This window comes from Nioella sp. MMSF_3534 (assembly GCF_030732985.1).
Classification (GTDB): Bacteria; Pseudomonadota; Alphaproteobacteria; order Rhodobacterales; family Rhodobacteraceae; genus Nioella.
In genome coordinates this window covers 111,475-155,579 of the sequence record NZ_JASHJX010000004.1, presented here as the reverse complement: position 1 = coordinate 155,579, position 44,105 = coordinate 111,475, and the positions used below count along the sequence as shown (strand labels likewise).

Here is a 44,105-nt window from a genome sequence, read left to right as displayed (position 1 = left end):
GCCGGGTCGCGACACGGTATGATCGCTGCCCAAGGGTCTTCCTATCGGCAATCGCCCTCGCAGCGACCGTCATCTATTGGCTATGAGTCCTGAGCCTAGTGCAAATCGGCATCTCAGGTGTTGCTCTTGTCATGGTGCTATAATGATGACACGGAAGGGGCGTGCCAGTTCAGGCCACGCCTCTTCTTCTTTGGCAAGCAAAATTCTGGACAATAACCCCCTGCCAAAACGCCTCGGTCAAAAATGGTCGTTTTTGGCACGACCATCTGCCCGACCTGACATCAAGCTGTTGGCAGAGACATAACCCCCCGGCAGAACCGAGGTAGATTTGTCAGGGTTTTGTCACCCCCGAGCATTCGCTCACCGCTCCACCCATTCCTCCGCCCGCGCCAGTTCCTCCGGCGTGTTGATGTTGAAGAACGGGTCCACGGGGCCGGACGGGAACCGCGCCAGCACGGCCCCCTGCTGTTCGGCCCACAGCCCGACCTTGCGTTCGCCTCGCTCCAACGCTGCCCGCAAGGCCTTCCGCAAAGAAACCGACCACAGGCCGAAGGTGGGGTGGCGCGTCTCTCGCCCCTCGACAACGCTGCTGGCGAGCACAATGGGCGCGCCGCTTTCGGCGGCCAACAGCAGGCGCGGGACGAGGTCTTCGGGCAGGAAGGGGGTGTCGGCGGCCACGGTGACGACATGATCGGCGCCCTGAGACGCCGCCCAGTCCATCCCCGCCAGCACTCCAGCGAGGGGGCCGGGGTAACCCGTGACCGGATCGGGCAACACGGGCAGGCCAAGGTCGGCGAAGCGCGACGGGTCCCCATTCGCGTTCAGCGCCAGTGCCGCAACCTGAGGCTCGATCCGCTCGATCACGCGGGACAGGAGCGACCGTCCCCCAAGCAGCAACCGCCCCTTGTCGCCGCCGCCCATGCGGGTCGCCTGCCCGCCTGCCAGGATCACGCCGACGGGTTGTTTCATGTCTTCCCCGCGGAAATCACGTGACGGAATAGGTCAGGATCACAGACCATCATTTGCTTCTTCGCCTCAGCCCCGGTAATGGCGGTATCAGGCTCTATCCTAAGGCGCTCTCATGGCAAGCTCCACCACTGCTTATTGGCGCGGCATCCGCGCGGCCCTGCCCTTCCTTCTGGTCGTGGCCCCGTTCGGCATGCTCTTCGGCGTGGTCGGGACAGAGGCCGGGCTGAACCTCGCGCAGATCATGGGCTTTTCCGTGGTGATCATCGCAGGCGCGGCGCAGTTCACCGCCGTGCAGCTGATGCAGGAACAGGCGCCGACACTGATCGTTCTGGCCTCGGCCCTGGCCGTGAACCTGCGGATGGCGATGTATGCCGCCAGCCTTGCCCCGCATCTGGGGCCCGCGCCGGGCTGGCAGCGTATTCTGATCGCCTATTTCAACGTCGATGGCACCTATGCGCTGTCGCATATGGAATACGAGGCGAAGCCCGCAATGTCCCTGTCCGAGAAGGTGGGCTTCTACATGGGCACCGCCACCGTGATCTGCTTTCCGTGGTACGTGGCCACCTGGATCGGCGCGGTGCTTGGGGCCTCGATCCCGGCAGGACTGTCCATCGACTTTGCCGTACCGGTGGCCTTCATGTCCTTTTTCGCCCCGGCCCTGCGCACCCTGCCCCACGTGGCCGCTGCCATCACCGCGATCATCCTGGCGATCCTGCTGCAAGGGGTGCCCTACAGCCTGTGGATCCTGTTGGCGGGCGCGGGCGGTATGATCGTGGGGGCCGAGCTGGAACGGAGGATGACGAAATGACGGGGTGGAGCGACGCCACCATCTGGACCATCATCGTGGCGCTCGGGGTGGGCACCTTCACGATCCGGTTCTCCTTTCTGGGCCTTCTGGGTGATCGGGACTTGCCCGACTGGCTGCTGCGCCACCTGCGCTATACCGCCGTGGCGATCCTGCCCGCGCTTGTCACGCCCATGGTGCTGTGGCCAAACGCAACCGGCGGCCAGACGGACCCTGCCCGCCTGACCGCCGCCATTCTTGCGCTTGCCGTGGGCTATTGGACCAAGAACGCCATTGCCACGATTGCCACCGGGCTTGCGGCGCTCTTCGCCCTGCAGGCGCTTGGGATTTAACCTTCGCGCGCCTTCAGCGAGTCGCGGATCTCGATCAGGATATCCAACTCGCTCGGGCCGGGATCGGCCTCGGGCTCTGGCGCGGCTTCTGCTTCCTTGGCGATCGCCGCCTCTTTCACCTTGTTCAGCGTGCGCACCAGCATGAAGACCACGAAGGCAATGATCAGGAAATTGATGATCGCCATCACGAATGACCCATAGGCAAAGGTCGCGGCCCCGGCCTCTCGCGCGGCTTCCAGCGTGGCATAGTCGCCGCCGCCCATGGTGTAGAACAGGTTGGAAAAGTCGATCCCGCCGGTGAACAGCCCGATAAATGGCTGGATAAGGTCATCGACCAGCGACTTCACGATCGCGGTGAACGCCGCGCCGACGATGATCCCGACGGCCATGTCCATGACATTGCCGCGGGCAATGAAATCCTTGAACTCTTTCAGCATTGTCCTGCTTCCCTTTGTACAATTGCGGGCGCTCTGCCCGATGGTGAAGAATAATTGACACAATCTTCAGTTGTTTGTCTTGAGAAATCCGACAGACTTCAAGCGACAAACAGGATACCCGATGGCAGATCTGTCCCGTTTCCCGATCACCGCCCGCTGGCCCGCCACCAACCCCGATGCGATCCAGCTTTACGCCTTTCCCACGCCCAATGGCGTCAAGATCTCCATCGCGTTGGAGGAGCTGGCCCTTCCCTACGAGGCGCACAAGGTCACGCTGAAACCAGAGGACGTGAAGAGCCCTGAATTCCTGACGCTCAACCCCAATGGCAAGATCCCCGCGATCATCGACCCCGATGGCCCCGACGGACAGCCCGCCTGCGTGTTCGAAAGCGGGGCGATCCTGATCTATCTGGCGGAAAAGACGGGCAAGCTGATCGGGAACAGCGCTTCGGAGCGGCTCGATATCCTGCAATGGCTGATGTTCCAGATGGGTGGCATCGGGCCGATGTTCGGGCAGCTTGGGTATTTCTACCGCGGGGACGGTAAGGCAATCGACGACAAGCGCCCCAAGGATCGTTACATCGCCGAAACCCGGCGGCTGCTGTCCGTGGTTGAACAGCGTCTGGACGGCCGCGAGTGGCTGTGTGGGGACTATTCCATCGCCGATATCGCCACCGGCCCGTGGCTACGCATCCTCGATATGTATGGCGCGAGAGAGGCCGTAGGATGGTGGGATTTCCCCAACTGCATCGCCTATCTGGACCGGTTCCTGGCCCGACCCGCCGTGCAGGTCGGGCTTGTGACACCGCCGCGCGACTGATCACGCTTTCCAGCGGTAGTCGGTCAGATGCGCGGGCGGCTCCACCCCCGGCAGGTTCTGCGGGTCGGCCTGAAGGGGACCGGCCCGCGTTTCCAGCGGGATCACCCCGGCCCAGATCGGCAACGCGTAATCCTCCTCGTCGTCAATGGGCATGCCAGTGCGGATCTTGGCGCTGCCCTCGGCGATCTCCATCCCCAGAACCGTCGTTGCCTTCAGCTCCTGCGCCGTGTTCGGCCTGAGCTGCGCCGCCCGCCCCGGCCAGAGCCCGTCGATGAAGGCCGAAAGCCGCGCCTCCTTGTCCTCATCCGGCACCACGAAGGCCGTACCGAACAGCATCACCGACCGCGTGTTGGCCGAATGATGCATCCCCGACCGCGCCATCACGAACCCATCGAGGATCGAGACCGTCAGGCAGACCTCCGCCCCCTTGCTGGCCCGGATCGCCCGGCTGGCGCTGGAGCCGTGCCAATAGACGTGATTGCCCTCGCGCCACTGAAAGGTGGGCGTCACATAGGGCAACCCGTCGATCACATAGCCAACGCTGCACATGGGCTGCGCGTCGAGGATGGCGTTGATGGTGTTCCGGTCGAAATGCCCGCGTTCGTGGGACCTGCGCAGGCGGGTGCGCGGGGTGATCTCCAGTGTCATGCTGCGTCTTTCCTGAAAACTGACTTGTCAGGGGGGATGTGCCATGCAATTGGTCTGCACTGAATATCCAATTTTGATGATTAGATGCAGACCAATCTGGATGCCGCCCTGCTGGCCATCAGCCTCGACCGAACCACGAGAGAGCCGCTGCATATCCAGCTGACCGAGGCCCTGCGCCGCCTGATCCTGTCAGGCCAGGCCCCGCCCGGTGCGCGCCTGCCTGCCAGCCGCCAATTGGCAAAGGATCTGTCCGTGTCCCGCCAGACCACCCTCACCGCGTTGGATCAACTGGTGGCCGAGGGCTATCTGGAAACCCGCCAGGGGGCCGGATGCTTCGTGGCAAAGGACCTGCCGCATCTGGCACCGCCCGGTCCGACCCCGCTGCCCCGACCCGACCCCTCGCAGCCCTACCGGCCTTTCCACCCCGGCATCCCCAACATGACGCTGCTGCCCCACGCAACCTGGGCGCGCCATCTCGACCGGGCGTGGCGGCACCCGCATCCCGATCTGCTCGCCACCCCTAACCCGCTTGGCTGGCCCGCCCTGCGCGCAGCTATCGCCGCCCACCTCAAGGCATGGCGCGGGATCGATTGTGATCCGGGGCAGGTGGTGATCACCTCGGGCGCGACCGAAACCTTTGAACTCCTCGCCCGCAGCCTGATGACGCGCGGTGACCGGGTCCTGGTCGAGCAACCCGGCTTCGCCCCGATGCGGGCCGCCCTGTCAGGGGCAGGCCTGTCCCTGGTGCCCATGGCGGTCGATGAGGGCGGCGCCGTGCTGCCAGAGACCGCAGCGGCCCGTGCCGCCATCATCACCCCCTCGCGTCACTACCCATTGGGCCACACGATGCCCCTGCCCCGCCGCCTTGCCTTTCTCACCTGGGCCACCCGCAACACCGCCTGGATCATCGAAGACGACTACGACAGCGAGTTTCGCTACACCGGCACCCCCCTGCCCGCGCTCATGTCGCTCGGGGCGGGGCAGACGATCTATGTGGGCAGTTTCTCCAAGCTGATCTCTCCGGCCCTGCGACTGGCCTACATGGTGCTGCCGCCGCCGCTGGTCGCCCCCGTTCGAAGGGCGCTTGCGCAAACCGGCCCGCGCGCCTCGCTGGTGCCGCAACCGGCACTGGCGGAGTTCATGGACAGCGGCGCCTTCGCCACCCATCTGCGCCGGATGCGCCGGGTCTATGCGGACCGGCAGCAGGTGCTGCTTTCGGCCCTGTCCCGGCACCTGCCCGACCACCTGCGCGCGGATCCGGACCCATCCGGAATGCACCTTGTCTGCCGCCTTGGCCCGGCAACCTCCACGATGCGTGACACGGATATCGCAGCACGTGCCACCCAAGCGGGCCTCACCCTCCGCGCGCTCTCCGCCTATTGGCCAAAGGGCGATGGCCCACAGGGGCTGGTATTGGGATATGCAGGCTTTTCAACAGACCAGCTGGAAGACGCCGTTCAGCGCCTCGCCCGCGTGCTTCAGGACGGCAGGGCGCCCGTCAGAACGTAGCGCAATATCTCGACCACCTGCCGCGGCTCCGACGTCACTGCCAGCGCCGCCGCATGCACCTCTTTCAGCGCATGCTGATGCTCCGGCATCGACAGAACGATCACCGATTTGCCAAGCGCCGCCGCATAGCCCGCGTCAAATGCCGCGTTCCACTGCTTGTATTTCTCACCGAAGCGCACAACGACCACATCCGCCTGCTCGATCCCGCGCCGGGTGCGGATGGCGTTCAGCTTGGCGCCCTTGTGGTCATGCCAGAACTTGTCGTCCTCCGCCCCCATGATCGCCACACCGCAATCGTCGCTGGCCTCATGGTCTGTGACCGGCGCGGAAAACACCACGTCGAGTCCCTCGGCCCCCGCAATAATCTGCTCGCGCCAATCGGTGTGGATCTCTCCTGACAGGTAGACTTTCAGCATTGCGATCTCCCTTTCATCTTGGCCCAAATACCTCGGGGGGTCCGGGGGGCAGCGCCCCCCGCGGGTCGACGCGCGACGCGCGGCGAAACCGGTCAGCCCCGCAGCACCCCGCCCGTGGCTTTCGCGACCTTCTCGACGATCTTCGCGCCCACGGCCTCGATCTCTTCCTCGGTCAGTGTCTTGTCACGCGGCTGCATCCGGACGCTCAGCGCGACGGATTTCTTGCCTGCCCCCATCTGCGCCTCGGCCCTCTCGCCGGTGAACTCGTCGAAGATGCGCACATCCTCGATCAGCTTCTTGTCAGCCCCCGCAGCGGCGTTGGCGAGGTTCACCGCCTCAACCCCTGCATCCACCACGAACGCGAAATCGCGTTCCACGGCCTGTAGGTCGCTCATATCCAGCGCGCCCCGGCTTGCGCCAGCGCTGCGCGGCATGGGGATTTCCTCGGGGAAGAGGGTGAAGGCCATCGCCGGTCCCTTCACATCCATTTCCGCCAGCACCTTGGGGTGCAGCTCGCCGAACACGCCGAGCGTCTTCTTCGGCCCAAGGCAGATGCGCCCGTGACGGCCCGGATGCCACCAGCCATCGCCATCGCGCAGGATCTGTACCTTGGCGGGCGCGCCCATGGCCGCCAGCACCGCCTCCACATCCACTTTCACGTCGAACACATCGACCGGACGGCGGGCGCCATGCGGGTCGCGGGGGCCGCTCTGGCCGATCAGCAGGCCCGCCGCCTGCAGGTGCTGTTCGGTGGGTTCGCCCCCGTGAAAGGCCGCGCCGACCTCGAACAGGGCGAGGTCCATGAACCCACGCGCCTGGTTGCGGGCGGCGGCTTGCAGAAGGCCCGGCAGCAGCGCGGGGCGCATATGGCTCATCTCGCTGGAAATCGGGTTCTCCAGCATCACGTCATCCGTGCCGCCGCCAAAGAGCGCCGCCGAGGCCTGATCAATGAAGCTGTAGGTCACGCATTCGTTGTAGCCAAGCGCCGCCACCGTCCGCCTTGCCGCGCGTTCGCGCTGCTGCATCGGCGTCAGCACGGCCTTCGGCACGCCCGGCTTGGGGCGGCGCAGCGGTTGCGGTTCCAGTTTGGTCAGGGACGCAATCCGCGCGACCTCTTCCACAAGGTCCGCCTCTCCCTGCACATCCCGCCGCCAGGACGGCACCCAGACCTCCAGCACATCGCCCGCGCCGGTGGCCGAGAAACCGAGCGCGGTCAGGATGCGCGCCTGTTCCTCTTTCGGGATCTCCATGCCCACAAGGCTGATCACCCGTGCGGTATCGAGCTTGTAGCTGCGCGCGGTATTGAGCGCGGCGCCTGCTTCGACAACTTCAGAGGCTTCGCCGCCGCACAGATCGAGGATCATCTGCGTGGCCGCTTCCAGCCCCGGCAGGGTGTAGTCCGGGTCCACGCCCCGTTCGAACCGGTAGCGCGCGTCGGAATGGATCTTCAGGTCGCGGCCCGTATAGGCGGTGCGGATCGGGTCCCAATAGGCGCTTTCAAGGAAGACATTGACCGTTTCTTCGGTGCAACCCGTGGGATCGCCGCCCATGATGCCCGCGATGCTTTCCACCGCCTCGTCATCGGAAATGGCGATCTGGCCAGCCGCGAAGGTGTACTCCTTGTCGTCCAGAGCGACCAGCGTCTCACCACCCTGCGCCTTGTGCACCCGCAGGTTACCCTTGACCTTGTCGGCGTCGAACACGTGCAGCGGGCGGTTCTGATCGTAGGTGAAGAAGTTCGTCACATCGACCAGGGCCGAAATGGGCCGCAGACCGATAGCGCGTAGACGGTCCTGCAACCATTGGGGCGAGGGGCCGTTCTTCACACCCTTGATCAGGCGTCCGGTGAAATGCGGGCAATCGTCCAGCGTGTCGGCATCGATGCTGACTCCGATCGGGCTGGGGAACTGGCCCGGTACGGTCACGTCATCGAGCGGCTTCAACGTGCCCAGGCCGCGCGCGGCCAGGTCGCGGGCCACGCCACGCACGCCAAGCGCGTCCTGACGATTGGGGGTGATCGCGATCTCGATCACCGGGTCGACCTTGGCCGGGTCGTTCGCCGCCAGCCAGTCGACGAAACGGTCACCCACCTCGCCCGAGGGCAGCTCGATGATGCCGTCATGTTCGTCCGAGAGTTCCAGCTCGCGCTCCGACGCCATCATGCCATAGCTCTCGATCCCACGGATCTTGCCAACACCAATCGTGATGTCGAGACCGGGGATATAGCTGCCGGGCTTGGCCAGAACCACGGTGATCCCGGCCCGCGCATTGGGAGCGCCGCAGATGATCTGCATCTCGCCTTCGTCACTCTCCACCTTGCACACGCGCAGGCGGTCGGCCTCCGGGTGTTTCTCGGCATGGGTGACCTTGGCGAGGGTAAATTCCTTGAGACGCGAGGCGCGATCCTCGACCCCTTCGACCTCCAGCCCGATATCGTTCAGCACCTCGCAGATCTCATCGAGCGAGGCGGTGGTGTCCAGGTGGTCCTTCAACCAGGAGAGGGTGAATTTCATCGTGTTCGTCCCTTGCGTCTGTCCCGCCCGCGCTTAGCGCAGTTGCGGGCGGAATGGAAGCGGCGGGCGCAGATTGAACCCTGTGCTACTCGGAACCGACCCACAAGCGATGATGCGGGGGTTGCACCCCAACTGAAAGGAGCTTTCATGCGCCCCCTTACGTTCCGTGCCGCCGCTTTGGCGGCCCTTCTCGCCGCGCCCGCTGCCCATGCGGACATGGTGATCATTCAGCAGGGCCATTTCCCCGGCCCCTCCGCCTTTGCGCATCCCATGCCGCAGGGGTCTGCCTTCGGCATGGCCGAGGCCTTCATCCGTGACATGGCGGCAGAGCGGTTTCCGCAGGCTGTCCTGCTTGACCGCCCCGCCCCCGATCTGCCGCTGGAACCGCCGGTTCTGGTGGAAGTAGCCGAGCCCATTCCCTTTGCAGGCGGCTGGACCCTGGCCGAGATCATGGATGACGAGGCCAACCCGCTGGAGTTTGATACGGAGCTGCTGGCCGTGACCGAGTTCAACGTCGATATCGACGGCTCATTTAGCGCCTATGCCGGCTGCAATCGTATCTTTGGCGAGCTGACCATGTATGACGGCACGATTGCCTCGGCGGAATACGGCATGACCCAGATGGGCTGCCTTGGTCCCCTGGGCGATCTGGAAAACGCCTTCATGCGGGTTCTGGACAGCGCCTCGCTCGTGGCCATGGGCCCCGAGATGCTGGTGCTGCTGGACGGCGAAGGCGACAAGCTGGCCGAGTTCGCCCTGCGCGTTGACGCGCCCTAAGCGGACAGGCTGGCCAGCCAGTTCCGGATCTCGGTAACCCGTTGATCCGGCTGCAAATCACCGGGCGCGGCCCCCAGTTGGCGGGCCGCGCCCGCATCTGTTTCGGCCCGTCGGAACGCCTCGCATATCGCATCCGGGTAGTCCCCCACATGCGGCAGGATCGCGGCCATCAAGCACGGCGATATCTCGGGGTGGTACTGCACGCCCCAGAACCGCTGTCCGTCCTGTTCATAGGCAAAGGCCTGCACCGGCGAATGGGCATTGCCCGCCAGCAAAACCGCGCACTCCGGCAGGCGCGTGACCTCATCGCGATGCACGCAGGGCACCGCATAGCCATCCTGACGCCCCGCCAGAAAGGGATGGTCGCGGCCCGCGTCGGTCAGCCGGATATCCCGCGCAAGCCCGTCTTCGCGTCCATTGGGCGACGCCCCAACCGCGCCGCCCAACATATACGCGCCCAGTTGCATGCCATTGCAGGAACCGTAAGCGGGGCGTTTGGCATCAAACACCGCGCGGGCCACGGCGCGCAGCGGCTCGGCGCGCGGGTCATCCACGCCCCAATCCACGCCCGATCCGGTGAAAATCACACCGCCCACGCCCTCCAGATCCGGGCGCGCAGCGGGATCGGCATAGGGGTTGATCACCGTGATTTCCATCGCGGGATCAACGGCTTGCAGAACCTCCTGAAAGGTTTGCACATCATCTATGGGCAGCTCTGGCGGATTGGAATCGACGATCAGGATCTTCATTGGCCACCGACAATAGGCTCGGCCCTGAGCGACCGGGTCAGGTCTTCGTCGCAATCGCCCAGAAGCACCGTGAAGGCGGACGGAAAGCCCATTTCATCAAAGGCGATCACGGCGCGGCCCCAGGTCAGGCTGGTCATGCCGCCGGGGCGGCCAAGGGCTGCGGCGCATTGCATGTCGCTTTGGCCGACCCAGTAGCCGTGATGCACGCCGCGATCGGTGAAATTGCCTGCAAGACCGGGGAAAACCAGCTCTCCCGGCAAGCCGCCATAGTCGGAAAAGCTGAGGATGGCGGCGCCGTATTCATCGGCCAGATAGACGATTTCCCCGGTCTCGGAGGACCAGACCTCATCCGCCAGCGCAGGGGCGGCGAGGGTCAGGGCGAGGGCGGCGGCGGTGAGGGATTTCAGCATGGTCAGGCTCCGGGTTGGGGACGGGGAAGCCTAGCGCGGGATGCGGGTTTGGCAAAGCGCGGATTGCACGAAAAGGGGGGGTGCCATGCGTACACCCCCTGTACACGCCCCGTACACCCCCTGTGCAGACGAAACGGTGATTTCAGGACGGGCCCCGGATCTGGGACACGCCCTGTCCGTTGGCGCGGGGAAGAGGTTTCGAAACCTCTTTGAAAGGGCCTTCGAAGGCCCTTCCCCCGCGCGGGGGGAGAGGTGGGTGCAATGGATCGGAAGGGGCGCGGGTGTCAGGGGTTGGAGCCGCGCATTGGCGGGCCGCGGTGCGGCGATCCCCACGGTGGTGCAGGGTGGTTTATGTTGGCCAAGTCCGCGTGAGATCGGAGCGTCGCGCTTGTGGCAGCCAAATCGCCGTGCCGGGGGGCGGCCCGGCGATGCGCGGCGGCCTTACGGCCTTGGTCCCGCGTCTGGAAAAAGATGAACGAAGCGAACTCACCCTCTAAGCGATTTGCCGAATGGCGTTATCGTGATAATCTCTTCAACGGGTATACTTGTTGAACCGATGTTTTCCCTTCGAACCTCTAACATGAAGTCAGAAAGTGCACAGTCAAATTTGTCGTGCGGAACCCTATCCCCAGAGGTAATTAGTCGATCAAATTCAACGAGTTTCTTCATCGCACCATCGGAAGCGACAATTGCGAATTTCATTTTTGCGGTAGCATAACCTGAGAGGGCGTCTTCTTTTCCCACACCATTCCGATTGTGAGCGTTGGCTAATTCGCAAATCGACTGCACCATTTCGACGTATGCAGCAAAGTGGCGTGCACGAACTTGTTCACGTCGATCAAAATACTTCTGCGTGGCATAGATCACGACGCCAACAAGAAGCGAAACACAACCTGCGAGCAGAGTTTCCCAGCCCATCCACTCACACCCCCGAATGCACCGCCGGGACGTCGAGCGCGCTGAACCCGTAATGCCTCAGCCAGCGCAGGTCTGAATCGAAGAACGCGCGCAGATCCGGGATGCCGTATTTCAGCATCGCGATCCGGTCGATGCCCATCCCGAACGCAAAGCCCTGCCACTGGTCCGGATCGACCCCGGCGGAGCGCAGCACATGGGGGTGGACCATGCCCGACCCCAGCACCTCCAGCCAGTCGTCGCCCTCGCCCACCTTCACGGTGCCGCCTTCCCAGGAACACTGGATATCGACCTCGGCAGAGGGTTCGGTGAAGGGGAAATGCGAGGCGCGGAAGCGGGTGCGGACCTTGGCGCCGAAATAGGCCGAGAAGAATTCCTCCAGCACCCATTTCAGGTTCGCCATGGAGATATCCTTGTCGATGGCCAGCCCCTCGACCTGGTGGAACATCGGCGTATGGGTCTGGTCGTAATCGGCGCGGTAGACGCGGCCCGGGGCGATCACCCGGCAGGGGGTGCCGTGCTGTTCCATGTAGCGGATCTGCACCGGGGAAGTGTGGGTGCGCAGCACATGGGGCGGGCGATTGTCGCCCTCTTTGCGATGCGTATAGAACGTGTCCATCTCGGCCCGCGCGGGGTGGTGGCCGGGGATGTTGAGCGCGTCGAAATTGTACCAGTCGGTTTCGATCTGCGGGCCCTCGGCGACGGCGAAGCCCATATCGGCGAAGATCGCGGTGACCTCTTCGGTGACCTGGCTGACCGGGTGGATGGTGCCCTGACGGCGGTGGCGCGCGGGCAGCGTCACGTCGAGCCATTCGCCGCGCAGCCGTTCATTCAGCGCCGCGTCGCCAAGGGCGGCCTTGCGGGCGGCGATGGCGGAATTGACCTCGTTCTTCAGCGCATTCAGCGCCGGTCCCGCGACCTGGCGTTCCTCGGGCGTCATCTTGCCCAACTCGCGCATTTGCAGGCTGATCTCACCCTTCTTGCCAAGGGCCTGCACGCGCAGATCCTCCAGCCCCGCCTCATCGGCCACATCGGCAATGGCTTTGAGGTACTTTTCGCGCAATTCGTCCATGGTCTCGCCCTTCGTCGCTTCGGCAAGACTGCTAGCCAGCCAAGGCCCGGAATGCAAGCGGCGAGCGGTGGATCAGTCCGACGAGATGGCCCAGGTGGTGGAGCTGAACAGCAACAGGGCTATGGGCAGGTCATAGGTGACGGTCGGGGTCGCGCAGTTGCCGTATGCGTCCCGGTCGTAGCAGTCGCACCCCGGTAGAAGCAGAACTGCCACAAGGGCAACCCCACATCCGATCCGGGAAATGCGGCTGCGCTTCGTTCCTTGATCCGGTGTCATCAGCATTGCCTCACGCCCTCCGGGGCCCTGCGCATTCTGTTTTGCTCCTGAATGCTCATGGGGATGATACCGACCAGATCGGTGCCGTTACGAAAAGAAAATCGATGACCCAATCCGGGGTTCCACAACCAACAAAATTACCATCCCCGTCGTAGTAGGAGCCAAGTGCCGAGTCCTCGGTGCAGGAATATCCTGCGCAGCCAGATAGCACCAAAGCCAGCGTCACGGCTAATCCGGCAGGACGCATCAGCCTTCTGCTTGCCTTCAGGAGTTCAGAACTGGAAGGCATAGCCGATCGCTCCTGTCAGGCTGTTGCCGGAAAAGGCGGGGTTGTTGGCGCTGACGTCGTGGTAGGTGACGGTTGCGGTGATGCTGCCGGTTTCGCTCAGGCGATAGACCAACCGGCCGGTGAGGGTGGTGACGGTCTGGTCCGTGCGTCCGCCCGCCACCAGATCGGTGAAGCCCATGCCGGTATCGCTGTCGGATATGCTGACATCGAGCGCACCGAAGAGGTTGGCCGCCAGCGGGCCGCTAATCCCGGCGCTGAGGCGGAGCCCGTCATAGGACCAGTCCGATCCATTGGCATCATTGTGTTCCAGAGCGATCCCGGCGCGGAAGGCCACCCCGCCGGGTGCGGTCGTATAGACAAGCCCAAGCCCCGCCTCGGTATAATCGGCATCTCGGTCACGGGTGGGCTGCGGGAAGACGACACTGAAATCATTGTTCTGGTAGAGCAGGTGCCCGTCCACGCGTAGCTGAGGCGAGGCCTGGTAGCGCGCATCCAGACGCAGTTGATGGCTGGTCAGCCCGAGGGCTTCGACATCGGCGTCGCTTTCGTGGCGGAACGTGTAGCTTGGCAGGATTTCAAGCCGCCCGCCCGGACCGCCCGGCGAGTAACGGGCAAAGAGCGTGGCCGAGACCGCAGCATTGGAATAGGCGCTCGGGTCATCCGTGCCGGGGGGCATTCCGGCGGGCTGGTCGCCAAAGTAGCGGGTCGCGCTGATCCCGCCGATCACCCCGAAAGACAGCGTGCCGCTGCCGGGCCATTCGTAGGCCGCACCGATTCTCAGGGTGGCGAATGAGGCGGCCTGTTCGCCGCCCGGGGGAAAGAACAGGGACTGGTCCGCTACGAAGAGCACATTGTCGTTGAAACCGTAGCTGAGGCTGGCCTGCCCCACGAGTTGCCCCACCGGCAAAGTGGCGGGCGGAGCGACGGTGGGAACCGTTTCGTTCGCCGAAGCCATACCGGCGCAGCAGAGCGCGCACCCCAGCGCGACGGCCGGGTAGGAAGATCTTGTCATGGTGCTGTCCCCCAACACGGGGGGGCTGCCCCCGCGCCATCGTTTCTTGCAGACGACCCGAGAGTATCGCGCCACGGCAGCCGCCTCTATGGGCCGAAAGGGGGGGAAAAACACGGTCACGGACCTGCGGCATTGCCTTTTGACCCGGACTGCGCTTGGCTTGGTGTCACATTGGGGTCGGTCGGGGGCCAGCCATGGATGTTACGTTGCGCAATCTGCGCGAGGTTTATCAGCTATTGGACGCCTGCCTGCGATACGGAAACGATCCGACCGGCTGGCGGCAGACCCTGGCCGAAGGGCTGCGCGACCTGTTTGGCGGGATCAATGCCCATTGCGGCGAGTATGCCTTCATCAACGATCCCGCGCGGGCGGGCGTGCTGGATTTCGTGGCCACGGACTGGCCGACGCCCGAGCAGGCACGCAGTTTTGCCCGCTATCAGGTCTCTGGAAACCACGTGCACGATCCTCTGTTCGCGGCGATCCAGGCACGGCGCAAGCAGTTTCTGGTCACGTCGATCACCGATCTTATGCCGCCCGAAGACTATTTCCGGGGTGCCTTCTACCGGGACAACATGGCCGAGGCCGGGATCGGGGATTTCCTGATCGCCATTGCCCCGATCCGCGGGAGAAAAGGCCCAGCGCGCTCGGTCATGCATGTCTGCGTTCGCGGACGCGAGGATCCGTTCTTCACGCCCGAGGACCGTAAGCTGATGCGGGTGCTGACGCTCGGGCTGATGCGACTGGTGGGCACCCGGCTGGCCGACAGCCAGTCGCCGGTGCACGGCCTGACAACGCGTCAGCGCGAAGCCCTGGCGCAGCTGCTGACAGGCGCCGGGCTGGCCGAGGCAGCACGGGCCATGGGGGTCAGCCAGGGCACGTTCAAGAAATATGCCGCCGGACTCTATGCCCTTTTCGGAACACGGGGGCGGGCCGAATTGCAGGCCCGTTTCGCCAATTCCGATGGTATCCGGCTGGCTGGTGTCGCGGCCAGCCCGATCCGGGGCCGCATTCGCCGCGCGGGGCCGCCGATGGCGCAACCCTGGGACTCGCCCGATCACCTGCTGCGTCGGGAGTGACAATCAGGACAGATCGTTCTCCGACTCATCCCCGGCTTGGGGCGCAAGCGGCTCGGCCTCGTCCTCGCCTTCCTGAAGCGCGGCAGTTTCCGGGGTGGCGATGCGGGCGGGCATGCTGGCATGGAAATCGCCCTTGTCGGCCTCGGCCACGGCGGCGCGACGGCTGATCCGCCAGAGCGTGAAGGCGATCATCACCACATGCGCGGCGATGGTGGTCATGAACAGGCCGCGCGGGCCGAACGGGTCCATGATCTGGCCCGCGATCAGCGGCCCGACAATGGCACCGATGCCATAGACCATCAGAAGCCCGCCAGAGACCTGGATCGAGGTGCCCGGTGGCGCGTGGTCATTGGCATGGGCGACGATGATCGGATACATCGCGAAGATCGCCGCGCCAAAGACGCTGGCCAGCACGAGGTTCAGGATCTGGCCCTCGGGTTGCAGCGCCGTGAAGGTGATGTCGGCGGCCAGCGCCAGCAGCGCGGTCGCCACCAGAACCTTGCGCCGGTCCATCCGGTCCGAGAAGATCCCGAAGGGAATCTGCGCCACCGCCCCGGCCAGGATGGGCAGGCTGGCAAAGAGCGCGATGGACGACAGGTCCAGCCCCACCCGGTCGGCATAGACGGCGGACAAGGTGCCAAAGGCGCTGTTGGAGATGCCCACAAGGAACACCGCCACCACCGCAACGGGCGAGTTGTTCCACAGCACCCGCAGATCCAGCCGGACCGTGGTCAGCGGCACCGGACTTTGAGAGGTGGAGATTGCCGTGGGGATCAGCGCAAGGCTGTAGACCATCGCGCCAAGCGCGAAGAACAGGAAGCCGCTGGTATCGCCCAGTGCGATGACCATCTGGCCTGCGGTACTGGCGGCAAGGTTGACCATGGAATAGATCGCGAAGATGCGGCCCCGCGTGGTCGGTTCGGCCCGGTCATTGAGCCAGCTTTCCACGATCATCGCCGCCCCGGCGAAGCTGAAACCCGACACCGCGCGGGTCGGGATCCAGGCCCAGGCCTCGACCACCAGAGCCTGGCTGAGAATCGCGACGGAGGCACAGGCGCACATGACGCCGAAGGTGCGGATATGGCCGACCGAGGCCACCAGCCTCGGGATATAGAGACAGCCAAGCACATAGCCTATGGCCCAACCGGTGCCCAGAAAGCCAAGCGCGGTGGCCGAGAATCCTTCCTCGGACCCGCGCACGGGCAGGATCAGGCTGTTGATGCCACCCGCGAAAAGCAGAAGGGCCGAACCGAGAAGGAGGGCACTGATGGGAACGAGCTGGCGATACATGGGGTCAGACTAGGGCCATTCGAGGTTTGGGGAAAGAAGAGCCGTCACGGTGTTGTGTCAATCAGCTTTCCAAGTTGAAGATCAGACTTCCGAACGCCATGACATGAAAGACCCTGACCAGCAGCACGAAGGTCTTGACCCTTTCCTGAATCTTCATGTGCGTGGTGCCCCCGCCTGTGGTGCTCTTGCTTCCTGTCACACGGAGTATTCGGGCAGCGCGTGAACGGCACGCACTGCCGCGTTGAGAATGCGCATCACGCGGTCGTTGATTGCGATTGGGTCATCCAGAGTAGCCCCAGAAGAAGCAGCGCGGCGGACACAACGCAGGCAACCGTCCGAACGGAGTTCCAGAAGGTCCAGCGCGGCACGTAGGTCTGCATCCAGTACTCGCGTGCGGTGCCCGACGTCGTCTCCATACCGGCAAGGGCTTCGTTCATGGGAACGTTGAAGAAAACCGTGACGCCGAAACATCCGATCAGGTAGACCAGCCCGGCCGTCATGATCAGCGCCCCCGCCGGGCCAGTGAGCCCAAAGCCGCCATAGGCCGCGACGGCGACCGAAACGGCAGCCATGCCTAGAAACAGCGTCATGAAGACCCAGCGAAACACTTCGCGATTGATGACTTGCATGGCCTCGACGCCGCCATGGCCGCCGGTCTGCGCGAGCGACCGCATGATGAAATCGGAAAAGGCCAGAAACACGCCGCCCACGAGGGCATAGGCGAGGATTGAGAATTGCATGAGAAAGTAGAAAGCAGTCGACATTGTCGGAACTCCTGATTGGGGTGGCGCGGCGGGACAGCGATGCCTCCAGCCGCGAATTGTGAGGGTCAGGCGGCGGCAGACCAGGCGCCTGCGGTCATTGCGGTCTGCGCAAATTCGGTGAAGTCGCGAGGCTTGCGTCCCAGGGCGCGCTCGACACCATCTGCCGTGTGGGCGTTACGTCCATCCAGCGTTTCGCGGGCGATCTGCGTAAAGACCTCGCCCACGAAGTCGCCACCGGCGGCCGCGACATTGGCGTGAAAGTCTTCAAACGTAATCGGGATATGCTGGATGTGACGATCCAGCGTCGTGGACAGCACCTCGGCCATCTCGGCGAATGTCATCAGGCGCGGGCCGGTGACTTCGTAGCGCTCGCCGATATGCCCGTCTTCCGTCAGGGCCGCGACCACCACGTCGGCGATGTCGTCAATGTCGATGATGGGCTCTTGGATGTCACCGCCGGGCATTGGCAGCACGCCGCCCAGGATCGGGTCACGCAGATATCCTTCGCTGAAATTCTGCGCGAACCAGGCCGCCCGCACGATGGTATAGGGCAGGCCCGAATTGCGGACGATCTCTTCGCCCAGGGTGGCGAAATGCTCGCCGCGGCCGGACAGCAGGACGATATGCTGAAGCCCGCTTTCGCGTGCAACCTTGGTAAAGGCCTCCAGCTTCTCGACAGCACCCGGGAAGGCCAGGTCGGGGAAATAGGTGACATAGGCCTTGGAAACGCCAGCCAGAACGGGTGCCCATGTGGCTGGGTCTTCCCAATCGAAGGGGGTCTCGGACCGCCGGGCACCGCGCCGAACGGCAACGCCTTTGGCTTCGAGCTTGCTGGCAACGCGGGAGCCGGTTTTTCCGGTTGCACCGATAACGAGAATGGGTTGGTCAGTCATGTTCTGTCTCCTTGGGTCTGGTTGATGACCAAGGTTTAGAAAGACAGGGGCTGCGGGTATTGACTGCGCCTGCCATGGTTTTGACATCCGCTGCCAATCGGATCGCGGGCAGGATGTTGCCGCAAACGAAAAACGGCGCTGGAATGCCCAACGCCGTCTTTCTCGGTCACTCTGATCTGATGTGGTCATTCGGTTTCATACAGCGTGAATTGCATGTCCGCGGCTTCTTCACGCAGAGGCTTGCAGGCGGTGTATTCAGGCGAGGCAAACCATGTCTTGGCCGTGGCGGCGTCGGGAAAGCTTACAATGGCGATGGAGTGCTTTTCCTCGTCCCCGACCAGCGCACTGACCTTGTCGCCAATGGCAACAAACTCACCCCCATGGGCAAGCACGGTCGGACCCGCCGCAGTGGCATAGGCATCCATCTTGTCGGCATTCTTTACGTCGAAACGTGCAACGATAAGTGCGGTCATGTTCTGTCTCCTTGGATCAAGCTGATGATGACCAGGGATTAGACCGCCCGAGGGGCACCGGTATTCACCGCGGCTGCCAAGGTTTTGACATCCGCCGCCAATGCGGCGTCTCGCAAGGCCCCTAGCCAAGAGATTTCCGATAGGTCGCCGGGGTCACGCCCATCCATCGCTTGAAGGCGCGGTTGAAGGCGCTTTGCTCGGAATACCCGGTGAGGAACGCGATCTCGGACAGCGAATAGCGTTCTTCTTGCAGCATGGCCGTGGCGATCTCGCGCCGGGTTTCTTCGGTCAGGGTCTGAAAGCTGAGACCATGTTCGGCAAGGCGTCGGTGAAAGGATCGGGCGCTCAGGCCCAGCCTGCGCGCGATATCTCCCATCTTGGGCAGGCCTTCACTCAGTGCGCGGGCAATTTCGCCTTTGGTCTGTGTATGCAAGGCGGGCGTATCGTCGATCTGCGCAAGTTCCTGATCAAGGTGAGAAACGAGAAACGCCGTGATGCCTTCATCCCCAAGGATATTCGGCTCGGAAAGAGACTGATGGGACAGAAGCATTGCATCCCTGTCCGCACCGAAAAACACCGGACAGCCGAAATAGGCTTCGTGATGTTCGATTGTCCTTGGTGCCGGATGCCGGAAACAGACTTCGATCGGTGAAAACGGGCGCGGCGATACCTGCCGGCCGAGCGAGACGGCACTCGCCATTGTGGCCTCAACCGAAATGCGCAGGCCGAGTCGGCGGAGACCTTCCCGACGCTGCACAAACAGCATTCCCCGAGATGTCTGCATCAACTCGTATTGCGTGACACTGGTCCAGAGGCGCCAATATCTTGCCACACGAGAGAAAGAGCCAAGCAAATTGGGCGCAGCCTTCCACGCAAGGCCAAGCGCGCCGTACTCGTCGGTTCGCATCGCCTCGCCAACAATCAATGGCAAAGGCGTTATATCCATTTGCTCGGCCATCAGCTCGATCATGCCGTAATAATCATCGTCATCGAGCATGTGCTTGGGATCCAGCGGGCCATCGACATCCAGACCGACGGAGTCCAGCACCGCCCGGGCATCGACGGCATTGCCCGCGACGCCCACAACCTTTCTGGCAAAAAGAGACGTTACCTGACCCATGGCGCAAGACTAATCCGGTCTGAAGCGCGATCCAAGCCTGGCGAAAGCGCGGCACTCATTGGCTGCATTCCAATAGCCGGCGGCGGCAATTGGAACTGCTTGCGCATCCGGCGCGCAGGATTCCCGCGCGAGACATGTGTACGAAGGCGGATGCAAGGGGGACAGACAAGCAACGCCTAACGTCACGCATCTAATGCAAGAATTTCTTGGGGGATTTTGGTGCCCAGGAGAGGACTCGAACCTCCACGACCTTGCGGTCACTGGCACCTGAAGCCAGCGCGTCTACCAATTCCGCCACCTGGGCAGGTGTCGTGACGGGGCAGATATCGCCACTGCCGGGGACTGTCAACGGGCCTCGATGCAAAAAAATGATTTCTTGTCGGGCGGGCGGTTCTGCCGCCCCTTGCCGGGACGATTTGCGCCTTGTCCTGCAAGGTTTGGCCGCGTATCACGGGCGCTAACTCGAGACCGGAGGGACAAGGCATGTCGAAACTCGTGACCATCTTTGGCGGGTCTGGATTCGTGGGCCGCTACATCGCGCGCCGCATGGCCAGGGAAGGCTGGCGCGTGCGCGTCGCCGTGCGCCGCCCGAATGAAGCGATTTTCGTGCGTCCCTATGGCGCCGTTGGTCAGGTGGAGCCGATTCTGGCCAATATCCGCGACGATGCCTCGGTTGCCGCTGCGATTGCCGGGGCCGATGCGGTGGTGAACTGCGTGGGCGTCCTGACCGAGCGGGGCAAGAACAGCTTTGAGGCCGTTCAGACCGAGGGCGCGGCGCGAATTGCGCGTTTGGCGGCTGAGGCCGGTGTTGGTCAGTTGGTGCATCTGTCCGCCATCGGGGCCGATGCCGAGTCCGACAGCGACTATGCCCGCAGCAAGGCCGAGGGTGAAGCCGCCGTAACAGAGCATTTCCCCGGTGCCGTGATCCTGCGCCCCTCGGTCATTTTCGGAACCGAGGACGAGTTCTTCAACCGCTTCGCCAAGATGACCAAGTTTGGCCCGGTGCTGCCGCTGGTCGGTGGCAATTCGCGCTTCCAGCCGGTCTATGTCGATGACGTGGCCAAGGCCGCTGTTGCCGGTGTGCTGGGACAGGCCGAGGCCGGGATCTACGAACTGGGTGGCCCCGATGTGGAATCCCTGCATGACCTGATGGTCAAGATGCTGGGGGTGATCCGCCGCCGCCGGTTGATCGTGAACCTGCCGTTCTGGGTTGGCTCGATTATGGCCTTCGGCTTTGGCGCGATGCAGGCGCTGACCGTGGGGCTGATCCACAACGGTATCCTGACCCGCGATCAGCTGCGCCAGCTGCGCCGCGACAATGTGGTGTCGGAGGGGGCCAAAGGATTTGCCGATCTGGGAATCGACCCCACCGATATGGACGCGGTTCTGGCGGAATACCTCTGGGTCTATCGCCCCGGTGGCCAGTATTCCGCCCTTCAGGACAGCGCCCGCAACCTGCGCAACACCTAAGTGTAGGCGATCACCAGCAGGATCACGCCAAGGATTACCCTGTAGATCACATATGGGGTGAAGCTGACGCTGCGCAGCAGGCGCATCATGAAGGTCAGCGCCGCCAGTGCCGCAACGAAGGCCATGGCCGCGGCAATCGCGCCGTTCCTTGCGGCCTCTGCGTCCGCCGTGGCAATGACTTCCGCGCCAAGTAGAACGCCCGAGGCCAGGATCGTCGGGATCGACATCAGCATCGACAGGCGCGCGGCGTCGTGGCGTTCATATCCCAGATACCGGGCTGCGGTGATGGTGATGCCTGACCGGGAAGTGCCGGGGATCAGGGCAATCGCCTGCCAGAGGCCCATGATCAGCGCATGGCGCAGGGTCCAAGTCTTGGCATCCAGAACCTCCTCCCCCTTTTGGTCGGCCCAGTATAACACCAGCCCAAAGACCAGCATGGTCCAGCCGATCACGGTCATGGAACGCAGCGAGTCGTCCAGACCGGTGAGTTTCAGGGCCAGCCCGAAGAGGATGACGGGGATTGTCGCGAGGATCAGGCCAAGCGCCAACCGGGCCTCGCCAGTATTGCGCCGCGCGGTAGCAAGGTGACCCAACCCGATTACCGCCGCCCTTACATCGCGCCAGAAATAGAGCACCACGGCCCCGAGCGTTCCGACGTGAACGGCGACGTCGATCACCTGACCCTGGTCCGCCATGCCCGTCAGTTCGGGCAGGAGAATCAGGTGCCCGGAGGAAGAGACCGGCAGGAATTCTGTCAGGCCCTGGATCACGGCAACGATAAATAAATGAAACAGTGTCATAGTCGCGGTCCGTGCGCCGGCTGAGAGATGAGCATGCAGCTATTTGAAAAAACGTTGTTTTTCAATTTGTATGTCAGTGTTGATGACCTATATTCGCAAGCATGGCGACCGCAAGGCATGTTGGCAACGCTGTTTTCTGGATAATAGGTCAGCATTGCTGTCTTTTCATGTCCTGAGAGCTTGGTTATAGGGGCCTTCCTAGCTGATCCTAAAGGAACCGGAAAGGCACGCCATGGCTGTTGAGAAGATGCTGAAATTCGTGACCGTGGGCAAGTCCATGCCCGAGAAACGCTCTGCCAAGGAGCGCGCGCATGATTTCAACGAGATCTACGGCGAATACGCCGCCGCCAAGGCAGAGGAACAGGCCAGCCGGTGCAGCCAGTGCGGCGTGCCCTATTGCCAGTCCCATTGCCCGCTGCACAACAACATCCCCGACTGGCTGCGCCTGACCGCGACGGGTCGGTTGCAGGAAGCCTACGAGATCAGCCAGGCGACCAACACCTTCCCCGAGATTTGCGGCCGCATCTGCCCGCAGGACCGTCTGTGTGAAGGCAACTGCGTGATCGAACAGTCGGGCCATGGCACCGTGACCATCGGCTCGGTTGAGAAATACATCACCGATACCGCGTGGGAACAGGGTTGGGTCAAGCCGATCAGCCCTGCGCAGGAACGCCCTGAAAGCGTGGGCATCATCGGCGCGGGCCCCGGTGGTCTGGCTGCTGCCGACATGCTGCGCCGCGCCGGGCTGCAGGTCACGGTCTATGACCGCTATGACCGAGCGGGCGGGTTGCTGACTTATGGCATTCCCGGCTTCAAGCTTGAAAAAGACGTGGTCATGCGCCGCAACCAGCAACTGGAGGCGGGCGGGATCACCTTCGTGATGAACTGCACCGTGGGCGACGACATCAGCTTTGCCGAGATCCGCGAGAAGCATGATTTCGTGGTCATCGCCACAGGCGTCTACAAGACCCGCGATCTGGCTGGCCCCGGTTCGGGTGCTGCCGGGATCGTCAATGCGATTGACTACCTGACCGCATCCAATCGCCTGAGCTTCGGCGACAGCGTGCCGGAATTCGAGTCGGGCGAGCTGAACGCCGAAGGCAAGAAGGTCGTCGTGATTGGCGGCGGCGATACCGCGATGGACTGCGTGCGCACCGCGATCCGGCAGGGTGCGGAAAGCGTGAAATGCCTCTATCGGCGCGACCGGGCCAATATGCCTGGCTCTCAGCGCGAGGTGCAGAATGCCGAGGAAGAGGGCGTCGAGTTCGTCTGGCTGACCGCGCCCAAGGGCTTCTCGGGCGACCCGGTGAGCGGCGTCATGGTGCAGCAGATGCGTCTTGGCCAGCCCGACGCATCCGGGCGCCGCAGCCCCGAAGTGGTGGACGGCGCCGACTATGTGGAAGAGGCCGATCTGGTGATCAAGGCGCTCGGGTTCGAGCCCGAGGATCTGCCCGCGCTGTGGAACACGCCAGAGCTGGAAGTGACCCGTTGGGGCACCGTCAAGGCCGACTTCCGCACCCATGAAACCAACCTGCCGGGCGTCTATGCTGTGGGCGATATCCAGCGCGGGGCAAGCCTTGTGGTCTGGGCCATTCGGGACGGGCGCGAGGCGGCAGAGGACATCCTGTCGAAAATTGCCGCAAGCGCGGGTGTGGCGGCGGAATAGGCCGAAAACATGGGGGGTGCCACGCGTACACCCCCTGTACACCCCCCGTACACCCCCTGTGCAGAAAGGATACGGAATTTGAAGACACACGGCTCGGAGCCGAACGGAATTAGGGAAGGACTGCTGACATGGTATGCTTGATCAATCGTTACCTCCTCACCACCGCGTTTACCGTTTCGGTCGCTGTGGGAACGGCCGTTCTGGCACCCATGCCGGTCCACGCACAGCAAGGCCCGACGGTAACGCCACCGCCCGGATGCACCGCCTTTCTGACGACGCAATCGCGCGGCTGCGTGGTGTCCCATAACTGGACCTGTGAAGGCGACCCCGAAGGCACGCATTGGCGGTTGTCGATGGATGAGGATGGGCCCTTCTACCTTTCCTTCACCGATGCCGAGTTCCGCTGGCTGCTGTCCTATGAATTGCGCAGCGGTGCCCAGAACACGCTGATCCAGCCAGAGGACGATCCCGCTTCGATCACCGATCTCTTTGCAACCGGCACCGATTCCATGTCTTTCTCGACCATCCACGAAAACGGTGCGGGTCAGCGCATTCAGCGCGACTATACCGGATTCGACCGGCTGACCGGCGAAACCGTGGAAATCGACGGGCGCATCCTGAACCGCACCCAGTTTTCCTATGAATACGACCTGGGCGAAGGCCCGCGCCGCGTCGAGGGCGGCCAGTTCGTCAGCGAAGACTGGCGGATGTTCTTTGGCGGAGTTGAGGTGACGACCCTGCCCAATGGCGAAACGCGCGAAAGTGACAACTCGCCCATGGATTTCGCAGAACCCGGCGAGCCGGGCTTTCTGAGCGCGACGCCGCTTTATGATTGCGGGGACATGATGTCATGACCACCCGCGCACAGCAGATGATTGGACGGGCCGCGGCCCGATCCCCCGTGAAAGGAGAGCCTCAATGACCAAATTCGATGCATCTTGGGTCGCCGCCGAAGAGGCCAAGCGCAAGTGGATGGCCGAGAACGGCATGTATATCGAGGAGGAAGAGCATTCCTCCTGCGGTGTGGGCCTTGTCGTGTCGCTGGACGGGAAGCCGAGCCGCCAGGTGGTCGAGGCGGGCATCACCGCGCTGAAGGCGATCTGGCACCGGGGGGCTGTCGATGCCGACGGCAAGACCGGCGATGGCGCGGGCATCCATGTGCAGATCCCGGCCTCGTTCTTCTATGACCAGATTCGCCGCACGGGCCATGAGCCGGATATGGATGCGCTGATGGCGGTTGGTCAGGTCTTCCTGCCGCGCAGCGATTTCGGGGCGCAGGAAACCTGCCGGACCATCGTGGAAAGCGAAGTGCTGCGGATGGGCTATTACATCTATGGCTGGCGTCATGTGCCGGTGGATGTGACCTGCCTTGGCGAAAAAGCCAACGCGACCCGGCCCGAGATCGAGCAGATCCTGATTTCCAACTCCAAGGGCGTGGACGAGGAAACGTTCGAGCGGGAGCTTTACGTCATCCGCCGCCGGATCGAAAAGGCGGCTGCCGCCGCCGGGATCAGCGGGCTTTACCTGTGTTCGCTGTCCTGCCGGTCGATCATCTACAAGGGCATGATGCTGGCCGAGCAAGTCAGCGAGTTCTATCCCGACCTTCAGGACGAGCGGTTCGAAAGCGCCTTTGCGATCTATCACCAGCGCTATTCGACCAACACCTTCCCGCAATGGTGGCTGGCGCAGCCCTTCCGCATGCTTGCCCATAACGGCGAGATCAACACGCTGAAGGGCAACCTGAACTGGATGAAGAGCCATGAGATCCGCATGGCGTCGTCCTATTTCGGGGAGCTTGCCGAGGATATCAAACCCATCGTGGCGGGCGGGTCGTCGGACTCTGCCGCGCTCGATTCCGTGTTCGAAGTGCTGGTCCGTGCAGGCCGCAATGCGCCCATGGCCAAGACCATGCTGGTGCCAGAGGCCTGGTCCAAGACCTCGACCGAACTGCCCGAGGCGTGGCGCGATATGTACGCCTATTGCAACAGCGTGATGGAGCCGTGGGACGGCCCCGCCGCGCTGGCCATGACCGATGGCCGGTGGGTCTGTGCCGGGCTGGACCGGAACGGGCTGCGCCCGATGCGTTACGTGGTAACCGGTGAGGGGCTGCTGATCGCAGGGTCCGAGGCCGGGATGGTGCCGGTGAACGAGGCCGGTCTGGTCGAGAAGGGCGCGCTTGGTCCGGGGCAGATGATTGCCGTCGATATGGCCGAGGCGAAGCTTTACCACGATACCGAGATGAAGGACGCGCTGGCCGCCAGCCGCCCCTTTGGCGATTGGGTGGAGAAGGTCGTTGATCTTGGCGAACAGACCGAGGGGCTGACGGAATCGGCGGCGTTCAACGGGCACGAGCTGCGCCAGCGCCAGATCGCGGCGGGCTACAGCATCGAAGAGCTGGAACAGATCCTTGCGCCCATGGCCGAGGATGGCAAGGAAACGCTGGCCTCGATGGGTGATGACACGCCCTCTGCCGTGCTGTCGAAACAGTATCGGCCACTGAGCCACTTCTTCCGCCAGAACTTCAGCCAGGTGACGAACCCGCCCATCGACTCGCTTCGCGAATACCGGGTGATGAGCCTGAAGACCCGCTTCGGCAACCTCAAGAACGTGCTGGACGAGGACAGCAGCCAGACCGAGATTCTGGTGCTGGAAAGCCCGTTCGTGACCAATTCGCAGTTCCAAGCGCTGCTGACCCAGTTTGGCGACAGCGTGGTCAATATCGACTGCACCTTCCCCGCCGGTGGCGGGCAGGGCCTGCTGCGCGAGGAACTGGCGCGCATTCGGCGCGAGGCGGAAGATGCCGTGCGCTCTGGCGCGGGCCATCTGGTGCTGACCGACCGGGGTCAGAACGAAGACCGCATCGCCATGCCGATGATTCTTGCGACCAGTGCCGTGCACAGCTGGCTGACCAAACAGGGCCTGCGGACCTTCTGTTCGCTCAACGTGCGGTCTGCCGAGTGTATCGACCCGCATTACTTCGCCGTGCTGATCGGTGCGGGCGCAACCACCGTGAACGCCTATCTGGCGCAGGACAGCCTTGCCGACCGGATTGAACGGGGCCTGCTGGATTGCAGCCTCACCGAAGCCATGGCGCGCTATCGCAATGCGATCGACCAGGGCCTGTTGAAGATCATGGCCAAGATGGGGATCTCGGTCATTTCGTCCTATCGCGGCGGTCTGAACTTTGAGGCTGTGGGCCTGTCCCGTGCCATGGTGGCGGAATATTTCCCCGGCATGATTTCCCGCATCTCGGGCATTGGCGTCAGCGGTCTGCAGAAAAAGGCCGAAGAGGTTCACGCCAAGGGCTGGCTCAGCCAGACCGACATTCTGCCCATCGGCGGTTTCTACAAGGCGCGCCGGTCCGGCGAAAAGCACGCCTGGGAAGCGCAGACGATGCATATGATGCAGATGGCCTGCAACACCGCGTCCTACGAGATGTGGAAGCAGTATTCGGCCAAGATGCGGTCGAACCCGCCCATCCACCTGCGCGACCTGCTGGACATCAAACCGCTTGGCAAGGCGATCCCGATCGAGGAGGTGGAATCGATCACCTCGATCCGCAAGCGCTTTGTCACGCCGGGCATGTCCCTGGGTGCGCTCAGCCCAGAGGCGCACAAGACGCTGAACGTCGCCATGAACCGGATCGGTGCGAAGTCCGACAGTGGCGAGGGTGGCGAAGACCCGGCGCATTTCGTGCCGGAACCCAATGGCGACAACCCGTCAGCCAAGATCAAGCAGGTGGCGTCGGGCCGCTTTGGCGTGACCGCCGAATACCTGAACCACTGCGAAGAGCTGGAGATCAAGGTCGCCCAGGGCGCCAAGCCCGGCGAGGGTGGCCAGTTGCCCGGCATGAAGGTCACCGACCTGATTGCGCGGCTGCGCCATTCCACCAAGGGCGTGACTCTGATTTCGCCGCCGCCGCACCACGATATCTATTCCATCGAGGACCTGGCGCAGCTGATCTATGACCTCAAGCAGATCAACCCGCGCTGCAAGGTGACGGTGAAACTGGTGGCGTCTTCGGGCGTCGGCACCATCGCCGCCGGCGTGGCCAAGGCCAAGGCCGATATCATCCTGATTTCCGGCCATAACGGTGGCACGGGCGCATCGCCTGCAACCTCGATCAAGTTCGCGGGCCTGCCCTGGGAAATGGGCCTGACCGAGGCGCATCAGGTGCTGGCGATGAACAACCTGCGGGGCCGCGTGACGCTGCGCACCGATGGCGGTTTGCGGACCGGACGTGACATCGTCATGGCCGCGATGATGGGGGCCGAGGAATACGGCATCGGCACCGCCGCGCTGATTGCCATGGGCTGTATCATGGTGCGCCAGTGCCAGTCGAACACCTGTCCTGTGGGCGTCTGCACGCAGGATGAAAGCCTGCGCGCCAAGTTCACCGGCAATGCCGACAAGGTGGTGAACCTGATCACCTTCTACGCGCAGGAAGTGCGGGAACTGCTGGCCGCTATCGGCGCGCGGTCGCTGGATGAGGTCATTGGCCGGGCCGATCTGCTGAGCCAGGTCAGCCGTGGATCCGCCCATCTGGACGATCTCGACCTCAACCCGCTGCTGATCACCGTCGATGGGTCGCAGAACATCGTCTACGACCGCTACCGCGAACGGAATGCAGTGCCCGACACGCTGGACGCGCAGATCGTCAAGGATGCGCACCGCTTCCTTGAGGATGGCGAGAAAATGCAGCTGTCTTACGCCGTGCAGAACACCCTGCGCACCATCGGCACGCGGACCAGCAGTCATATCGTCAAGAATTTTGGGATGCGCAACGCGCTGCAGCCCGATCACCTGACGGTGAAGCTGGAAGGCTCTGCCGGGCAGTCTCTGGGGGCCTTTGCGGCGCCAGGGCTGAAGCTGGAAGTGTCGGGCGATGCCAATGACTACGTGGGCAAGGGCCTGTCAGGGGGCACCATCGTTGTGCGGCCTGCACAAGTGAGCCCGCTAAAGGCTGAGGATAACGTGATCATCGGCAATACCGTTCTGTACGGCGCAACCGACGGCTATCTCTTCGCCGCTGGCCGCGCCGGGGAGCGGTTCGGGGTGCGGAACTCTGGCGCCAAGGTGGTGATCGAAGGCTGCGGGTCCAACGGTTGTGAATACATGACCGGTGGCGTTGCGGTGATCCTTGGATCCATCGGGGCCAATTTCGGGGCCGGGATGACGGGCGGCATGGCCTATCTCTACGATCCCGACGGCACAGCGCCGGAGAACATGAACCTTGAGACATTGGTGACCTGCCCGGTCACGGTCGATCACTGGGAAGACCAGCTGCACGGGCTGGTGGCGCGCCATGCGGCTGAGACCGGATCGCGCAAGGCGTCGGATATCCTTCAGCACTGGGAGGAGGAGAAGGCGAACTTCCTTCAGGTCTGCCCGAAAGAGATGCTGAACAAGATCTCCCATCCCCTCGGGATCGAGGAAAAGGCCGTTCCGGCGGAGTGACCAGACGTCCGGCCAATGGCCGGGCAGTCCCCAATCTTGACCGGCGTTTTCCGCCCGAGCCCCCACGCGGGGCCGGGCGGCATTGATCGCGTGCTGCATGCGCAGGCGCGATTTGTCCAATCTGGAATTTCCACCTCGTGACCGGCGTTGATCCGACCTGTACTGTACCATGATCGCACAGGGTCCGGTACGGGAGGGCCGACAAAGTGACGAAAATGGAACTCACGGAACGGCACGGGGTCCGCGAAGGCGGGTTCTTCAGCGACATGTCGGGCCATGAACTGGACCGCTTTCTCGATTTCGTCAGCCGTTTTCTGGATGAAACGCAGGATTGCCTCGGGCTCGACATGCCCGCCCGCGAGGTGCCGATCATGGTGCAGCTTGTCCGGTCGCACCTGCGGGGGCGCATGGAAACGCCCTCGTCGCTGATCGACAGTTCCGGGCTGGCGCGCGGAACCGCGCATCGCCTGATCGAGGACATGGTCGACCGTGGCCTGATCACGAAACGTCCGCGCACGAAAAGCGGCAAGACCTTTTCGCTGCACCCCACGCCCTTGCTGATCGACGCGTGGCTGAACTATGTGCGCCGGATGAAGGCCCTGCTTGGCACCGTGTTCGGGCTGGAGGAGGATACCGACTATTTCTTCGGTGCCTCCTACCTGTCCTCTGCCGCTGTTGCCCCTTTACCGGTTCTGTCGGAAAAGCTGGACCTTCCCGGCGGGTTGCGGGTGCTGCTGCATGCCGACGCCACCTTCATGGCGATGCAGAAGCTCAAACGCCAGTTCGAGCTTCATTTCGGGGTGGAGCTTTCGGTGCGCGCGTTGTCCATCGACCGGCTGCACGAGGAAATCCTCGAAGACATGACGCGGCCGGTGTCGCGCTATGACATCGTCACCTGCGACCTGTGCTGGATGGAAGAGCTGATCCGCGCCGGGGCAATCCGGCCGATAGACCAGATGGGGCCGGGAAGTTCCCTTGAGTACATGGATTTCCATCCCGAGGCGCTGTCCACCGCGCTACGGGGCGAAACGCTCTACGGTCTTCCGGTGCAGACCACGCCAGAGCTGTTCATCTATCGCAGCGACCTGTTCGCAGAGGCCGGCCTGGCCCCACCCGCGACGCTGGCTGAAATGCTCGATTGTGCCCGCGCCCTTCACCGCCCCGAGATTGACCGCAGCGGCATTTGCTGGAACGGCGCGCGGGGGACGCCCGTGGGCACCACCTTCATGATGCTGATGGCCGATTTCGGCCAGCCGGTGCTGAACCTGCCGCCAATGGGGGACGGGTTTCGCGGGCAGGATCTGGGGCCTGAACACCTCGTCCCCATGCTGACCGCGCCCAAGGCGCTGGAGGCTGCGGAGTTTCTGGTGGAGCTGTTGACCTATTCGCCCCCGAGTGTCTTGCAGATGTCATGGTATGAACGTGCCAAATGCTATGCTCAGGGACAGGCGGCCATGGGCTATTGCTACACCCAGATCCTGCCGATCATCGAGAACGACCCGACCTCGCCCGCCTGTGGGCGGACCGGGTATCTGCCGCATCCCTCTGGCCCCGGCCAACGCCCGATTGCGCCGCTTGGGGGGTGGAATATCTGTTTGCCCGCGAACCTCAAGGACAGCCGGTTCGCGGCGGTCAAGCAGGCAGCGCAGACCCTGACGTCAGCCGCTGCGACCAAGCTTTATATCGAGAATGGCAGCCTTGTCAGTTCGCGTTTCAGCGTCTGCAACGACCCCGCCGTCGCCCATGACCGCCCGGTCATTGCCACGGTGGACAAGCTGGCCCGTGCGGGCCAGTTGCAGACATGGCCGCGGCCTGCGGTGCCCCAGCTCAACACGTTGGTGCGTATTCTTGGCGAAGAGATTCACACGATGCTGCTGCGCAACAAGAAGCCGGGTGCCGCGTTGCGCGATGCGCAGGCCAGATGTGAAAGGACGATGGTGCGGGATCAGGCTGTCAGAGACTGACCCAACCCCGCGTCCGGTCGCTTTCCTGCATCGCCTCGATGGTGCGTTGCACCTCATAGGCTTCGCGGAAATCGGGACCGCAAGTACCCTGCCCCGCATGGGCCGCGATCAGCTCCGCCACTTCGATGACCTTGAGATCGTTGAAGCCGAGGTGATGGCCCGGCGCGGGGCAGAACGCGCCATATGGCGGATGCGCGGGGCCGGATTCGATCCGGGTGTAACCGCTGCGCCCCGCCGCACCGGACCAGAGCAGAAGCTCGTTCATGTTTTCCTGGCTGAAGGCGAGCGCGCCTTTTGTGCCGGTGATCTCCCATGACAGGTCCATCGTGCGGGCGGTGGCGGCCCAGTTCGCCTCGATGCTGCCCGCCGCGCCGTTCTCAAACCGCAGAAGGGCGTGGGTCATGTCATCGACCTTCACGGGCGCGCGTTCGGCGCTGCCCGGGGAAACGGGGCGCGTAGGGAAGATCGTCCGGCAATCGGCCTGCACTTCGCTGATCGGGCCAATGAGGAATCGCGCCATGGAGGTGATATGGCTGCCGATATCGGCCAGCGCCCCGCCACCCGCCGGATCGGTGCGGAAGGAATGCGGCGCGTCGGGACTGGCCATGTAGTTTTCCGCGTGACGCCCGCGAAAGCCGGTGACCTCGCCGATCTCTCCGCTTGCGATGATGTCCCGTGCCAAGCGTATCATCGGGTTGCGCAGGAAGTTGAAGCCGACCAGCGTGGTGACACCTGCGGCCTCGGCGGCCTTGGTCATCTCCAGCGCCGAGGCAGCGGTGGTCGAAAGCGGCTTTTCGCAATAGACGGTCTTGCCCGCCGCGATGGCCGCCAGCGCAATCGGCGCGTGCAGCACATTGGGCGCGGTGATCGCCACGATGCCGACCTCGGGGTCATCGACAAGGGCCTGCCAGTCGGACGTCGATCGTGCGAACCCAAGCGCCGCCGCGCCCCGCTGCGCGAGGTCATCGGTCGCGTCCGCCAGAATGCTCAGCTTCGGGTCCAGCGGCAGGTCGAAAAGCCCGCCCACGGCCCGGAAGGCATTGGCGTGACAGCGCCCCATGAAGCCGGACCCGACCAAACCGATCCCAATCTCCTGCTTACCCATATTGGTCTCCTATTCCGCCGCTGGCCGTGCCAGGTGATGCGACACCGCGTCGATCAGGTTTTCCTCGGTCATCTCCTCGCCCTCGAATTCACCGACCAATCGCCCCTCGGCCATGGCCAGCACCCGGTGGCTGACGCCAAGGACCTCGGGCATTTCGGACGAGATCACGATCACGGCAAGACCCCGTTCCGCGAGGTTCGCGATCAGCGTGTGGATGGCCGATTTCGACCCCACGTCGATCCCCCGCGTGGGTTCATCGAGAATGATCAGCTTGGGCCCTGCACACAGCCATTTGGCCAGAACGAATTTCTGTTGGTTGCCGCCGGACAGCGTGGAGACCGGCTGCTCCGGCCCCGTGGTCTTGATCGAGAGCGCATCCTTGTATTCATCGAACGTGGCACGTTCCTTGCCCCGGTCCATGACGGTTCTGCGGGCGTAGCTGGCCAGATGCGGCAGGGTGGTGTTTTCCATCCCGCCCATCATCAGGACAAGCCCCTGTTCCTTGCGGCTTTCGGGGACCAGCGCCATGCCCAGGTCGATGGCCTGCCGGGGCGTCGGCAGCGGGATTTCCGCGCCTTGCCAGCGCAACGTGCCCCGGTCGGCCTTGCGGATACCGAAGAGGGTTTCGACCACCTCGGACCGGCCCGCGCCGACGAGCCCGTAAAAGCCAAGCACTTCGCCCTGCCGGACGGAGAAGCTCACATCCCCGAACTGGCCTTTCAGGCTGAGGCCCTCGACGCGCAGCACCTCGTCGCGGAAGGTGCTGTCGGCCTTGTGAAAATAGGCCTCCAATGTTCGGCCGATCATCATGCGGGTGACGGCGGTGGCGTCGGTCTCTTTCGTGGTCACGGTGCCCTGCACCTGGCCGTCGCGCAGCACCGTGATGCGGTCGGTCAGTTCGAAGATTTCATCCATCTTGTGAGAGATATAGACGATCCCCACCCCTTGGCGCTGAAGCCCGCGGATGGTGGTGAAAAGCTGGTCCTTTTCCGTGTCGGTCAGCGAGGCCGTGGGTTCGTCGAAGATCACCACATTGGCGCTGAACGCCTGCGACCGGGCGATTTCCACCATCTGCTGCATGGCGACCGAAAGCGTGCCGACGCGGTCATCGGGGCCGAAGCTGCATCCCATTGCATCCAGCGCCGCCTGCGCATCGCGGCGCAGCTTGCGTTTGTTCAGCACACCAAGCGCATTTGTCGGCCACGCGCCCAGATAGATGTTCTCGGCAACCGACAGTTCCGGCGACAGCGACAGTTCCTGATGGATCAGCAGGATGCCCTTTTCGCGCGCGGCCAAAGGATTGTCGATCTGGACGGGCTGGCCCTGGTAGATGATTGCACCCGCATCGGGGTGATAGAGCCCGGCCAGCACCTTCATCAGCGTGGACTTGCCCGCGCCGTTTTCCCCCACAAGCGCGTGGACTTCACCGGGGCGCACATCGAAGCTGACCTTGTCCAGCGCGATCACGCCGGGGAAGGTCTTGGTGATGCCGGATAGGGTCAGGATCGGGTCCGCCATGGTCATGCCTCCTGCCGGCTGAGAAGCTTGTCGATCAGCAGCGCGAGGACAAGGACCGTGCCCATCACCATCAGCTCGACGTAATTCGGGGTGTTAAGCAGCCTGAGCCCGTTGCGCAGAACGGCCAGCGTCAGCACACCTCCGATGGTCATCCACATGCTGCCATAGCCGCCCTGCAACCGGGTACCGCCAAGCACCACGGCGATGATGGTCCACAGCTCCCACACCTTGCCCGCGTTCGGCTCCGCCGTGCCAAGGCGCATCGACAGAAGAATACCCGCGATGGCGGCAAGCGCGCCGCAGAGGGTGAAGTTGATGATCTTGTGACGCTTGATGTTGATGCCTGCGTCATGGGCCGCGTCGATATTGTCACCGATGGCGTAGGTTTCACGCCCGTGGCGGGTGCTGGACAGAATCCACTGGAAGAACAGGGCCAGTGCGATGAAGATCATCGCAGTCAGGGACACCGGGCCAAGGTAGATCTCGGGGTAGTCCGTATAGCTGAAATCGCTGACCATCAGGGCGTCTTCGCCGGTATAGATGAAGACCAGCCCCCGGATGCCGATCAGCCCGCCAAGCGTGACGATGAAGGAATGCATCCCCGACAGCGCCACCAGAGTCCCGTTGAGAAAGCCAAGCGCGGCACCCGACAGCAAGCCCACGAAGACAGCGGGCCAAATGCCGATATGGTCCTGCAACCCGATGGCCAGCGCCGAGGCCAGCGCAAGGATCGCGCCGACCGACAGGTCGATTTCCCCGTCGATCATCACCATGGTCATGCCGATGGCTAGAATGCCGATGAAGGCCGCCTGCGTCAGCACGTTGCCAAGGTTGTTGACCGTCAGAAAATACGGGCTGGAGGCGGAAAACACCACGACGGTCAGGGCCAGGAACACCCAGATGTGGTTGCGCATCAACAGGCGTGCGACGCTGCTGTGACCGCCTGCCTTGGTGATGGATGTGGTCGCGCTCATGCCAGGATCCTCCCGCGTTTGGCGCCCAGGTCGATCCAGACCGCCAGGATGATGACCGCCCAGGTGACGAGCCACTGAACGTAATAGGGAAAGCCGAGCAGAAGCAGTCCGTTCTGGATAAATCCGAGCATGGTGATGCCCAGAACCGTGCGCCAGATACTGCCCGACCCGCCAAGCAGCGACGTGCCGCCAAGGATCACACCCGCCAGAACCGTCAGCTCATATCCCTGACCGATGGTGTTCTGCGCGCCCATCACGCGGCTGCCCATGATGACTGCGGCAATGGCCGTGGTCAGCCCGGAAAGCGCGTAGGCCCAGAACACCGTCCAGCGCGACGCGATGCCGGAAAAGCGGCTGGCGGTTTCATTGCCGCCCACGGCAAAGACCTGGCGGCCGAAAACCGTGCGGTTCAGGACGAAGGCCGCGATCACTGCCGTCACGAGGAAGATCAGCGCGGGCACCGGGACGCCGAGCAGGTCGTGCCGCCCGAATACCGCGAACCACGTGGTCTGCGCATTCTGGACATTCACGTTCGACCCGCCGGAATAGAACAGGACAAGCCCTTGCAGGAAGGACAGCATCGCCAGTGTCACGATCAGGGCGTTCAGCCCGACAAGCCCGACAAGAACGCCGTTGAACATGCCAACCCCGATCCCCGCCGCGAGCGTGATCAGGATGGCCATAGCCGGGCCGGACGTGTTGTGTTGGTCGACCACGATCACCGTCAGCAGGGTCAGAAGCGATCCGACCGAGAGATCCAGCCGCCCGGTGATCACCACGAAGGTGACGCCGACCGCCATGACGCCCGTGATCGACACCTGTCTCAGGACATCGAAAATGTTGCCCGGCGTCAGGAACGCATCGGCGCTGAGGGCGACCGAGATCAGGAACAGCCCGAACCCCGCCAAAAGCCCATGCCGACGCAGGAACGCCTTCACCTCTGTCTGCATTGTCACGATTCCTCCCTGTCCCAAACGGTAGGCGAAGGGCTTGGCCCGCAGACAGCGCCAATAAATCCAATCTGGTTATTCGGCCCCGATCTGCGGCGCGATGAAGTCCCCGTGAAGCCCCCGTAGGGGCGGTCAAGAAAATCAGATTTGGACATGTCGCGCGTTGAACGCTTGCGCCCGCGGCTCATGATCAGGGGTGTTGAAAGGGCGCAGGCCGCGACGCCCCGTTGCCAAAGGGCAAACCGAGATGCGGCGCGAAAAGGGAGGAAAGAGATGACAAGACTGATGACAAGGGGCTTTGGCCTTGCGGTGACAGCGGCGATGACCGCGGGCATGGCGATGGCGCAGGATGCACCGGACTGGCTGGGAGGCGACCTTCAGCAGCCGCTTTCGGAAACGCGGATCGGCATCACCGTTCTGTATCCGGGGTCCAACGCCTATCAGGCGATGTATGCACAGGCAGCCGAGGAATACGCGGCAGAGCTTGGCATTCAGGCCACCGTGATGGACCCGCAGGGCGACCCGGCCGTGCAGTTCGACCAGATCCAGGACATGATTTCCCAGAACCCCGACGCGATCGTGGTCTGGCCCACCTCGCAGAACGCGCTGATTCCGGCGATCCGCTCGGCCTATCGCGCGGGTATCCCGGTGGTCACCTCGAACTCGCCCATTGGCGAAGCGGGGCGGCGCTACATCGTCGGTCACACCGGCCCCGATGACTGCCTGCAAGCCGAACAGTCCGCAGACATGCTGGCCGAAGCGCTTGGCGGCGAAGGCAATATCGTGGTCGTCGAAGGCACGCCGGGGTACACGGTGTCGATCCTGCGCGGCAACTGCTTCCTCGACCGGATCGCCGATGAATATCCCGGCATCACCATTCTCGACAGCCAGACAGCGGAATGGAACCGCGAACGCGCCCAGACCGTGATGGAAACCTTCCTGACCCAGTATGGCGACCAGATCGACGGCGTCTATGCCTTCGACGATGGCATGGGCCTTGGCGTGATCAGCGCGCTGCAAGGCGCGGGCCTGGAGCCGGGCGAAGTCGCGGTCGTGACCTGCAACCAGTTCGGCGAAGGCTGGGACGCGATGCAGGAAGGCTGGCATCAGGGGTCGAACAAGCAGTCGCCCATCGATGACGCGATCCTCGCCATTCAGACGGCGATCCGCGTGGCCAATGGCATCGAGGTTCCGGCGCTTCAGGGGATCGAGACCCCGATGGTGACGCCCGAGAACGTGACCGAGTTCGAACGCCCGACCTGGTAATCTGACAGAAATGAAAGACGGGGCGCGCGGCGATCAGGCCGCGCGCCCTTTTTCATGCGCCTCAGTAGCGCCCGTTTTCCCGCATGATGGCATCCACCCGGTTCTGCGCGCGGGTCAGCGTTTCCTCTACGCTGCTGTCTCCGTGCAGCATCCGGTAGATCTCGTCCCCCAGAACGCTCAGCATGTCACTAAATTCCGGGATCGGCGGGCGCGGCCATGTCTGCAACTCACCGCGCCGCTCCATCGCGTCCACCCGGCCCAGAAGGCTGCTTTTCGCCTGCACCTCGGGGTCGGCGCTGGTGGAAAACCGCGGGCTGCTGAGGTTGCCGTGCTGGACATACCATTTCAACACCTCGGGCCGGGTCAGGTATTCCATGACCCGCCATGCCGCCCGTTCCCTTGCGGGAGAAAGCCCCTGCGGCAACGCCAGCGAGAACCCCCCGATCGGTGACACGGTGCGCGCGCCCGGCCCGTGCGGGTGCGGCGCGAAGGCCACGTTCTGATGCGCGGGCGAGGTTTCGTCCAGTTCAAAGGCGCGGGCCCGGACGCTCCAGCCATAGCACATGGCGGCGTGGCCTTCGGTAAAGATTCGAATCCGCCTGTCCCAGTCGCATTTCAGGCTGTCAGGATGGGCATAACTGCGCAGTTCCAGCAGGAATTCGGCTGTTGCACGCGCCGCGTCGCTGGTCAGAAGCGGGCGATAGTTTTCGCCCGACAGCGTCCCGAAATCGAAATCCTCCCCCACCCGTGGCAAGTCAATCACGGGCTGGCCATAGCTGGCCAGTGTCTGAATGAAGGTATGCGCGACCGGCGTGCCGCGTTTGAAATTCATCACGATGCCAGACAGGTTCATCCGCGACCGGTGCAGCAGTTTCGCGGCGAACAGAACCTCCTCTGTCGTCTCGGGGATCGACAGGCCGGCATCGGCAAACAGATCGGACCGGCAGAACAGAAGCTCTGCCGTGGGCTGGATCGGCAAGGCGTATTGGCTGCCCGCCCAGGACGATCCCTTGTAGGCCGCCGGATGGAAATCGGACGGGTTGAACCGGTTGCGGGCGATGATCTCGTCAAGCGGCTGAATCACGCGTTCTTCCGCGAGTTGCCCAATCCACGGCAGATCCACGGCCACCACGTCGTAATCCGAGGCCTCGCGCCCCGCATTGGCCATGATCTCGGTGTGAAGATCGTCCAGCGTGAGATTCACCACCTCCAGCTTGGTGCCCAGAAATCCGCCAAGCTCCTGCGCGCGTTGGCGGATGGTCTCGAATGTGGGATCGACGGGCACCGCCAGCCGGATCGTGCGGTCATAGCCCACCCCTTCGCGCATCGCGTTCGGATAAGGCAGGATGCGAGAGGCCATATAGTAGCCGCCGAAATAGAAATCCTCCATCGCGCCATCGCCATTTGCAAAGCCGAAGGTGTTGCCCACCATTGCCTTGAGCTGCATGGCGAAGCTTTCGAACTCCTCGATCAGCTTGCGGGTGGGGTGAAGCGAGAAGGACTTGCCTGTCTTCGACCGTGGCCGCTTGAGCAGAAAGCCGGTGTCCAGCAACTCGTTTACCCGACGCATCGCAGTGCCATAGGGCACATCGGCGGCCATCGCGGCCGAGGTGATGGTCAGTAGCTTGCCTTCCAGATGCCGTCGCATGGCATAGGCGATGATGTTCCAGCGCGCATCCGTCGCCGAAAGCTCTGTCCGTTTTTCCGTGATCGCGCGGGTTTCGTCCATGAAGGACAGAATGCGCAGCATCTCCTGCCGGGTCACGCCAGGTCCCTCCTTGCGAAATATCCAATTCTGACAAAACACACTCCGCCCTCTCGCGGCACAGGAGTTTTGTCCAATCCTGACATTTGTGACGTTCCGGCCAGACCGGCCCCTGTGACACAGTTGGGCCAAGGGCCGTCAAATGCGCGGTCGGGGAGGACCGAATGACCGCTGAGAGCTATGATTTCATCGTTGTGGGCGCTGGCTCTGCCGGGTGTGCCGTGGCCGGGCGGCTGGCAGAGGCGGGGCACAGCGTGTTGCTGCTGGAAGCGGGCGGCAAGGATCGCAATCCCTTCATTCACATCCCGCTTGGCTATTCTTTGCTCTATGCAAACCCGTCCGTGAACTGGTGCTACACCAGTGCGCCGGAACCACATCTGAACGGGCGGCAACTCTTCCAGCCGCGCGGCAAGGTTCTGGGCGGCACGGGCGCGATCAACGGCATGATCTACATGCGCGGCCAGCCTCAGGATTTCGACGGATGGGAAGCGGCGGGCTGCACCGGATGGGGCTGGGACGGGGTGCTGCCCTATTTCAAATCCTGCGAGGATCAGGAACGGGGCGCGGACGATTTCCACGGCGCTGGCGGCCCGGTCTCCGTTTCGGACATCCGCACCGAGCATGCGCTTGGCGAGGCGTTCCACGCGGCGTCAGAGGCTTTGGGCGTGCCCCGCAACGACGATTTCAACGGCGCACAGCAAGAGGGCACCGGCTACGTCCAGACCACGACACGGAATGGTCGGCGGTGGAGCACGGCAGCGGGCTACCTGCGGGGCGCCGCCAAGCGCAATATCGACCTGCGCCTGCATGCGCTGGTGCAGCGGGTGGACCTGGACGGAAAGCGCGCGACCGGCGTGACGTGGACGGACAGGTCCGGCACCCACACAGCCAAAGCGCGGCACGAAATCATCCTGTCGGGCGGCACCTTCAATTCCCCGCAACTTCTGCAACTCTCGGGCATCGGTCCGGGGGCGCTGTTGCAGGCGCATGGCGTTGAGACGCAGCACGACCTGCAAGGCGTGGGCGAGAACCTGCAAGACCATTTCGGCATCGGGGCGGAGTATCGGTCTACCGTGCGGATGACGGTGAACGACCTTTACAACAACAAGCTGAAGGGCGGGCTGCAACTGCTGCGCTGGCTGTTGTTCCGCACCGGACCGTTCGCTGATAATGGCAATTATTCCAATACCTTCATCTGTTCAGGGCCGGAGGTCGACCGCCCCGACATGATGGTGACTTTCATGGCCTGGTGCACGGACGAGCAGCTGAAGCCGCACCCGTTCCCCGGCTTCACGATCCTGGCCGAACATATGCGGCCAAACTCTCGCGGGCATGTGCGCCTGACCGCGCCGGACCCCGCGAAAGCACCGGAAATCCAGTTCAATTTCTTCGCGGACGAGGCCGACCACCGCGCCGCGCTGGCGGGGCTGAAGTTCGGGCGCAGGATTGCGCAGACCGCGCCGATGTCGGACTGTGTGGAATACGAACTGTCCCCCGGCAAGGACGTGCAGTCGGACGAAGACCTGCTTGCCTATTGCCGTCAGAACGGGCTGTCGCTGCTGCACCCCGTGGGCACCTGCAAGATGGGGGTGGACGACACGGCGGTGGTTGATCCGCGCCTGAAAGTGCACGGTATCGAGGGGCTGCGCGTGGCCGATGCCTCGATCATGCCGCGCATCGTGACGGGCAACACCAACGCGGCCTCGATCATGATCGGGGAAAAGGCGGCGGCGATCATTCTGGCAGACCTCAGGGGGCGCGCATGACACGGGAACTTGGCATCGCCCTGATGGGCACGGGTCGCATGGCCCATGTCTACGGACCCAAGATCAACGCCCATCCCGGCCTGCGGCTGGAGGTGATCTTTAACCCGCGCATGTCATCCGCCCAAAAGACCGCTGCGCTTTATGGCGGGCGACCGATGGATGATCTCGACGCGGTGCTGGCCGATCCGGGCGTCCATGCGGTGGTGATTGCCACGCCGACCGATACCCACGTGGAGTATATCGAGCGTGTCGCGGCAGCGGGCAAACCGATCTATTGCGAGAAACCGCTCGATCAATCGCTGGAACGGGTGGACCGCGCCATGCAGGCGCTGAAATCGCACCCTGTGCCCTTCATGCTCGGATTCAACCGCCGGTTCGACCCCGACAACGCGATGCTGCAACAGGCGGTGCGCGCGGGCGAGGTCGGGCCACTGAACATGCTGATGAGCTGGAGCCGCGAGCCAAGCCCCCCGCCGATCGACTACGTCCGTGCCTCGGGCGGCTACTTCGTCGACGCCACGATCCACGATATCGACCTTCTGTGCTGGATCGCGGGAGAGAGGCCCGTTCAGGTCTATGCCGCCGGAAGCTGCAAATTCGACCCCCAGATCGGGGCGGAAGGCGATTTCGACCTGACCATGACGACGCTGACCATGCCTTCGGGCGCATTGGTCCATATCAACAACTCGCGCGCCTGTTCCTACGGGTTCGACCAGCGGCTGGAGGCGTTTGGCGAAAAGGGCATGGTCCAGACCCGCAATCACCGCGACGACTCGCTTGTCCGGTGGGACGGCACCGCGACCGAAGCGAGGAAGCCGCTGAAACACTTCTTCCTCGAACGCTATGACCAGTCCTTCTACAACGCGCTGGACGAGTTCCATGCGGCAGTAACCGAGGGGCGCGAACCCTCCAGCACTGCCGAGGACGGGCGCGCCGCGCTTGCCATCGCGCTGGCCTGTGCGCAGTCGGCGCGGGACGGTGTTGCGGTTCAGCCAATCTACGGCAGCTAACATCTGGCTGGCCCGCTGCAGTGATTGCCTGGCAAGTGTCGCAAAGCGCGACGCCGTTTTTTCCGGAAGTGCAGGATCATCCCGCAAGGCGGCCCTTCATCGGTGCCTACTTGGGCAGCCGCCTTGCGCCGGCGTTCATGCGGGCGGAGAATACCTCCGCTTCCCCTGACGAGATCAGGCGGATGGCTGCACCGTCATCAATGGCATATCCCGCGGGCAGATCGCCCCGCGCGATGGCCTCGGGAAACGCGGTTTGTCGAAGGGGTTCCGTGGAATAGTGCGGACAGCAGGATCCCGGCACGATTCCCAAACCGTCCATCGGGCGCAATCCGTTTCCAAGCGAATCCGTCAGCACCTTGTCGAACCAGCAGGCCGCTCCTGCACTGACCCCGGCCAGCACCGTGCCCTTCACCGTAGCCTCCGCCAGCACGTCTGCGATGCCCGTTTCCCGCAGATGGCTGACAAGCCGGGCGGTGTTTCCTCCGCCGACATAGATCAGGTCCAGCGAAGCGGCCCATGCAGCGGCCTGTGCCGAACCGGCGCCCATAGGCAGATGCGACAGAGACCCCGCCAGATCTGCAAACCGCGTGTGGAACCGGGCAATCTTGACCGGGTCGTCCCGTGATGCGGCCCCGATGAATCCGAGGTGTGGCCGTTCCGGCAGACCCTTCAGGCAGAACAGATCGAGCTCTGGATCCGCGCCATGGGTGAAGCCGCCACCGCCTATTGCTATGACATGATAGCCGCCGTGCATGTTGCCCCTTTTCGGTTGCCAGACCCGGTTTAGCACGGCTTGGTCTACGCATGTATTCGTTTGACACATACGTTCCCGAGAAAAACGAATTTGTCTGATCCCGCCCGGCCTTTGACACTTTCGGTCGGGACCACCGGCGATGACTTCGACGATAGATGAAGTTTTCTGTATCCATGACCGCTTTTCTTTCGGTTTGACGGAAAACAGCACTGACAAGAACAATCGCTTATTCGGCCTGGCGGCGCCGGACCCGATCAAATGCCGCACAAGGGAGGAAGACATGAAACGAATAATTGCACTAGCGACGGCGGCCGTGCTGCTGGCCAGCCCCATGGCCATGGCGCAAAGCGGAACCTTCCGTCAGGCGCATGAATATGGCTTTGGCGCACAATCCAGCCTCGACCCGATTTCGAATGGGCGGATTTTCCAGATCACCGAAAAGATCATGAGCCGCCTGGTCCGCCCCGGCCTTGATGGCCGCCCAAGCCCCGATCTGGCAACTGAATGGTCGGCGAACGAGGACGCCACGGTCTGGACTCTCAGCCTGCGCGACGGCGTGACGTTCCATGATGGCTCCACCTTTGAAGCCGCCGATGTTCTCTATTCGCTGAACCGCGTGCTGGACCCCGAGATGGACAGCCCCGCCCGGTCCGCCATCGCCATGATCGAAGCGGTCGAGGCGCTGGACGACATGACCGTTCAGATCACGCTGGACACGCCCTTCGCCGACCTGCCCTTGCAGCTGATGGACTACCGGCTGCGGATGATCCCCGAAGGGTCCGGCGATACGATCGCCACCACCGGCATCGGCACCGGCCCCTTCATGGTCGAAACCTTCGACGCGGAAGGCACCACCGTTCTGGTCGCCAACCCCGACTACTGGGAAGGCGCGCCGGGCGTCGCCCGGATGGAGATCATCGGCATTCCCGATGGTCAGGCCCGCCTGCAGGCGCTGCTTGGCGGTCAGATCGACATGGAACGCGGGATCACCGCACAGCAAAGCGTGATGTTCCAGAACTCTGACCGGTTCACCATTCAGGAAATCCCGACCGGCAACTGGCGCGGTCTGGTGTTCCGCACCGATGTGGAACCCTTCAACGACCTGCGCGTGCGCCAGGCGGTGCGGATGGTCGCGGATCGCCAGGAACTGGTGGATCTGGTGCTTGGCGGTGGCGGCATCGTTGCCTGTGACACGCCGGTGGAACCCAACGACCAGTATCGCGCCGACCTGTCCTGCCCGCAGGATATCGAGGGCGCCCGTGCGTTGCTGGCCGAGGCGGGCTATCCCGACGGCATCGACATCGACGTGCATGTCGCCACGCTGGAACCCACTTGGCCGACGCTGGCTGTCGCCTATCAGCAGCAGGCCGCCGCTGCCGGCATCCGCGTGAATGTGGTTCAGGCCCCGACCGATGGCTATTGGTCCGAGGTCTGGATGCATGAAGATGTGTCGGCCACCCGCTGGAACGAACGCCCCGCGGATCAGGCCCTGCATGAAATCTACCTGTCCACGGCGCGCTGGAACGAGTCCTTCTATCAGGACGAAGCTTTCGACGCCCTGCTGGCCGCTGCCCGCCGCGAGCTGGATTTCGAAGCCCGTCGCGCGCTCTATGTTCAGGCGCAGGAGCATCTTCAGGAAACCGCAGGCACGCTGATCCCCTATCACGTGACCCGTCTGGTCGGTGTGTCCTCTCGCGTGCACAATCTTGACGAGGTCAAGAACGATGCCGTGCGGTGGCATCTGATCACGGTCGACGAGTGATCGGCTGAAACCATGCCCTCCGCCCCGCCAGACCGGGGCGGAGGGGCTTCTTTCTTTAAAGGGCGGGTGGCACAACGATGCTGCAGATGTTTCTTCGGCGCCTGTTTCTGGGTGCGATCACGGTGGCCATCGTGTCCATGATCATCTTCGCGGGGGTCGAGATCCTACCCGGCGACGCCTGCACCGCCTTCCTCGAACGCGAAGCGCAGGGGCGGGTGCTGGAAAACTGCCGCGAGGAACTGGACCTCAACCGTCCCGCCGTCGTGCGATACCTCGATTGGGCGTCAGATGCGCTGCGTGGCGATCTTGGCGT

General features: G+C 63.4%; 39 protein-coding genes, 1 tRNA gene and 1 pseudogene (1 of these 41 running past the window's edge). 17 read left to right on the top strand and 24 right to left on the bottom strand.

The window, feature by feature from the left end; all coding sequences use genetic code 11:
- Positions 1 to 86: pseudogene (locus RBB16_RS03235) on the top strand (IS5/IS1182 family transposase); the annotation flags it as partial.
- A gap of 274 nt (positions 87 to 360) precedes the next feature.
- Here the strand turns inward: RBB16_RS03235 and mobA are convergent.
- A complete protein-coding gene (gene mobA, locus RBB16_RS03230; RefSeq protein WP_306044769.1) occupies positions 361 to 969 on the bottom strand; it encodes a molybdenum cofactor guanylyltransferase MobA in 609 nt (202 codons plus the stop codon).
- 112 nt (positions 970 to 1,081) lie between these two features.
- Here mobA and RBB16_RS03225 point away from each other — a divergent pair, with 112 nt between their 5' ends.
- Both RBB16_RS03225 and RBB16_RS03220 read left to right on the top strand, forming a co-directional pair.
- On the top strand, positions 1,082 to 1,777 hold the full coding sequence (locus tag RBB16_RS03225) for an AzlC family ABC transporter permease (RefSeq protein ID WP_306044768.1): 696 nt from the start codon (positions 1,082 to 1,084) through the stop codon (positions 1,775 to 1,777).
- The gene (locus tag RBB16_RS03220) at positions 1,774 to 2,106 is read left to right on the top strand and encodes an AzlD domain-containing protein (protein WP_306044767.1); all 333 of its coding nucleotides are present in this window, start codon (positions 1,774 to 1,776) and stop codon (positions 2,104 to 2,106) included. The genes RBB16_RS03225 and RBB16_RS03220 overlap by 4 nt, the downstream gene beginning before the upstream one ends.
- On the opposite strand, the gene mscL is transcribed toward RBB16_RS03220, so the two are convergent.
- Positions 2,103 to 2,543 (bottom strand): large conductance mechanosensitive channel protein MscL, encoded by a 441-nt coding sequence (gene mscL, locus RBB16_RS03215; protein ID WP_306044766.1) that lies wholly within the window; start codon positions 2,541 to 2,543, stop codon positions 2,103 to 2,105. The genes RBB16_RS03220 and mscL overlap by 4 nt on opposite strands.
- 121 nt (positions 2,544 to 2,664) lie before the next feature.
- Between mscL and RBB16_RS03210 the strand changes: the two genes are divergently transcribed.
- Complete coding sequence (locus tag RBB16_RS03210; protein WP_306044765.1) at positions 2,665 to 3,363, top strand: glutathione S-transferase family protein; 699 nt, start codon at positions 2,665 to 2,667, stop codon at positions 3,361 to 3,363.
- Here RBB16_RS03210 and RBB16_RS03205 read toward each other — a convergent pair whose 3' ends face one another.
- A complete protein-coding gene (locus RBB16_RS03205; protein WP_306044764.1) occupies positions 3,364 to 4,011 on the bottom strand; it encodes a pyridoxamine 5'-phosphate oxidase family protein in 648 nt (215 codons plus the stop codon).
- A gap of 84 nt (positions 4,012 to 4,095) precedes the next feature.
- Here RBB16_RS03205 and RBB16_RS03200 point away from each other — a divergent pair, with 84 nt between their 5' ends.
- Complete coding sequence (locus tag RBB16_RS03200) at positions 4,096 to 5,520, top strand: PLP-dependent aminotransferase family protein (RefSeq protein WP_306044763.1); 1,425 nt, start codon at positions 4,096 to 4,098, stop codon at positions 5,518 to 5,520.
- Here RBB16_RS03200 and RBB16_RS03195 read toward each other — a convergent pair.
- Together RBB16_RS03195 and pheT are read right to left on the bottom strand one after the other, a co-directional pair.
- A complete protein-coding gene (locus RBB16_RS03195; RefSeq protein ID WP_306044762.1) occupies positions 5,490 to 5,936 on the bottom strand; it encodes a YtoQ family protein in 447 nt (148 codons plus the stop codon). The two genes, RBB16_RS03200 and RBB16_RS03195, sit on opposite strands and share 31 nt — an antisense overlap.
- Before the next feature lie 92 nt (positions 5,937 to 6,028).
- Entirely contained in the window at positions 6,029 to 8,449 is a 2,421-nt protein-coding gene (pheT, locus tag RBB16_RS03190; protein ID WP_306044761.1) for a phenylalanine--tRNA ligase subunit beta, read from the bottom strand.
- Between the two features lie 147 nt (positions 8,450 to 8,596).
- On the opposite strand from pheT, the gene RBB16_RS03185 reads away from it, so the two are divergent.
- Positions 8,597 to 9,226, top strand: a complete 630-nt coding sequence (locus RBB16_RS03185) for an META domain-containing protein (protein WP_306044760.1) — start codon at positions 8,597 to 8,599, stop codon at positions 9,224 to 9,226.
- Here RBB16_RS03185 and RBB16_RS03180 read toward each other — a convergent pair.
- The 6 genes from RBB16_RS03180 to RBB16_RS03155 form a co-directional block, all read right to left on the bottom strand.
- A complete protein-coding gene (locus RBB16_RS03180) occupies positions 9,223 to 9,975 on the bottom strand; it encodes a type 1 glutamine amidotransferase (protein ID WP_306044759.1) in 753 nt (250 codons plus the stop codon). The two genes, RBB16_RS03185 and RBB16_RS03180, sit on opposite strands and share 4 nt — an antisense overlap.
- Complete coding sequence (locus tag RBB16_RS03175; protein WP_306044758.1) at positions 9,972 to 10,385, bottom strand: hypothetical protein; 414 nt, start codon at positions 10,383 to 10,385, stop codon at positions 9,972 to 9,974. Before RBB16_RS03175 ends, RBB16_RS03180 begins: the two co-directional genes overlap by 4 nt.
- 486 nt (positions 10,386 to 10,871) lie before the next feature.
- Positions 10,872 to 11,303, bottom strand: coding sequence for a hypothetical protein (locus tag RBB16_RS03170; RefSeq protein ID WP_306044757.1), 432 nt, complete (start codon positions 11,301 to 11,303; stop codon positions 10,872 to 10,874).
- A 4-nt stretch (positions 11,304 to 11,307) separates the two neighbouring features.
- A complete protein-coding gene (pheS, locus tag RBB16_RS03165) occupies positions 11,308 to 12,372 on the bottom strand; it encodes a phenylalanine--tRNA ligase subunit alpha (RefSeq protein ID WP_306044756.1) in 1,065 nt (354 codons plus the stop codon).
- Positions 12,373 to 12,444: 72 nt separating this feature from the next.
- Positions 12,445 to 12,648: a hypothetical protein gene (locus RBB16_RS03160; RefSeq protein WP_306044755.1), complete on the bottom strand. Its 204-nt coding sequence runs from the start codon at positions 12,646 to 12,648 to the stop codon at positions 12,445 to 12,447.
- A gap of 272 nt (positions 12,649 to 12,920) precedes the next feature.
- Positions 12,921 to 13,949: a hypothetical protein gene (locus RBB16_RS03155; RefSeq protein ID WP_306044754.1), complete on the bottom strand. Its 1,029-nt coding sequence runs from the start codon at positions 13,947 to 13,949 to the stop codon at positions 12,921 to 12,923.
- Positions 13,950 to 14,143: 194 nt separating this feature from the next.
- On the opposite strand from RBB16_RS03155, the gene RBB16_RS03150 reads away from it, so the two are divergent.
- Positions 14,144 to 15,025, top strand: a complete 882-nt coding sequence (locus RBB16_RS03150; RefSeq protein WP_306044753.1) for a hypothetical protein — start codon at positions 14,144 to 14,146, stop codon at positions 15,023 to 15,025.
- Positions 15,026 to 15,028: 3 nt separating this feature from the next.
- Here the strand turns inward: RBB16_RS03150 and RBB16_RS03145 are convergent, their stop codons facing one another.
- The 6 genes from RBB16_RS03145 to RBB16_RS03120 all read right to left on the bottom strand — a co-directional run bounded on the left by RBB16_RS03145 (position 15,029) and on the right by RBB16_RS03120 (position 19,869).
- Positions 15,029 to 16,315 (bottom strand): MFS transporter, encoded by a 1,287-nt coding sequence (locus tag RBB16_RS03145; protein ID WP_306044752.1) that lies wholly within the window; start codon positions 16,313 to 16,315, stop codon positions 15,029 to 15,031.
- 254 nt (positions 16,316 to 16,569) lie between these two features.
- The gene (locus RBB16_RS03140) at positions 16,570 to 17,079 is read right to left on the bottom strand and encodes a DUF1772 domain-containing protein (RefSeq protein ID WP_306044751.1); all 510 of its coding nucleotides are present in this window, start codon (positions 17,077 to 17,079) and stop codon (positions 16,570 to 16,572) included.
- 65 nt (positions 17,080 to 17,144) lie between these two features.
- A complete protein-coding gene (locus RBB16_RS03135) occupies positions 17,145 to 17,972 on the bottom strand; it encodes an NAD(P)H-binding protein (protein ID WP_306044750.1) in 828 nt (275 codons plus the stop codon).
- Positions 17,973 to 18,157: 185 nt separating this feature from the next.
- Positions 18,158 to 18,445 (bottom strand): DUF1330 domain-containing protein, encoded by a 288-nt coding sequence (locus RBB16_RS03130; RefSeq protein WP_306044749.1) that lies wholly within the window; start codon positions 18,443 to 18,445, stop codon positions 18,158 to 18,160.
- Between the two features lie 121 nt (positions 18,446 to 18,566).
- Positions 18,567 to 19,565, bottom strand: coding sequence for an AraC family transcriptional regulator (locus tag RBB16_RS03125; protein ID WP_306044748.1), 999 nt, complete (start codon positions 19,563 to 19,565; stop codon positions 18,567 to 18,569).
- A 217-nt stretch (positions 19,566 to 19,782) separates the two neighbouring features.
- Positions 19,783 to 19,869, bottom strand: a tRNA-Leu gene (locus tag RBB16_RS03120).
- A 179-nt stretch (positions 19,870 to 20,048) separates the two neighbouring features.
- On the opposite strand from RBB16_RS03120, the gene RBB16_RS03115 reads away from it, so the two are divergent.
- A complete protein-coding gene (locus tag RBB16_RS03115) occupies positions 20,049 to 21,035 on the top strand; it encodes a complex I NDUFA9 subunit family protein (RefSeq protein WP_306044747.1) in 987 nt (328 codons plus the stop codon).
- On the opposite strand, the gene RBB16_RS03110 is transcribed toward RBB16_RS03115, so the two are convergent.
- Positions 21,032 to 21,835: an undecaprenyl-diphosphate phosphatase gene (locus tag RBB16_RS03110; protein WP_306044746.1), complete on the bottom strand. Its 804-nt coding sequence runs from the start codon at positions 21,833 to 21,835 to the stop codon at positions 21,032 to 21,034. The two genes, RBB16_RS03115 and RBB16_RS03110, sit on opposite strands and share 4 nt — an antisense overlap.
- 232 nt (positions 21,836 to 22,067) lie before the next feature.
- Here RBB16_RS03110 and RBB16_RS03105 point away from each other — a divergent pair, with 232 nt between their 5' ends.
- From RBB16_RS03105 to RBB16_RS03090, 4 genes are all read left to right on the top strand, one after another.
- A complete protein-coding gene (locus RBB16_RS03105; protein WP_306044745.1) occupies positions 22,068 to 23,501 on the top strand; it encodes an NAD(P)-dependent oxidoreductase in 1,434 nt (477 codons plus the stop codon).
- A 128-nt stretch (positions 23,502 to 23,629) separates the two neighbouring features.
- On the top strand, positions 23,630 to 24,355 hold the full coding sequence (locus RBB16_RS03100) for a hypothetical protein (RefSeq protein ID WP_306044744.1): 726 nt from the start codon (positions 23,630 to 23,632) through the stop codon (positions 24,353 to 24,355).
- A 64-nt stretch (positions 24,356 to 24,419) separates the two neighbouring features.
- Positions 24,420 to 28,958 (top strand): glutamate synthase large subunit, encoded by a 4,539-nt coding sequence (gltB, locus tag RBB16_RS03095; RefSeq protein ID WP_306044743.1) that lies wholly within the window; start codon positions 24,420 to 24,422, stop codon positions 28,956 to 28,958.
- A 215-nt stretch (positions 28,959 to 29,173) separates the two neighbouring features.
- Positions 29,174 to 30,922, top strand: a complete 1,749-nt coding sequence (locus tag RBB16_RS03090; RefSeq protein ID WP_306044742.1) for an extracellular solute-binding protein — start codon at positions 29,174 to 29,176, stop codon at positions 30,920 to 30,922.
- Here the strand turns inward: RBB16_RS03090 and RBB16_RS03085 are convergent.
- Genes RBB16_RS03085 through RBB16_RS03070 form a run of 4 tightly spaced genes read right to left on the bottom strand, consistent with a single transcriptional unit; the run spans position 30,912 to position 35,469 of the window.
- The gene (locus tag RBB16_RS03085; protein ID WP_306044741.1) at positions 30,912 to 32,027 is read right to left on the bottom strand and encodes a Gfo/Idh/MocA family oxidoreductase; all 1,116 of its coding nucleotides are present in this window, start codon (positions 32,025 to 32,027) and stop codon (positions 30,912 to 30,914) included. The genes RBB16_RS03090 and RBB16_RS03085 overlap by 11 nt on opposite strands.
- 9 nt (positions 32,028 to 32,036) lie before the next feature.
- Positions 32,037 to 33,545: a sugar ABC transporter ATP-binding protein gene (locus RBB16_RS03080; RefSeq protein ID WP_306044740.1), complete on the bottom strand. Its 1,509-nt coding sequence runs from the start codon at positions 33,543 to 33,545 to the stop codon at positions 32,037 to 32,039.
- Between the two features lie 2 nt (positions 33,546 to 33,547).
- The gene (locus RBB16_RS03075) at positions 33,548 to 34,519 is read right to left on the bottom strand and encodes an ABC transporter permease (RefSeq protein WP_306044739.1); all 972 of its coding nucleotides are present in this window, start codon (positions 34,517 to 34,519) and stop codon (positions 33,548 to 33,550) included.
- Complete coding sequence (locus tag RBB16_RS03070) at positions 34,516 to 35,469, bottom strand: ABC transporter permease (RefSeq protein ID WP_306044771.1); 954 nt, start codon at positions 35,467 to 35,469, stop codon at positions 34,516 to 34,518. Before RBB16_RS03070 ends, RBB16_RS03075 begins: the two co-directional genes overlap by 4 nt.
- Positions 35,470 to 35,742: 273 nt before the next feature.
- Between RBB16_RS03070 and RBB16_RS03065 the strand changes: the two genes are divergently transcribed.
- Positions 35,743 to 36,735 (top strand): sugar ABC transporter substrate-binding protein, encoded by a 993-nt coding sequence (locus RBB16_RS03065; RefSeq protein WP_306044738.1) that lies wholly within the window; start codon positions 35,743 to 35,745, stop codon positions 36,733 to 36,735.
- A gap of 61 nt (positions 36,736 to 36,796) precedes the next feature.
- Here the strand turns inward: RBB16_RS03065 and RBB16_RS03060 are convergent, their stop codons facing one another.
- The gene (locus RBB16_RS03060; protein ID WP_306044737.1) at positions 36,797 to 38,500 is read right to left on the bottom strand and encodes an ABC transporter substrate-binding protein; all 1,704 of its coding nucleotides are present in this window, start codon (positions 38,498 to 38,500) and stop codon (positions 36,797 to 36,799) included.
- Positions 38,501 to 38,664: 164 nt separating this feature from the next.
- On the opposite strand from RBB16_RS03060, the gene RBB16_RS03055 reads away from it, so the two are divergent.
- Complete coding sequence (locus tag RBB16_RS03055; RefSeq protein ID WP_306044736.1) at positions 38,665 to 40,266, top strand: GMC family oxidoreductase; 1,602 nt, start codon at positions 38,665 to 38,667, stop codon at positions 40,264 to 40,266.
- Positions 40,263 to 41,276 carry an inositol 2-dehydrogenase gene (gene iolG, locus RBB16_RS03050; protein ID WP_306044735.1) on the top strand — a complete coding sequence of 338 codons (1,014 nt, stop codon included), beginning with the start codon at positions 40,263 to 40,265 and terminating at the stop codon, positions 41,274 to 41,276. The genes RBB16_RS03055 and iolG overlap by 4 nt, the downstream gene beginning before the upstream one ends.
- 106 nt (positions 41,277 to 41,382) lie before the next feature.
- On the opposite strand, the gene RBB16_RS03045 is transcribed toward iolG, so the two are convergent.
- Entirely contained in the window at positions 41,383 to 42,030 is a 648-nt protein-coding gene (locus tag RBB16_RS03045) for a peptidase E (RefSeq protein WP_306044734.1), read from the bottom strand.
- A gap of 280 nt (positions 42,031 to 42,310) precedes the next feature.
- Between RBB16_RS03045 and RBB16_RS03040 the strand changes: the two genes are divergently transcribed.
- Together RBB16_RS03040 and RBB16_RS03035 are read left to right on the top strand one after the other, a co-directional pair.
- Positions 42,311 to 43,792 (top strand): ABC transporter substrate-binding protein, encoded by a 1,482-nt coding sequence (locus RBB16_RS03040; protein WP_071689545.1) that lies wholly within the window; start codon positions 42,311 to 42,313, stop codon positions 43,790 to 43,792.
- 86 nt (positions 43,793 to 43,878) lie between these two features.
- On the top strand, positions 43,879 to 44,105 hold the start of the coding sequence (locus RBB16_RS03035; protein WP_306044733.1) for an ABC transporter permease. Its footprint extends 721 nt past the window's final position; 227 of the gene's 948 nt are visible here — the first part of the coding sequence; the start codon lies at positions 43,879 to 43,881; its stop codon lies beyond the right edge, outside the window.

Coding starts and splice junctions, on each gene's coding strand:
- RBB16_RS03195 (WP_306044762.1), bottom strand. CDS start 5,936: ATGCTGAAAGTCTACCTGTCAGGAGAGATCCACACCGATTGGCGCGAG.
- RBB16_RS03045 (WP_306044734.1), bottom strand. CDS start 42,030: ATGCACGGCGGCTATCATGTCATAGCAATAGGCGGTGGCGGCTTCACC.
- pheT (WP_306044761.1), bottom strand. CDS start 8,449: ATGAAATTCACCCTCTCCTGGTTGAAGGACCACCTGGACACCACCGCC.
- RBB16_RS03220 (WP_306044767.1), top strand. CDS start 1,774: ATGACGGGGTGGAGCGACGCCACCATCTGGACCATCATCGTGGCGCTC.
- RBB16_RS03135 (WP_306044750.1), bottom strand. CDS start 17,972: ATGACTGACCAACCCATTCTCGTTATCGGTGCAACCGGAAAAACCGGC.
- RBB16_RS03160 (WP_306044755.1), bottom strand. CDS start 12,648: ATGACACCGGATCAAGGAACGAAGCGCAGCCGCATTTCCCGGATCGGA.
- mobA (WP_306044769.1), bottom strand. CDS start 969: ATGAAACAACCCGTCGGCGTGATCCTGGCAGGCGGGCAGGCGACCCGC.
- RBB16_RS03175 (WP_306044758.1), bottom strand. CDS start 10,385: ATGCTGAAATCCCTCACCGCCGCCGCCCTCGCCCTGACCCTCGCCGCC.
- RBB16_RS03140 (WP_306044751.1), bottom strand. CDS start 17,079: ATGTCGACTGCTTTCTACTTTCTCATGCAATTCTCAATCCTCGCCTAT.
- RBB16_RS03110 (WP_306044746.1), bottom strand. CDS start 21,835: ATGACACTGTTTCATTTATTTATCGTTGCCGTGATCCAGGGCCTGACA.
- RBB16_RS03145 (WP_306044752.1), bottom strand. CDS start 16,315: ATGTATCGCCAGCTCGTTCCCATCAGTGCCCTCCTTCTCGGTTCGGCC.
- RBB16_RS03080 (WP_306044740.1), bottom strand. CDS start 33,545: ATGGCGGACCCGATCCTGACCCTATCCGGCATCACCAAGACCTTCCCC.
- RBB16_RS03170 (WP_306044757.1), bottom strand. CDS start 11,303: ATGGGCTGGGAAACTCTGCTCGCAGGTTGTGTTTCGCTTCTTGTTGGC.
- RBB16_RS03090 (WP_306044742.1), top strand. CDS start 29,174: ATGGAACTCACGGAACGGCACGGGGTCCGCGAAGGCGGGTTCTTCAGC.
- RBB16_RS03130 (WP_306044749.1), bottom strand. CDS start 18,445: ATGACCGCACTTATCGTTGCACGTTTCGACGTAAAGAATGCCGACAAG.
- RBB16_RS03055 (WP_306044736.1), top strand. CDS start 38,665: ATGACCGCTGAGAGCTATGATTTCATCGTTGTGGGCGCTGGCTCTGCC.
- RBB16_RS03155 (WP_306044754.1), bottom strand. CDS start 13,949: ATGACAAGATCTTCCTACCCGGCCGTCGCGCTGGGGTGCGCGCTCTGC.
- mscL (WP_306044766.1), bottom strand. CDS start 2,543: ATGCTGAAAGAGTTCAAGGATTTCATTGCCCGCGGCAATGTCATGGAC.
- RBB16_RS03105 (WP_306044745.1), top strand. CDS start 22,068: ATGGCTGTTGAGAAGATGCTGAAATTCGTGACCGTGGGCAAGTCCATG.
- RBB16_RS03115 (WP_306044747.1), top strand. CDS start 20,049: ATGTCGAAACTCGTGACCATCTTTGGCGGGTCTGGATTCGTGGGCCGC.
- RBB16_RS03075 (WP_306044739.1), bottom strand. CDS start 34,519: ATGAGCGCGACCACATCCATCACCAAGGCAGGCGGTCACAGCAGCGTC.
- RBB16_RS03185 (WP_306044760.1), top strand. CDS start 8,597: ATGCGCCCCCTTACGTTCCGTGCCGCCGCTTTGGCGGCCCTTCTCGCC.
- RBB16_RS03125 (WP_306044748.1), bottom strand. CDS start 19,565: ATGGGTCAGGTAACGTCTCTTTTTGCCAGAAAGGTTGTGGGCGTCGCG.
- RBB16_RS03070 (WP_306044771.1), bottom strand. CDS start 35,469: ATGCAGACAGAGGTGAAGGCGTTCCTGCGTCGGCATGGGCTTTTGGCG.
- RBB16_RS03065 (WP_306044738.1), top strand. CDS start 35,743: ATGACAAGACTGATGACAAGGGGCTTTGGCCTTGCGGTGACAGCGGCG.
- RBB16_RS03225 (WP_306044768.1), top strand. CDS start 1,082: ATGGCAAGCTCCACCACTGCTTATTGGCGCGGCATCCGCGCGGCCCTG.
- RBB16_RS03040 (WP_071689545.1), top strand. CDS start 42,311: ATGAAACGAATAATTGCACTAGCGACGGCGGCCGTGCTGCTGGCCAGC.
- gltB (WP_306044743.1), top strand. CDS start 24,420: ATGACCAAATTCGATGCATCTTGGGTCGCCGCCGAAGAGGCCAAGCGC.
- RBB16_RS03200 (WP_306044763.1), top strand. CDS start 4,096: ATGCAGACCAATCTGGATGCCGCCCTGCTGGCCATCAGCCTCGACCGA.
- RBB16_RS03180 (WP_306044759.1), bottom strand. CDS start 9,975: ATGAAGATCCTGATCGTCGATTCCAATCCGCCAGAGCTGCCCATAGAT.
- RBB16_RS03205 (WP_306044764.1), bottom strand. CDS start 4,011: ATGACACTGGAGATCACCCCGCGCACCCGCCTGCGCAGGTCCCACGAA.
- RBB16_RS03210 (WP_306044765.1), top strand. CDS start 2,665: ATGGCAGATCTGTCCCGTTTCCCGATCACCGCCCGCTGGCCCGCCACC.
- RBB16_RS03085 (WP_306044741.1), bottom strand. CDS start 32,027: ATGGGTAAGCAGGAGATTGGGATCGGTTTGGTCGGGTCCGGCTTCATG.
- iolG (WP_306044735.1), top strand. CDS start 40,263: ATGACACGGGAACTTGGCATCGCCCTGATGGGCACGGGTCGCATGGCC.
- RBB16_RS03100 (WP_306044744.1), top strand. CDS start 23,630: ATGGTATGCTTGATCAATCGTTACCTCCTCACCACCGCGTTTACCGTT.
- RBB16_RS03150 (WP_306044753.1), top strand. CDS start 14,144: ATGGATGTTACGTTGCGCAATCTGCGCGAGGTTTATCAGCTATTGGAC.
- pheS (WP_306044756.1), bottom strand. CDS start 12,372: ATGGACGAATTGCGCGAAAAGTACCTCAAAGCCATTGCCGATGTGGCC.